Source organism: Lysobacter sp. P5_B9, from assembly GCF_054049835.1.
Genome location: NZ_JBFULP010000009.1, coordinates 1 through 51,933 on the forward strand (window position 1 = coordinate 1; position 51,933 = coordinate 51,933).

The window sequence follows — 51,933 nt, forward strand, 5'->3', positions numbered from 1 at the left end:
GCTGTTTACAGAGCAAAATCAAATCAAAATGGGTTCCAGCTTCCGCTGGAACGACGGAGTTTTTCCGTCGATGAGGAGTAGGACGGTAATCGTCCAGATTTGAAACCATGGCGCTGAAGATCAACGAGCTCTGCGTCAACTGCGATGTCTGCGAACCGGCATGTCCGAACCAGGCCATCTCGCAGGGCGAAACCATCTACGTGATCGATCCGTCGCGTTGCACCGAATGCGTGGGCCACTTCGACGAACCGCAATGCGTGGTCGTCTGTCCGGTCGAGTGCATCGACCCGGATCCCGCATTCCCCGAATCCAACGAGCAGCTGCTGGCCAAGCTCGCGCGCCTGCAGGCGCCGGGCTGATGCGGCTGCAGCGGGCCCGTTGCCGCCAAGCCCCGCCTGTGAGGAAGCCGCCGATGCCGTTGCGTGCGCTGCTGTGCCTGGTGTTGTTGTTCGCGTCCGTGGATGCCTGCGCGGCGGGATCCGCGCCTGCGACCCGGCAGCCGCACCCACCGGGCGCTGCCATTGCCAGTGGCCATGCGCTGGCGACGCAAGCCGGGCTGGAGATGATCCGCGCCGGCGGCAACGCGTTCGACGCGGCCGTGGCGGTATCGGCGACGCTGGCCGTGGTCGAGCCGATCAGTTCCGGCATCGGCGGCGGCGGCTTCTTCCTGCTCCACGATGGCAAGACCGGCAAGGACGTCTTCGTCGACGCTCGCGAAACCGCCCCGGCCTCCGCCACGCCCGCGGCGTTCCTTGACGAGAAGGGCGAACTCGATCGCGATCGCGCGACCAACGGCCCGTGGTCGGCGGGTATTCCCGGCCTTCCGGGGGCGCTGGTGCACCTGGCGCAGAAATACGGACGCCTGCCGCTCAGGACCACGCTCGCGCCGGCGATCCGGTTGGCGCGCGAGGGCTTCGAGATCTATCCGCGCCTGGAAAAGGGCTACGCCAGCCGCCGTGCGGTGATGGAACGTTATCGCGGCACGCGCGCGGTGTTCCTCGCCGACGGCACGCCGCCGACGACGGGCGAGATCCTCAAGCAGCCCGAACTCGCACGCACGATCGAGTTGATCGCCGAGAAGGGCTTCGACGGCTTCTATCGCGGCGACACGGCGGACAAGCTGCTCGCGGCCGTAAAGGAAGAAGGCGGCAGGTGGCGCGCCGATGAACTCACCGGCTATCGCGTCAAGGAACGCGAACCACTGCATTTCCGTTACCGCGAATGGGACGTCACCACCTCGCCGCCGCCGTCGTCGGGCGGCGTCGCGCTGGCGGAAATGCTGCACATGCTCGAAGGCTGGGACCTGGCGAAGCTGGATTCCGCGCATCGCCACCACGTCGTCGTCGAAGCCATGCGCCGCGCGTACCGTGATCGCACGATCTACCTTGGCGATCCCGACTTCGTGAAGATGCCGGTGCGGCGCCTGACGAGCCCGGACTACGCGGCGGGCCTGCGCGCAGGCATCAATCCCGACAAGGCCACGCCTAGCGCGCTGCTGCCGGGCCAACCCGCGCCGCTCGAAGACGACGAGACCACGCACTTCTCGATCATCGATGCCGATGGCAACCGCGTCTCCGCGACGCAGACGGTGAACCTGTTGTACGGCTCGGGCATGGTCGCGCCCGGTACCGGCGTGTTGCTCAACAACGAAATGGACGACTTCGCGCTGCGCCCGGGCACCCCCAACGCGTTCGGCGTGATGGGCTTCGCTGCCAACGCGCCGGAAGCGGGCAAGCGCATGCTCAGCTCGATGACGCCGAGCTTCATCGAGTCCAAGGACCGGCTCGCGGTGATCGGCGCGCCCGGTGGCAGCCGCATCATCACCGAGGTGCTCGTGGGCATCCTCGGCTACGACGCCGGCCTGGACGCGCAGCAGGTCGCCGCCTTGCCGCGCTTCCACCACCAGTGGATGCCGGATGCGATTTCGTCCGAACCGGGTGCGATCGATGCGGCGACCGTGTCGGCGTTGCAGGCAATGGGCCACACGGTGAACGTGGCCGAAACACCGTGGGGCAACCTGCAGACCGTGTCGTGGGACAAGCGCGCCAATACGCTGGAAGGCGGTTCCGATCCGCGCAATCCCGTCGGCAGCGCCGAGGTGCTGCCAAGCCGAAGCCATTGATCCCCTTGGCCGGAACGCCGCGTCCACTTCGCCATAGCGGTATTCGGCGCGATAATCACGCCATGCCTCCATCGGAAAAGCGGCAATGAAGCTCTGGTCCCTGCTCGGCAACAGCCAGAAACTCGACGGCGGCGCGATGTTCGGCAATGCGCCCCGTGCGATGTGGGAGAAGTGGTCGCCGCCCGACGCGCATAACCGTATCGACCTGGCCTGCCGCGCACTGCTGGCCAGCCCGCTTGCTGGAAAGACCGTGTTGTTCGAGGCCGGCATCGGTGCATTCTTCGAACCGAAGCTGCGCGAGCGCTATGGCGTCGTTGAAGAGCGCCATGTGTTGCTGGACTCATTGGCCGCCGCGGGCTTCAAGCCGGAAGACATCGACGTGGTCGTGCTCTCGCACCTGCATTTCGACCATGCCGGCGGCGTCCTGGCGGCATGGGAAGAGGGCGTGGCACCGCGGCTCGTGTTCCCCAACGCGAGCTACGTCGTCGGACGCGAGCATTGGGAGCGCGCACGCAAGCCGCACCCGCGCGACCGCGCGAGCTTCATCGCCGAGTTGCCGGGGCTGCTGGAAGCGACGGGCCGGCTCGAACTGGTTGATGGCGCGCATTCGAAGACGCTCGGCAACGCCGTGCGCTTCCACTACAGCGATGGGCACACGCCGGGGCTGATGCTGTCGGAAATCGTCGGCCCGGACATGGTCAACGGCGACGCGCATGGTGGCGTGGTGTTCTGCGCCGACCTGATTCCCGGCCGTCCGTGGGTACATGTGCCGATCACCATGGGCTACGACCGCAATGCCGAGCTGCTGATCGACGAGAAGAAGCAGTTTCTCGAGGACAAGCTGGTTCGCAACGTGCACCTGTTCTTCACCCATGATCCCGGCTGCGCGCTCGCGCAGGTCGTTCGTGACGAGAAGGGCAAGTTCGGTACTGCGCACGAAGTGGCCGCGTTGCACGCCAGGGCCCTGGCGGCGTGACGTTTCCGTTCCGCTTCGCCGCGTCGGCGCTGTTGCTGCTGCAGGCAGCGCCCGCCTGGGCGCAAGGCGAGCCCGAGAGTTTTCCCGATCCGGGGGAGTCGCTGGTGGACCCCGATTTCAGGGTGGGCACCCGTGAATTCGGTCTCGACCGCCGGGTCGAGATGTACCAATGGCAGCGCGTCGAGCACGGATACGAACGCGCCTGGCACGATGCGCCGATCGAATCCTCCGGCTTCGATGCGGCGCATGCGAATCCGCCCAGGCTGCCGCTCGACAACCGCCGCTGGTGGGCGGAAAAACCGACGCTGGATGGCAAGCCGCTGGATCCGGCAGTATTGCGCAGTCTCGGCGAATGGCGGGTGATGCGGCCCAACTTCTCGCGCCTGCCGGCCAACCTGGCCGCTTCCTTCCAGCCGGAGGGCGAAGGCCTGGGTAGCGCGGAGAACCCCCTCGAACCCCAGGTGGGCGACCTGCGGGTGAGCTGGCGCGAACTGGTGTTGCCGCCACTTGCCGGGAAGGTCGTGTTGCGCGCGGACGTCTGGCGCCTGGCGGCGGATCCCGACGACGGTGGGCATCCGATTCCGCCGCTTGCTCCCGTCGCCTCCAGGCCCGGGCACGTGCAGTGCGTCTGGCCATTCCTTGCCGGCGGGCTGTTGGCGATCGCCGGCGCGATCCTCATTGCTCTGCGACGCAGGCGGCAGCGCAAGGCCTGAGCGGGACGAATCTCCCCGCCGTCCGGCGTTACCCGTGCCGCGTTCCGAAGATCTTGTCGCCCGCGTCGCCCAGGCCCGGCAGGATGTAACCGACCTCGTTGAGGCGCTCGTCGATCGAGGCCGTGTAGACCTCGACATCCGGGTGGCGGGCTTCAAGCGCGCGCAGGCCTTCCGGGGCCGCGACCAGGAACAGGCCCTTGATGCGCCGGCAGCCTGCCGCCTTGAGCATGTCGATGGTGGCGATCAGCGTGCCGCCCGTGGCGAGCATGGGATCCAGGACCAGCGCGGTGCGTTCGTCCATGCGGCCGGTGAGCTTCTCGTAGTAGCCGATCGGTTGCAGCGTGCGCTCGTCGCGTTGCAGGCCGACCACGCCCACCTTGGCCGCGGGAATCAGCTCGAGCACGCCCGGCAGCATGCCCAGGCCGGCGCGCAGGATCGGTACCAGCGTGACTTTCGCGCCCTTGATCCGATGCGTGGCGACGGGGCCGGCCCAGCCGTCGATCACGACTTCCTCGGTTTCAAGGTCGGACGTGGCCTCGTAGGTCAGCAGCGTCGCGACTTCCGAGGCGAGTTCGCGGAATGCCTTGGTGCTGATGCCGGCCTCGCGCATCAGGCCCAGCTTGTGCCGCACCAGCGGATGGCGGACTTCGACGATCTTCATGCGGCGAGCATAAGTGCAAGTTCGACAGAGCGGAACCGCTACCCGCGCGACCGGAAGAGTGCGTCGATCCGATCGCCAGAAAAACAGAAGGCCGGATCTACCGGCCTTCTGGAGCACCATCGGGGGGAATGGGCTCTCAGGCCGCGGCGGCCTGCCGGGCGCGCGGACCTTCCTTCAACGCCCGCGCGACCATGCCGACCATCAGGTCGATCTCCTCGCTGGTGATGTTGAAAGTCGGGGTGAAGCGCAGCGAGTTGACGCCGCCGTGGATCACGCCGAGGCCATGCTCGCGCAACCATTCCTCGGTCGAGTTCGCGCCGTAGCACTTGAACTCGTTCGACAGCTCGCAGGAGAACAGCAGGCCGGTGCCCTGGACCTTGGTGATCATGCCGCCGAGTTCCGACTTCAGCTTCTCGAGCTTGTCGGTCGCTTCCTTGCCCTTGGCGCGGATGTTCTCGCGCAACGCCGGCGTCACCTGCTTGAGCACCGCCACCGCGACGTCGAGCGCGCGCGGATTGGTGGTCATGGTGTTGCCGTACAGGCCCTTCTTGTAGATCTCGCCGGCGCGCTTGCTCACCGCAAGCACCGACAGCGGGTACTGTCCGGCATTGAGCGCCTTGGAATAGGTCTCCATGTCCGGAGCCTCGATGTTCTCGAAGCCGGGGTAGTCGACGATCGACAGCACGCCGTTGGCGCGCAGGCCGGCCTGGATCGAGTCGACCAGCAGCAGTGAGCCATGCGCCCTGGTCAGCTCGCGCGCCGCGTTGTAGAACGCGACCGGCACGCCGCGGCCCGGATCGCCTTCGCCCATCACTGGCTCGAGGAACATCGCCTCGATGAACCAGCCGTTGGCGTCGGCATCGGCAAAGACCTTCTTCAGCGCGTCGATGTCGTAGGGCTCGACCGCCAGCACGCTGTCTTCGCCCCGGTAGCTGGCCAGGAACTGCGCGTAGGTCTTGCGCGAGGAATCCGAATACAGGGCAGGGCGCTCGGTGCGGCCGTGGAAGCTGCCCTTCACCACCAGGCGCTTGATCGTGCGGCCGGCATGGCGCGCGCCCGGATCGGTCATGGTCTTGGCATTGGCGTCGACGATGCGCGAGGCCAGCGACACGGATTCCGAACCCGAGTTGAGGCACAGGAACTTGTCGTACGGGCAGGCGCCGCGGCTCAGGCCGATGGCGGCGCGGATCGCCTTCTCGAAGCGCAGTTGCGTCAGCGACGGCGTCATGATGTTGGCCATCGCCTGCGGCTTGGCCATCGCGTCGATCACGGCCTTCGGGGTGTGGCCGAAACCGAGCATGCCGTAGCCGCCCGAGTCGTGCAGCACGGCGCCCTTGAGCGTGACGATCCACGGGCCGCGGGCGGCGAGGGCGATGTAGGGGTTCACGCCGTCGTCGGCATAGAAGTTGACGTAACCGGCCTGGACGGCGCGCAGCTGCGCTTCCTCGTCCAGGTCGAGCAGGTCGGCGAATTCACCCTTGATGCTTTCGTACTCGGCCGCGGCCGCATCGATGGCCTCGACCAGGTCGGGATGCGAAGCGGCGAATTTCACGATGACGGCGTCATCGAGGCCGACGGTGCGGCGCTTGCCACCATGGGCGCGCAGGGGTACGAGCTTTTCGGTCACGGCCATGGGGATTCTCCAGATAATTTGCCTATTATCGGGATAATTTCGTCGATCGGTAGTAATGAATTGGACGAAATAGTTGGTTATTTCGTCGATATGACGAATACAATTGTGCAATATGAAGATAACCGCCACCGACCAGCAGCTGCTCACCGTGTTGCGTGAGAACGCCCGCGCCTCGACCGCCGAGATCGCGCGCCGGTTGAAACTGTCGCGTACCACCGTGCAGAGCCGGATCGAGCGGCTGGAGCGGCAGGGCGTGATCGGCGGCTACACCGTGCGGGTCAACGACGCGGCCGAGCGTGGCCACATCCGCGCCCACATCATGATTACCGTGCTGCCCAAGCAGATGGCGGCCGTGGTCGAGTCGCTCCGTGCCATGCCCGAGGTGCGTGCATTGCATTCGGTCAGCGGCTCCTTCGACCTGGTGGCGATGGGCGTGGTCCCGACCGTGTCGGAGATGGATGAGCTGACCGACCGCATCGGAGCGGTGGACGGGGTGGAGCGCACCACCTCTTCAATCATCCTGTCGGCGAAGTTCGAGCGGTAAGTCGGCCATGGGCCAGGGGCGGAATGCCCGGAAGCCCTACAATTGCCGGCTCCCCGCCGCTTGCCCACCCCTTTGAAGAAGTCAGATTTCCATTACGACCTGCCCCCGGAACTGATCGCCCAGGCCCCTCTGGCCGAGCGTTCGGCCAGCCGGCTGCTGGTGGTGCCACCGGGCGGGGCGGCCCCTGACTGGCGTTTCGAGGACCGTGGGTTCCGCGACCTGCCGTCCCTGCTGCAGCCGGGCGACCTGCTGGTGTTCAACGACACCCGTGTGATCCCGGCACGGCTGTTCGGACAGAAGGCCACCGGCGGCCGGGTCGAGATCCTGATCGAACGCCTGCTGGGCGGATCCGACGCGCGTGTGCAACTGGGGGTCAGCAAGTCGCCGAAGGACGGCGCGCGCATCGCGCTGGATGCCGGCGGTGAACTGGAAGTGCTGGGCCGCGACGGCGAGTTCTACCTCGTGCGCTTCCATGTGCCCGAATCGCTGGAGCAATGGCTGCTGCATGCAGGGCGGCTGCCGCTGCCGCCCTACATCCAGCGCGAACCCGGCGTGGACGACGACGAGCGCTACCAGACCGTGTTCGCCCGCGAAGTCGGCGCCGTGGCGGCACCGACGGCAGGCCTGCACTTCGACGACGCGCTGCTCGACGCCCTGCGCGCGCGTGGCGTGCAGTTCGGCCACGTCACCCTGCATGTCGGCGCCGGCACGTTCCAGCCGGTGCGCGTCGAGAACCTCGACCAGCACGTGATGCACAGCGAATGGCTCAACGTCGGCGCGGAACTGATCGAACAGATCCGGCGTACGCGCGAGGCCGGTGGGCGCGTGATCGCGGTCGGCACGACGGTGGTGCGCGCGCTGGAAAGCGCAACACGCCTGGATGAAGCGGGGGACGCTGAACTGCAGCCGTTCGCCGGCGAGACGCGCCTCTTCATCCTGCCGGGCTACCGCATCCGCTCGGTGGACGCGCTGATCACCAATTTCCACCTGCCGGAAAGCACGCTGCTGATGCTGGTCTCGGCCTTCGCCGGCAAGGCGCGGATCTTCGCCGCCTACGAGCACGCGATCCGCCAGCGCTACCGGTTCTTCTCGTACGGAGATGCGATGTTGCTATATCCGCGCCCCGAGTAGTTTCGGACGTCATCCCGGCGAAAGCCGGGATCCATTTTGTTGTTGCTTTTGCTCTTTCGAAAGCAAGAAGCGAAGGCGAAAGCGAAAGCAAAATGGATCCCGGCTTGCGCCGGGATGACGAGCAACGGCAAAGGCCAAAAGTCAAAGGCCAAAGGCCAAAGGCCAAAGGCAAGAAAGAGAGCTGAGCAATACATATGAGCCGCATGTCCTTCCAACTGCTCAAGACCGATGGCGCCGCGCGCCGCGGCCGCCTCACCTTTCCGCGCGGCACGGTGGAAACGCCGGCGTTCATGCCGGTGGGCACCTACGGGTCGGTGAAGGGCGTGCTGCCGGAGCAGGTCCGCGAACTCGGTGCCGAGATCATCCTGGGCAACACCTTCCACCTGTTCCTGCGTCCCGGCCTGGACGTGATTGCCGACCACGGCGGCCTGCACGGTTTCGCCCGCTGGAACGGACCGATCCTCACCGATTCCGGCGGCTTCCAGGTGTTCTCGCTGGCGCACCGCCGCAAGATCACCGAGCAGGGGGTGAAGTTCGCCGCGCCGACCGATGGTTCGCAGGTGTTCCTCGGGCCCGAAGAGAGCATGCACATCCAGAAAGTGCTCGGCTCGGACATCGTGATGATCTTCGACGAGTGCCCGCCGGTGCACGTCGACGGCGTGGCGGTCGGGGCCGACTTGGTGAAGCGATCGATGGAGCTGTCGCTGCGCTGGGCCGAACGCAGCAAGCGCGCGCACGAGGGCAACGACGCGGCACTGTTCGGCATCGTCCAGGGCGGCGTCCACCACGACCTGCGCACGCGATCGGCGACGGCGCTCAAGGACATCGGCTTCGACGGCTACGCGATCGGCGGGCTGGCGGTGGGCGAGACGGAGGCCGAGCGCAACCACATGCTCGAACACACCGCGCCGCAATTGCCGGAAGACCACCCTCGCTACCTGATGGGGGTAGGGCGGCCGGAGGACCTGGTGGAAGCGGTTGCGCGCGGCGTCGACATGTTCGATTGCGTGATGCCGACCCGTAACGCCCGCAATGGCCACTTCTTCACCGCCACGGGGGCCGTGCGCATCCGCAATGCGATGTATGAGCGCGACACCCGGCCGATCGAGGAGGGTTGCGACTGCTACGCCTGCCGCAACGGTTTCAGTCGCAGCTACCTGCGCCACTTGGACCGCTGCAACGAGATGCTCGGCCCGGTGCTGGGGACTTTGCACAATCTGCGCCATTACCAGCGCCTGATGGCCGGGATGCGCGAGGCGATCGCCGCGGGAACCTTCACCGCGTTCCGGGAGTCCTTCTATGCCACCCGCGCCATGCCCGTCCCCCAACTCGGGGTCTGACGGCGTGCCATAATCCCCCGTTATTTCGCTTCCGGAAGCACCCCAATGAACCTGCTCGACCTCCTGATCGCTCCCGCCTATGCCCAGGCCGCGGCCCAGCCGCAGGGCTTGGGTGGCTTCGGCCTGCTGATGCCGATCGCGCTGATCGCGATCATGTACTTCCTGATGATCCGCCCGCAGATGAAGCGGCAGAAGGAACACCGCGCCATGCTCGACAAGCTGTCGAAGGGCGACGAAGTGCTGACCAACGGCGGCATCGCCGGCGTGGTCACCGACATCGGTGAGAACTTCATCACGGTCGAGGTAGCCGACAACGTGCGCCTGCGCATCCAGAAGGGCGCCGTTGCCAATGTCCTGCCCAAGGGCACCTTGAAGTCGGCATAAGCCGCCTTCATCACGTTTTGCACGACGGCGGCCGGGGAGCTGCCACGGGACCTTTTAGATGCTGACTTACGCACGCTGGAAATACGTTGCCTTCCTGGTCGTCCTGCTGCTCAGCGCCGTGTATGCGGTGCCGAACATGTTTCCGCAGGACCCGTCGGTGCAGGTCACCGCCAATCACGGTGCCCCCGTCGACGAGTCGCTGCGCAAGCGCGTGGCCGACAGCCTGCAGAAGGCCGGCATCGCGACCAAGCAGGTCGAGATCGACAAGAAGAAGAACAACCTGCTGGTCCGCCTGACCAATCCGGACCTGCAGGTGAAGGCGGCCGACGCGCTGCGCCCTGAGCTGGGCAGCGACTACATCGTCGCGCTCAACATCGCCTCGACCGTGCCGGACTGGCTGGAAAAGCTCGGTGCGCGGCCGATGTCGCTGGGCCTCGACCTGCAGGGCGGCGTGCACTTCCTGATGCAGGTGGACCAGAAGGCCGCGCTCGAGAAGCGGCTGGATGCGACGGCCGAAGACCTGCGCGTGCTGCTGCGCGAGAATCGCATCGCCTACGTCTCGGTGGATCGCCGTCCCGACAACAGCATCGTGGCCACGCTGCGTGATGCCGGCGCAGCCAGTGCCGCCACGGGCGCGATCGCGAAGAGCCAGCCGACGCTGGTGCAGCAGGCACAGGGCAACCAGATTGCCCTGCAGGTGCAGCCAACCGAGCTGCAACGCTACGCCGCGGATGCGATCGAGCAGAACGTCGCCACCCTGCGCAACCGCGTCAACGCGCTGGGCGTGGCCGAACCGGTGATCCAGCGCCAGGGCAACGACCGCATCGTCGTCGAGCTGCCGGGCGTGCAGGACACCGCGCAGGCCAAGCGCATGATCGGCGCGACGGCCACGCTGGAATACCGCGCGGTCGTCGAAGGCAATGCCATCGACGCGGTCCAGAGCGGCAACGTGCCGCCCGAGGCGCGCGTCTACTACCGCCGCGAACGCGGTCCGGACGGCAAGCCCATGCCGATCCTGCTCAACAAGCGCGTGATCGCCTCGGGCGACCAGCTGGTGGGCGCGACCACCGGGTTCGACCAGCGCAGCGGCTCGCCGACCGTGTCGGTGCGCCTCAATAGCGCCGGTGGCCAGCGCATGTTCGACTTCACCAGCGAGAACGTCGGCAAGCCGATGGCCGTGGTGTACATCGAGCGCCTGCCGGAAGTGAAGATCGTCGACGGCAAGGAAGTGCGCAGCACCCGCATCAGCGAAGAAGTGGTGTCGGTCGCGACCATCCAGGGCGTGTTCAGCAACGAATTCCAGACCACCGGCCTGAGCAGCCAGGAAGCGGCGGACCTGTCCAAGCTGCTGAAGTCCGGTTCGCTGGCGGCACCGATGGACTTCGTCGAGGAGCGCATCGTCGGCCCGAGCCTGGGCAAGGAGAACGTCGAGCGCGGCCTGCGCGCGGTGACCTATTCGTTCGTCTTCGCGCTGGTCTTCTTCCTGTTCTATTACCGCATGTTCGGCGTGGTCACCTGCATCGCGCTGCTGCTCAACCTGCTGATGGTGTTCGCGCTGATGTCGTTCTTCGGCGCCACCATGTCGCTGCCGGGCCTGGCGGGTATCGCGCTGACGGTAGGTATGTCGGTGGACGCCAACGTGCTGATCAACGAGCGTATACGCGAGGAGTTGCGGCTTGGCCTGCCTCCGCAGACGGCGATCGCGACCGGTTACGACCGCGCCGCGGGCACCATCCTCGACGCCAACATCACCGCGTTCCTCGTCGGCCTGGCCATGGCGGCGTTCGGCACCGGCCCGCTGCGCGGTTTCGGCATCACCACGATGCTGGGTATTGCCACTTCGGCCTACACGGCCGTGTCCGTCTCGCGCGCCATCGCCACGCTGATCTACGGTGGCCGCCGCAGGCTGAAGACGATCTGGATCTGAGGGAGCCGCTTCCATGAAACCTTTCAACGTGTTCCCTTACGACAGCCACATCAACTTCATGCGCGTGCGCATGGTGTCGCTGGCCATCGCGGCCCTGCTGATGTTCGTGGCGATCGGGGCCATGGCCGTCAATGGCTTCAATTTCGCCCTCGACTTCACCGGCGGCGTGGGCGTCGAGCTGCGCTTCGCCAAGCCGATCGAGGTCGAGGCGGTCCGTTCGCGCCTGTCCGCAGCCGGTTACGAAAACGCCCAGGTACAGAGCTTCGGCACCGGTACCGACCTGCTGGTCCGCTTGCAGGCGAAGGAAGGCGCCGCCAGCAGCAAGGTGGCGACGAGCGTCGCGCAGGACGTGAAGCAGGCCGCTTCCACGGCCGACAACCCGGCCGAGGTGCGCAGTAGCGCCGAGATCAGCGCGCAGGTCGGCAAGGAGCTGCGCGACAAGGGCATCCTCGCCCTGGTGTTCGTGGTCCTGGGCTTCCTGATCTACATCTCGTTCCGCTTCGAGTGGAAGTTCGCCGTCGCGGCGATCATCGCGACCTTGCATGACGTGGTGATCGTGGTCGGCTGGTTTGCCTTGACCGGGCACGAATTCGACCTGACGGTGCTGGCCGGTGCGCTATCGGTGATGGGCTACTCGGTCAACGACACCATCGTGGTGTTCGACCGCGTGCGCGAGAACTTCCGCTCGATGCGCGCGACGCCGTCGGAAGTGCTGAATGCGTCGATCAACCAGACGCTGTCGCGTACCGTGATCACCTCGTTCGTGGCCTTCCTGACCGTGCTGGCCCTGTACATCTACGGTGGCAACTCGCTGCGCGGCATGGCGGAGTCGCAGATGATCGGCATCATCATCGGCACGCTGTCCTCGATCTTCGTCGCCTGCCCGCTGCTGATGTGGCTGGGTGCGAGCAAGCAGGACCTGATGCCGAAGGCGCGCGACGAAGCCGCCTTGGCGCGCCGTCCGTAAGGCCGGCAACACGGCAACAAAAAAAGGCCGCGCATTGCGCGGCCTTTTTCTTTACGTCCGTTTGCCCGAGCCGTTCAATCCAGGGCGTTCGCGTATCCCGTCGCCACGATCTTGTTCTGCAAGGCATCGCAGATCTTCAGGTTGCCGGCGACCAGCGGGCGACCCATAAGGCCGCGCGTGTCCATCGGGCCCGTCGAACGGCCGCGATAGTCGACGACCTTTCCGCCGGCCTCGCGCACCATCAATGCGCCGGCGGCGATGTCCCAGGGCTTCACGCCGGATTCGAAGTACGCATCCGCGCGGCCGCAGGCCACGTAGGCCAGGTCCAACGCCGCCGAGCCCGTACGACGGATGTCCTCGGCATCCTGCAGCAGGGCTTCGATGCACTTGAGGTGGGCGCCGACGCTCTTGCGCTCGCGCGGCGGGAAGCCGGTGATCAGGAAGGCGCCGTTGAGGTCCTTGCGCTCGGCGACACGGATCTTCTTGTCGTTGAGGGTCGCGCCGCTGCCGCGGCTGGCGGTGAACAGGTCGTTGCGCAGCGGATCGAAGATCACGCCATGGATCGGCTCGCCGTTCTCGACCAGGGCGATGGATACGCAGAAATGCGGGAAGCCGTGCAGGTAGTTGCTGGTGCCGTCGAGCGGGTCGATGACCCAGGTGAAGCGGCCGGAACCCTGCGCGCCGCCTTCCTCGCCGAGGATGGCGTAATCGGGCGTGGCCCGGCGCAGTTCCTTGATGATGACCGTTTCGGCCTGTCCGTCCACTTCGCTGGCGTAGTCCAGCCGGTCCTTCTCCACGACGTTGAGAGCGTCGAGCTTGTGCATGTTGCGCAACAGCACATTGCCGGCGGCGCGGGCGGCCTTGACCATGAGGGTGACGGCGGGCTTCTGCATGGCGATACGGGCCTCTGATCGGGGCTGGGGACGGGCTGGCGGGTGCGAAAGAGCGGGCCGGTTCGATGACCGGGGCGCGGAGTTTACCATTGCCACGCATGAGCACCGCCCCCGCTACCGAAACCACCGCCTTCGCCGAGCGCATCCGCGTCGTGCTCGTGGGCACCCAACACCCCGGCAATATCGGCTCGGCCGCCCGGGCCATGAAGACCATGGGCCTGTCGCGGCTGGTGCTGGTGGCGCCAGAACGCGCCCCGGACGCCGATTCCTACGCGCTCGCGGCCGGTGCAGACGATGTTCTGGCCGCCGCCGCCGTCCACGGGACGCTGGCCGAGGCCATCGCCGACTGCCGCCTCGTGCTGGGCTGCACCGCGCGCAGCCGCCGCATTGCGCTGGAGGAGCTGGAGCCGCGCGCAGCCGGCGCCAGGGCGATCGGGGAAGCGGCGGCCGGGGGTGAGATCGCCCTCGTGTTCGGCCGTGAACGCACGGGCCTGACCAACGACGAATACGAGCTGTGCCATGCGGCCGTGCACATCCCGGCCAATCCGGAATACAGCTCGCTCAACCTCGCCATGGCGGTGCAGGTACTGAGCTACGAGGTCCGCCTGGCCGCCCTGGCGACGGTGCCGGTGGCGCCAGGCCCCGAAGAGCAGGAGCAGCCGGCTTCGCACGCGGAAATGGAGGGCTTCTTCGCCCAGCTCGCCGAAACCCTGGACGCCATCGACTTCCACAAGGGGCGCGCGCCGGAATCGGCGATGCGCAAGCTGCGACGACTGTTCCTGCGCGCGCAGCCGGATACGCGCGAGGTGCGGATCCTCCGCGGCGTGCTGGCGGACGCACAGCGGATGGCCAGGCTGGCCGGTGCGCGCGACTCCTAGCCCGGGGCGAAGCAGGCTGCCGGAGCCGCGGACAAATTCCCCACGCCCGGTTTTTTTGCTTTAGTCTGCGGCGTCGTCTCGCTTGCCGGTCCACTGCTTGAGCGCTTGCCTGTCCGCCCACCTGCGACGTATCGCCGCCCTGGCCCTGGCTTTCGCCCTGCTGCTGCCGTTGCCGGCGCTGGCCGGCGATCCCGGCGTGCTGGTGCTCGGCCGGATCAGCGACGACCCCAAGGCTCACTACGAACAACTGAAGTCGCTGCTCGACTACGTGGTGCCGCGCATGAGCGACGTCGGCATCCGCGAGGGCCGCATCCTGATGGCCAAGGATGCGCAGCAGATGGCCAGCTACCTGCGCCGCGGCCGGGTGGACTGGGTCACCGAAACCGCCGGCACCGGCATGATGCTGCGACAGCGCGCGGGTGCGAAGGCACTACTGCTGACCGAGCGCGATGGCACCAGTCATTACCACACGGTGTTCTTCGCCCGGGCGGACAGCGACGTGAAGTCGCTGGACGACCTGCACGGCCATAGCGTCGCTTTCCAGCGACCGAGTTCGACCAGCGCCTACTTCCTGCCGGCGACCGAGTTGCTGCACCGTGGCAACTCGCTGGAGCTGTTGCTGTCGCCGACCGACAAGCTCAATTCGAGCGTCGTCGGCTATGTCTTCGCCCGTTCCGAACTCAACATCGCCACCTGGGTGCACAAGCGCCTCGTGGATGTGGGCGTGATGAGCAACGTCGACTGGGAAAATCCGCGCCGCGTGCCCGCCGCATTCCGCCAGGACCTGCGCGTGATCGCCGAGACCGGCGACGTGCCGCGGGCACTCGAACTGGTGCGGAGCGACATGGATCCGAAGGTCGAGGCGCGCCTGCGCAAGGTGCTGCGCGATGCCGCCACGGACCCGGAAGCCCGCGATGCCTTGCAGGGGTTCTTCCAGACGACCCGTTTCCTGCCGGTGGATGCCGAGTCGCAGCGCGCGCTCGACAACCTCGCCGATGGCGTCTCCCGCGTGCGCAGCGAAGTGGAATAAGGCGCAATCGATGATGCAGGCGATCGACGGGGCGTTTCGCGGATGAATCTTCGCTACGGGCTGCAGGCCCGATTCCTCGCTCTCATGGCTTTGGCCCTGCTGGTCGTGCTGTCGCTGATGGCCTTGCTGTGGGGCCGGCAGACGCGCATGCAGGGCGAAGTCGAAGCCGTCACCCGAGACGGCATGGAGCGCATCGCCAGCGCCGGCCTGCGCCGCCAGGGCGAGGGCATGGTCACGCAGCTGTCGGAATCGCTGGCCAATCCGCTCTATTACTTCGACCTCGATGCGATCGGCGTGCTCAGCCGCGCCACGCTCAACCAGCCGGGCATCCGTTACGTGCTGGTATACGACGATGACGGCAACATCCTCCATGACGGCAGCGAGGAAATTCCGAGCTACGGCAAGCGCATGGACGATGCGATGGCGCCGCAGGCGGTCGCCGCGCCGCAACTGCTGACGCAGTTTGGCGAGGACCTGATGGATGTCGCCTCGCCGATCATGATCGGGAACCAACGCATCGGCGGCGTGCGCGTCGGCTTCGACCTGCGTGGCCTGCGCAACGACCAGGATGCCGCCGTTGGCGAACTGCGGGCGCGGCTGGTCGAACTTGGGCACCGCCAGTTGCTGTGGGTGGTGGTGCTGAGCGCGGGCCTGCTGGGCCTGGGCGTGCTCATGCTGTGGCTGATCCAGAGGTTCCTGGTGCGTCCCATCCGCCAGTTGGCCGATGCCGCGCATTCGATGGAGCTGGGCCACTTCGAGGCCGCCCGCACACCGGTCAGCAACCGCAACGACGAAGTGGGCGACCTGCTGCGTGCCTTCAGCCGCATGAATACTTCGGTCGCGCGCCATGACCGCGAAATCCGGCGCATGGCCTATACCGATGCGCTGACCAGCCTTGCCAATCGGCTCGCCTTCCGCGAGACCCTGGACGAGCGCCTGCTGCGGATGCAAGGCGCCGGCCGCCAGCTGGCGCTGCTGTTTGCCGACATCGACGACTTCAAGCGCGTCAACGACACCCTCGGCCACGATGCCGGCGATGAAGTGTTGCTGCAGTTCGCCCAGCGGATCCGCGACAGCGTCACGCGCTATGGCGGCGAAGGAGCGGCGCTCGCGCGCTTCGGCGGCGATGAATTCGTGATCCTGGTCGAGCCAGACGCGCACAGCGGGCAGGACGCGCGCGACGTGGCCAGTCGCCTGGCCGAGGCGCTGGTGAGCGAACTGGGGCAGCCGATCACCGTGCACGATCGCCAGGTGTTCCTGGGCACGTCGATCGGCATCACCTTGTTCCCGCAGGACGCGTCGGGCGCCAACGCGCTGATGAAGAACGGCGACATCGCGATGTACCAGGCGAAGGTGGCCGGCAAGAACTGCTACCGCTTCTACAGCCGTGCGATGGACCAGGCGGTGGAGCGCCGCGTGCACCTGGAACACGAACTGCGCGGGGCGTGGGACCGTGGCGAACTGAGCCTGGTCTACCAGCCGGTCTACCGCGTTGCCGACAATGAACTGGTGGGCGCCGAAGCGCTGCTGCGGTGGCAGCATCCCGAGCACGGCATGATTGCGCCGTCGGTGTTCATCGAAGTGGCGGAGCAGAGCGGGTTGATCGAGACGCTGGGTCCGCAGGTGCTGCGGGCCGCGTGCCAGGATGCCGTGCATTGGGGCACGCTGCGCGGCGATCGCGAACCGTTGTTCGTTTCGGTCAACCTGTCCCCCCGCCAGCTGCGCAGCGGCGACCTGCCGCAGCTCGTGGCCAAGGTGCTGCGCGAAACCGGACTCGATCCCGCGCATCTGCACCTCGAACTCACCGAAACCGCCGTGCTGGGCGATGAATCGCTCGCGAGCGCGATGCTGTCGCAGCTGCGCGACACCGGCGTGCAGGTGTGGCTGGACGACTTCGGTACCGGCTTCTCGGGGCTGAGCCACCTGCGCCGGGTGCCCATCGATGGGGTCAAGATCGACCGTAGCTTCATCGCGGACATCCTCCGCGATCCCGACGACCTCGCGTTGACCACCGCGATCATCGCGATGGCGCACTCGCTCGGCATCATCGTCGTAGCCGAGGGCGTGGAACGCGAAGGGCAGTACGAACTGCTGCGCGACCGCGACTGCGACCTGGCGCAGGGGTACCTGCTGGGCCATCCGATGCGGATCGCGGAGTTCCAGAAGCTCCTCTAGCGAGGCGTTCGCCCCGGCCGCACGCGGCGGGGCTCAGAACGCCATGTCGAACCAGTGCTTGGCCGCCGATGCCAGGCTGCCCGACAGCACGCCGAACACCGCGATTGCAGACACGCTCGCGGTCCAGGCGACGGCCAGCAGTCGGCCGTCGCGTTCCAGCAGTCCCAGCGCGAACAGCAGCAACAGCAACGCGAACACCACGTTGGTGAACGGAATGGGCAACGAGAGCAGCAGGCCCAGGACGATCAGGTTGAGCCCGGTGAAGGCGCTCGCCACCGGGTGGTCCAGCAGCACGTGCGCGCGCGGCTTCACCACGCGCTCCAGCCGCGCCAGCCATGGATCGAGCTTGTCGCGGAACTTGACCATGGCGAGGCGGTGCGGGCCGCGACGGCCGATGAAGGCAGGCAGCCAGGGTTCGTTGCGCCCGAACAGCAATTGCACGCCAACCAACATCACCAGTGGCCCGCTGATCACGCCGGCGACGCCGGGAATGAAGGCCGTGGGGATCGAGAGGAACAGCACCATGCCGAACGCGCGCTCCTCCAGGTCGGCGAGCACGTCATCGAGGTGGATGGTTTCCGCCGGATCGCCCTCGGCGAAGTGATCTAGCAATGCACGGGCCCCGGCTTCCTGCGGACCTGCAGGGCGACGGTGCTCAGCCGTTGGCGTCATCGTTGTCGTCGTCCTCGTCGCGGGTTTCGCGTTGGAGCAGCAGCTTGTCGATGCGCGGTCCATCAAGGTCGACGACCTCGATACGCCATCTGCGCCAGCCGAAATGCTCGCCGACGTGCGGGATGCGGCCGAAATGCGCGATGACCATGCCGGCCGCCGTGTGGAAGTCGTGTTCGTCCTCGCCCGGCAAGCTGCCCCCGCCGACCAGTTCGCGCAGTTCCTCCAGCGGCAACGCGCCATCGACGAAATACGAACCGTCCTCGCGTTCAACCACCGGAGGTTCGTGCGCGTCGTCCTCGGGCGACAGCCCCTCGTAGATGCGTCCCATCACGGCGCCCATCAGGTCGTTGACGGTTACCAGGCCGCTGACGTCGCCGTACTCGTCCACGACCAGCGCGAACGACTGCTGCTCCTCGCGGAAGATGTCCAGCAGCTTCAGCGCATGCGTGGATTCGGACACGAACAGAGGCTCGCGCAGTTCGCCGAAGAGATCGGGATCGGTTTCGCCGAAGCGTTCGAGCAGCATCTTCACCTCGAGCACGCCGAGTACGTCGCTGTCGCTGTCGCGGTAAACCGGGTAGCGCGAATACGCGTGTTCCCGCATCGCGGCAAGGTTCTCTTCGCGGCTCGCGCCCGCGTCCAGCCAGACGATGCGCATGCGCGGCGTCATCAAGCTTTCCGCGGTGCGGTCGCCGAGACTGAGCACGCGATTCATCATCTTGCGCTCGTCGGCATCGATCACGCCCTGCTCATGGCTCTCGCTCACCAGCATGCGGATCTCCTCTTCCGTCACGCGCTCGTCATTGCCCGTGCCCAGGCCGATCAGGCGCATGAATGAGCGCGTGCACCACGCGAGCAGCATCACGAAGGGCTTGGCCGCCTTGGCGAAGAAATCCATCGGATAGGCCACGGCCGCGGCGATCTGCTCCGGGCGCAGCGTGCCGATGCGTTTCGGCACCAGTTCGCCGACCAGGCCGAACGAGAAGAGGATCAGCAGGAAACCGGCGACGAAGCCGATCTCGCCGGCGTATGGCGCCAGCAGCGGCACATTGCGCAGCGGGACGGCGATCTCAACGCCCAAGGATTCGCCGCCGAAGTAGCCGATCAGCAGGCTGAGCAACGAGATCCACAGCTGCACCGCGGAGAGGAAGCTCTCCGGATGCTCGGCTAGCTCCAGCGCCTTGGCGGCACGACGGCTGCCCACCGCCATCTGCTTGAGGCGGCTCTTGCGGGACGTCATCACGGCCATCTCCGACATCGCGAAGAAGGCGTTGAACAGGATCAGGGCGACGACGATCAGGAAACGCAGCATCCGGGCCGGTCCTTGATGGCGGTGTCCGCGGACACGGAATCAATGTGGCGGCAGGGCCAGGTCGCGAGGGGGCTGGCCTTTGCGGGGGGGTGCGATGCTGGGTCGTCGTCCACGAGGATGGCGGGAAGGGGGGGCGAAGGGATGTTAACAGGCGCCCGTCACGCCCCGGCGAATGCGCCACGCCGGCTCGGACGGCGGCATGGCCGCATGCAGTCGGAGCGCAATCGGCGCCCGGACATGGCCCAAGGTGTCGCCGAACCGTCATAATCGCGCCCGCCGCAGCTCTCGCCGCACCCAACCAGTTCCGCCGACCGATCCACGAGGCTCCTCATGTTCTCCCTGCAAACCATTTTTGGCCAAGGCATGCAGTTCTACACGCTGCTCGAGGCGGCGGCGAACGCGGCGCACGACAGCACCAAGGCCCTGCACGGGATGCTCAAGGACACCCAGCGGTCCCCGTCGCTGGATGCGTTCAAGCTCGCACGCCAGCGTGAGCGCGAGGCCTCGGAAAAGATCAGCCAGGAGCTGGTGAACAGCTTCATCACCCCGATCGAGCGCGAGGACATCGAGGCACTCAGTTCGGCGCTTTACAAGATCCCCAAGCAGGTCGAGAAGTTCGCGGACCGTTATTCGCTGGCGGTCACCCACCTGGAAGGGATCGATTTCGCCCCGCGCGCGGCGATGCTGGAGCAGGCGGCGTCCGTGGTGGTCGAGATGGTCCACGAACTGCGCCACATGAAGATCGAGAAGATGAAGGCGCTCAACGACCGCCTGCGCTCGATCGAGATCGAGGCGGACCGCCTGATGCTCGAGCTGTACCGCGACATCTACTCCGGCAAGCTCGACCACCTGCAGATGTTCCTGCTCAAGGAATTCTTCGAGATCCTCGAAAAAGCCATCGACCGTTGCCGCGAAGCCGGCGTGGTCTCCTACGAAATCGTGCTGAAGAACTCGTAAGCAGCGGCATACGAAGGAGATGCCGTCATGCTGACCCTAGTTTTGGTCGTGGTGCTCGTGGCGCTGGTGTTCGAATACATCAACGGCTTCCACGACACCGCCAACTCCATCGCCACCGTCGTGGCAACCAAGGTGCTTTCGCCGATGCAGGCGGTGGGCCTCGCTGCCGGCATGAACCTGTTCGGCGCGCTGTGGGGCACCGCGGTCGCGAAGACGGTGGCCTCGGGCATCATCGATTCCGGCGTGGTCGATGTCACCTCGCAGCTGATCCTGTGCGCGCTGCTCGGCGGCATCATCTGGAACCTCATCACGTGGGCCCTGGGCCTGCCATCGTCGTCCTCGCATGCGCTGATCGGTGGCCTGTGCGGCGCGGCGCTGGCGGCCGCCTCGAACAACTTCGACGCGATCATCTGGGCGCAGGCCAAGGAGCCGGTGTGGAAGAGCGCCGGCGTGTTGTGGAAGGTGGTGGTACCCATGGTCACCTCGCCGGTGCTGGGTTTCGTCACTGGCTTCCTGGTGATGGGGGTCATCTTCGCGGTCATTTCCGGCATGGCCGCCAGCGGCGGCGTGCTGCGGCGGATGGCACGGCCACGTTGGGTCAACGGTTTCTTCGGCAAGGCCCAGATCCTCAGCGCCGGTGCCATGGGCTTTGCGCACGGCTCCAACGATGCGCAGAAGACCATGGGCATCATCGCGCTGACGCTGGTCGCCGCTCAGGCGGATGGCTCGCTCGCCAACCTGCCGGGGTGGCTGTCGTTCCTGCATCCCTCGCAGGGTGCGATCGACAACAACGACATCGATACCTGGATCAAGGTCGCCTGCGCGCTGGTGATGGCGTCCGGCACCGCGGCCGGCGGCTGGCGCATCATCAAGACGCTGGGCCACAAGCTGGTGAAGCTGCATCCGATCCACGGCTTCGCGGCGGAAACCAGCGCGGCCTCGGTGATTCTGCTCGCCTCGTCGCTGGGCATCCCGGTGTCGACGACCCACAACATTTCCGCGGCGATCATGGGCGTGGGCACGGCCAAGCGCTTCAATTCGATCAAGTGGACCGTGGTCGAGAAGATGATCTGGGCGTGGATCCTCACCATTCCGGCCGCAGGCACCTTCGCCTACGCATTCTTCAAATGGTTCAAGGCAATGGGCTGGGTGTAACCCGCCCTGCAGATGCAGAAAGGCCCGCGGATGCGGGCCTTTTCTTTGGAGCAGGAGTTCCTGGTGGGAATTCCTGGTGGGAGCCGCGCCGGGATGTCAGAGCAAGTCGCCGCCGGCTGACATCATGCGTTCCATGCGGTCGCCGAGGCCGCCGATCTCCAGCACCAGGCGATCGACTTCCGCGCCATCCAGGCCTTCGTACGGACGGTTCTCGACCAGTTGCAGGTAGGGCACGCCGTCGAGGTTGCCGATGGCGAGGTAACCGACAACGCTCTGCCAGTTGAAGCCCAGCGCGCGCTTGGGGTCCATGCCAGTAGTAGGGGCGATCGCGGTGCTGACGCGCAGGTAGGGACGACCATCGTCGTCGTCGAGTTCGGACAGGAAGATCGACTGGTGCCGCGTACCCTTCTCGAGCGACAGCTCGATGCAGATCACGTCCTCGCCATGTGCGGTGGCGTTGTAGCCCGCGGTCTGGATATGGCGGCGGAGGGATTCGAAATTGCGCACGGGAAGCTCCTTGCAATGGATCCAGACGGACGAGCCGGACTGATGTCGATGGCGCCGGCGGCTATGCTACCGCGATGGGCACGCACGCGACCAAACCGGATTCAACCCAGGATGCGGGCAAGCCGGATTCAACCAAGCCGGATTCAAACAAGCGGATCCTCGACGCGGTCCGCGCGATCCCGAAGGGCCAGGTCGCGGGTTACGGCGAAGTGGCCCGCCGCGCCGGCCTGCCCGGGCGTGCGCGGCTGGTAGCGCGCCTGCTCAGCCAGAACGAAGATCGCCGGCTGCCATGGCATCGGGTACTGCGCTCGGACGGTCGCATCGCGTTCCCGGAAGGGTCGAAGGGCTGGCATGAACAGACGGCGCGGCTGCGTGGCGAGGGAATCCTGGTCGAGAACGGCCGCGTGCGCGGGCTGCGCGCAGCAGTGACGCGGGAAGACGCCATCGATGCCGAGGTGTGGGGCGCGCCGCCGGTGTCGCGCAAGGCCGCGAAGGCGATCGGGAAAAGCGGCCGCCGGCGCTGAACCGGTCAATGGCGATTCCGCGAGACTGAGTATCCCCCGCGAGGCGAGGCGCAATGCCGCTACCATGTGGCATCCCCCGAGGTGTTACTGATGTTCTCCCGACTCCCCCCTGTCACCAAGGGCCTGTTGATCGCCAACGGCCTGATGTTCCTGCTGCAGTCCCTGTTCGGCGACGAACAGTTTTCCGCCCTTGCGCTATGGCCGCTCGGCATCGACGGCAACCTGCTCTCGCAAGGTTTCCTGCCCTGGCAGCTGCTTACCTACGCCTTCCTGCATGGCAATTTCATGCACCTGGCCTTCAACATGCTCACGCTGGCGATGTTCGGCTCGCAGGTCGAATACGTCTGGGGCCAACGCCGCTTCCTGACGTTCTACCTAGTGTGCGTGGTCGGTGCGGCGTTGTGCCAGCTCGTCGTAGGCTGGTGGACGCTCTCGCACGGCGGCGAGGCGTATCCGACGCTGGGCGCATCCGGTGGCATCTTCGGCCTGCTGCTTGCGTACGGGCTCCTGTTCCCGAACCAGCGCGTGATGCTGTTGTTCCCGCCCATTCCGATGAAGGCCCGTACGCTCGTCATCCTGTATGCCGTGGCCGAACTGCTGTTTGGCCTGAACGGCTGGCAGCCGGGCGTGGCGCATTTCGCGCACTTGGGCGGCATGCTGTTCGGCTGGCTGCTGATCCGTTACTGGAGCGGGAAGCCGCCGTTCGGCCGCAAGCGGCGCAGCGTGGGCAAGTTCAAGGTCGTCCGGTAAGCGCCGACTTCACGAATACCTGCGCGCTCGCGTGCGCGCAGGTTCGTGCAAGACCGGCGCATCAGGCCGTCATTTGCGGGTGACGGGCGGACCAGCCAATGCGGTTGGCCAGAGCGCGGTGCGCTGGTCGGCCTTGACCTGCATGGCCGTTCCCGCCCGACAGCCGAAGGCCTCGCCGAATCCTGCCAGGTTGGACAGCGGTCCGTTCGCGCGCCACTGACCCGGAGCGTAGATGCCGCTGGCCGCGCGTTGCGTGGCCGCTTCCCGGGTCAGCTGCTGCGGCCACAGGCGCGCCCAGCCGGTGAAGAACGCCTGTCGCGACTCCTTGCTCGCGCCAGGCTGCGCAGCGTTGAATGCGAGCCACGCGAGTTCGACGCCCGCCTGGTCCGCGATCGCGACATCCCGCACCTGGTTGCCATTGACCCTGGTGCCGACGACGGGAAGCGGATACGCAGCGTATTGCGCGGCAATGCGGTTACCCAGTGCGCTCCAGGCGCCGGATTCCGCCGGCGTCCACCAGTCGCGCACTTCCACCCTGGCATCGACGAGGCGGCCCTTGTCGTCCACCGCGTGGCTGAGTTCGCGGCCCACCAGCGCGCCGAATGCGCCGTATTGCGTGGCCATGTCGGCGCCGGGATCCAACACCGGTGGCTGCAGGACGGCGGCGGAAACGATCAGCCGGTTCTGGGCGATGTCGTAGGCGAGGGCGGGTTGCTGCGGCAATACATCCCAGCGGCGGTCCGCGTTGCCGCGCCCGATGCGCTTCATTTCCTCGCGGTGGTGCCACGTCGAGGCGATGAGCATGTTGCTGCCAAAGCTGCCGCGACCCATCGGCTGCACGCTGTAGTCCAGGTCCCGTCGCGGTGCGCCGACTTCTATCTTCAGGGCCGCGATCTTGGCCTTGGCTTCGGTCTTCGCCTGCTCGCCCAGCCGGGGATCCGTGGCGATCGCGTCATCGAGCGCCTTGCGCACGTTCGTCGCGATCTCCTCCGCGCGCGCACGCGTGCCCGCTGGCAGATAGCGGGCGACATATTCGTGGCCGAGCATCGGTCCGGCGGCGAGGTTGATGGCGTCGAGCACGGCCTGCTGGCGTGGCGGTGGCGTCGGCTCACCCGCGAGCACGCGGTTGCGGAAATCGAAGCTGGCATCGCGCCAGGGCTTGGCCATGTACGGTGCCATGGCATCGCCCACGCGCCAGCGCAGGTAGGTCTTCCATTGCGCGGGCTTGAGCGAAGCCACGAGCTGGTCGAGTTGCGCGAACAATGCCGGGTTGGCGATCGACACCGAGTCGTCCTTCACGCCCTGCGCCTTCAGGAACTCCGCCAGCTGCAACCCGCGGTAGGTTTTGCGAAGGCTGGCCACGGCCACGGGTGCGTAATTCGCGCGTGGTGCGCGCAGATCGACCAGGGGCTTGCTGGCCTGCGCAATCCGCGTCTCCACGTCGATCACCTCCTGCGCCTCCGCCGCGGCCTTGTCGGCCGGGGTGCCGGTCAGCACGAGAATCTTCTGCACGTAGCCGTTGTACAGGCCGAGCAGTTTGCGGGTCTCGGCATCTGTGCGGGTGTAATACGCCGGATCGGGCAGGCCCAGCCCGCCCTGGCTGAAGTAGCCGATGTGGCGGCTGAGGTCGTTGAGGTCGACATCGGCCCCGAAGTTGAAGGCGACCGGGATGCCGACCTGGTGCAGCGCCGCGATCGAGGCCGGGATGTCGTTTGCCTTCTTGATGGCGTTGATCCGGCCAAGCAGCGGTGCGATCGGATTGGCGCCATCGCTTTCCACGGCGGCTTCATCCAGCCCGCTTGCCCAGAAATCGCCGAGCAGCTTCTGCACGTTGCCTTGCGGAGCGGTCATCGCCGCGTTGAGCAGGTCGAGCTGCTGCTGCCGTGCCCGTGCCCCGAGTTGCTCCATGGCCGAGACCGAGGCGGTGCCGGCCGGCAGGGAATTCGATTTCAACCATCCGCTGTTCGCGTAGGCGTAGAAGTTGCTGCAGGCATTCGCGCCGGTTGCAGCAGGCGCCTTGGTGGCCGCTTTCTTCTTCGCGGCGCCGGCGTCGAGCGCCATGCCGCTCGCGATCGCGGAGAGGAGCAGTGCACAGGCAAGCGGTCCGGCGTGACGCATGGCGAGCTCCAGGTCCGGGGGCGGCCGAGTGTAACAAGGGCCCCGCGAATGCCTTGAACACAAGTACTACACACGCCGGATGCGCACATTCGCCTCGCAAAAAAGAAGGCCCGGACGACGAGGTGCCGGGCCTTCCGCTCGGCCGCCGGAAAACCCGGCGGCCAATCCTTCGCGACGATCAGATCATCCGATCATCGGATCACCAGATCACGACCTGCTTGTCGGCTGCGCGCACCATCGGCTGGCCCGGCTTGCACGAGAACGCTGCGGCAAAGGCCGGCAGGTTCGACGGCGCACCGATCGCGCGGAAGGCGGCGGGGGCGTGTTCGTCGGTGGTGATGCGCTTCTCGAGCTCCTGCGGAGTGAAGTTGCGGCGCCACACCGTGCCCCAGTTGAGGAAGAAGCGCTGATCGCGGGTGAGGCCGTCGGTCTTCGGGTCCGGGGTGCCGGCCGTGGCCTTGATCATCGCGTCGTAGGCCGTTGCGAGGCCGCCGAGGTCGGCGATGTTCTCGCCCAGCGTGTGGCTGCCATCGACATGCAGGCCCGGAGCCGCTTCATAGCTGTTGAACTGGGCGACGAGCTTGTCGGTACGGCCCGAGAAGCCCTTGGCATCGGCCGGCGTCCACCAGTTCTCGAAGTTGCCGGTCGGTCCGAAGCGGCTGCCCTGGTCGTCGTAACCGTGGGTCATCTCGTGGCCGATCACCGCGCCGATGCCGCCGTAGTTGATTTCATCGGTAGCCTTGGGATCGAAGAACGGCGGCTGCAGGATCGCGGCCGGGAACACGATCTCGTTCTGCTGCGGGTTGTAGTAGGCATTGATCATCTGCGGCGGCATGCCCCACTCGGTGCGATCCACCGGCTTGCCGATCTTGCCCAGGTCCCACTTGTAGTTGAATTCGTTGAGGGCCAGCACGTTGCCGAAGTAGCTGTCACGCGCGGTGTCCAGGCCGGTCCAGTCACGCCACTTGTCCGGGTAACCGATCTTCGGCGTGAACGAAGCCCACTTCTCGAGCGCCTTCTTCTTGGTGTCTTCGCTCATCCAGTCGAGCTTTTCGATGCGGGCCTTCAGCGCTTCGCGCATGTTCTGCACCAGCGTTTCCATGCGTGCCTTCGACTCGGCCGGGAAGGCGACCTTGACGTACAGCTGGCCCATGGTCTCGCCGGCCTGGCCTTCGATCATTTCCAGCACGCGCTTGCCGCGCTCCTTCAATTCCTTCTGGCCGCTGAGCTTCTGGTTGTAGAACGCGAAGTTCTCCTGCACGAAGGCATCCGACAGGAACGGCGACGCGGTATCGACGGTGCGGTAGCGCAAGTAGCTCTGCCAGGTCGCCGGCGACACGTCGTCCAGCATCTTGCTGACTTCGGCATGGAACGCCGGGATCGCCAGCGAGAACATCTTCGGCGCTGCCAGGCCCTGCGAGTCGAAGAACTTGCTCCACGGGAAGTTCGGCGAGACCTTGTCGGCATCGGCGAGGCTGACCGGGTGGTAGAACAACTCGGTATCACGCGACAGTTCGGCGCGCGACTTCGACGCCTTGGCCAGGCGCGTCTCGAACGCCACCACGTCCTTGGCCTGCTTGGCGGCATCGGCGGCGGCGACGCCGGACAGTTCGAGCACCTTGGCAACGTGGCCTTCGTAGGCGTCGAGCTTTTCCTTGTTCTTGGCGTCGGTGTAGTAGGTCGAATCCGGCAGGCCCAGGCCACCCTGGAAGGCGATGGCGATGTTCATCGTCGAGTCCTTGAAGTCCGGCGACGAACCGAAGGCGAACAGGACGTTCTCGCCCTTGGCCGCGCTGGTGCGCAGGTACTCGGCGACCTTGTCCTTGCTGTCGAGCGTGGCGATCGCATCAAGGCGCGACTTCAGCGGAGCAATGCCCTGCGCGTTGATCTTTTCCGCGTCCATGCCGGTCGCGTAGATGTCGCCGACGATCTTTTCCACGCCCGTGGCGCTGGTGTTCGCCGCGGCCTGCTCGGCGAGCTGGCGCTGCACGGCCTTGGAGCGCTCGTTCAGCATTTCGAAGGCGCCCCACGAGGTGCGGTCGCCCGGGATGGCGTTCGCGGCGAGCCACTTGCCGTTGACGTAGCCGCCGAAGTCGACGCACGCGTCCTTGCTGGTGTCGAGATCGCCGACGGCGAAGCGGTTCACCGGCGGCAGCTTGCTCTCGTCGAGCTTGAGCGTGGTATCGGTCTTCGCGGTGGCGTCGGCCTTGGCGGCCTCTTCCTTCTTGGCGCAGCCGGCGAGCGCGGCGGTTACGGCGAGGGGCAGGACCAGCAGTTTGACGCTCGAGGATATGGCTTTCACGGATTCTCCGGCCCGAACAGGGCGTGGCAGGGTTACTGGGGCGCGCGCAGGGCGACAGCGGACTCTATCGCCTTTGCAACCGGGGCTTGGGGTGTCGAAGGTCATGGGGGGGCGGCCGGTATTGGCGCGAATCCTTCCTTCCCTCGCCCGGGAAGCCTGCTGCAGGGCAGGATTCCCGGAGGCATCAGGGCTGCTTGGCGTTATCGGGGCCCTGAACCTGGCGAGTCGGCAAACGGCTCGCCCCGGGCGCATTGCCGGCCGGCAAGCTGCACGACAGGTGCATGACGCCATTGTCAGTTGCCATGCACCTGAAGCCGAGCCTGGAGTACAGGCGCTGGGCCGGATTCTCGACGTAGACCCGTAGGCGCAGCTCCGGCAGGCCCCTGTGCGTTGCCAGCCGCTTTGCCTGCTCGATGGCCCACGCGCCTATCCCTTGACCAGTGAGCGGCGCGAGAACCTGCAGGTCCCTGATCTCGAGCGCGCCCTCGACCTGCAGGAGCCTCAGGATCCCGGCCGGACTGCCATCGGCTGAAATGACCAGCTTTTCGAACGGCGAACAACTGGCGAGATGGCGTTGGGGATCCCAGGGAATTCCCCTCGCAGCGAGGTATGAGGCCATGTTGGCGCGAGTGAGCGACTCGCAGAAGCCGAAGTCCGCGTCCAGCGCCGGCCTGAGGGAAAGTTCGGGTCGAGGCCCTTCAGGCGCCATCTGCGCCCTGGGGGTCTTTCATTTCCACAGCGATGACGTGCAACGCGCGTTCGCCAATGTTGTGAACGTAATGAGGAACCAGCGGCGCGGCCCACAGCGAAGCTCCGACAGCGGGTTTCATGGCCATGGCCCGGGAGTCCAGGAGAACGTTCCCTGCGGGGTCATACCGGATGAAATCACTCCAGCTCAGTATGTATAGAGCCGCAGGCCATTGATGGGTGTGGACAGGCGTGCGCTCACCCGGACCAAGGCGGGTGTCGAGCACTCTTACGCGATCATTCTCCATGAGCACTTCGTGATGCCCGGGAGCGACGCTCATTGCGTCAAGAGGGTGCAGGTCGTGACCCGGCATGATGGTCTCCGCAGTGGTTTCCCGTGGCGTATGACTGAACTTCTGCAGGCTAATGTATGAATCAAGCCGAGTCCCGAAGCGGCTTCGGCTCGAATGAATTGCCGGGTTGCGACCAACTCCACCGCACAACCTCTTCTCCGTTGGAATCCGTGATCAATGGGCCAGCCACAAAGCCCAGACGTTCAACTACCTTCGAAGACGCGATGTTGTCCGGCCGGACGCAGGCAATAACTTCATTGGCAATACCGGTGGAAAACGCCAGGTCAAGCAACTTGCGGATGGCAGTAGTGGCAATGCCGCGAGACCTCTCGCTTGCCGCCACGCGACAGTGAATCTCCACGCTGCCCTGATCCGGGGCGGTCTTGAACCCGCAACTGCCGACGATCCTGCGGCGTGGAACTGAAACTATGAAGAACGGCACACACCAGAATGCAGGGGTTCCGCGCTCGAGTTGGGCGGTGGCGCGGTCGACGGTTCTCGACACTGGTAGTGCCCCATCGGAAAGTTCGAAGGGACTGACATCAACACTCTGTGACAATGCCAGCCGTCGAAGGTTTGGCAAATCCACCTGATGCAGATCGATGTCTTCTTCAACAAGTTGCCGCATTGGCATTTCGCAACCTGACGCCTGAGTCAAGCCCGAGCCGGGATGCTTCGGCTTTGATTGGTCGGGCCCGGTCACGGCAGCAACTGAATGCCGAACTGACGGACCACCGCAGCAAACAAGCCAAAGCAGAGCACGGTGATTCCGATACTGGCCAGCAGGGTCAGCCAGAAGCCGAGGCGGGGCAACAGCAGCGGGAACGCGAGGAACATGGGTAACGTGGGCAGCACGTACCAGAACGTGTACCAGGCATGGTTGGAGATCTTGGCCTGCGGTTGCTTCTCGACGTAGAGCCAGATGAGCGCAAGGAATGTGACCAGTGGAAGGGCGGCGATGAACCCTCCCAGCCTGTCGCTGCGCTTGGCCGCCTCCGACACGATGACCACGACGGCAGCGGTAAGCAGGTACTTGGTGATAAGCCAGCCCATGGTGATCTCCCAAGTCCGCCAGACACCTTGATCAAGCCGAGTCGCCAACTTCGGGTTGAATGGTGCCAAACCGGTCCTGCACTACGGAAGGGTGAACTTGCGCGTAGCGCGCAACGGCCAGATTGATGTGAAACGTGCGCCACCGACCAGACGGAATGCCGCAGAGACGCCGCGCAGGATGCCCAATCTTTCCAGGACCTCCCGCACGCGCCGAAAAGAGTGTCTTGGGTCATCCGTCAGGACAAAAAGGTTGATCTCCTTCGGACTGACGTCATACCCGTCCACCTCGGCAGATTGACCCAGCGCCTCCTTCAACTCGTTCTCGATCGTCGCAAGGAAGGCTTCGTCTTCCAGCGACTTTCGCCAAAATTTGATTACAAGCTGGTAATCCATCGTAGGCCTGATGCCTGAACTGGGGCGGGCCGCGAAGCGGCTTCGTTGATTGTCAGAGGGCTGCCAGCAACTGCCGAAGCCCAAAGACGAGCATGCCGTGACCTTGGGAGATGTACAAACCGATCTGCGCCACAAGCGAAATACGCCACCGCGATCTGCGCGATTGCGAACACGGCGACGGTGAATTGCGACACGCTGAAAACGCCGACCTCGAACTGCGAAATGCAGATCACACCGCAGCCGAATTGCCCGATCGCAATGACGCCTCGTGCCACCACGGGCGTCCGATTGGGGCGAAACTTGAAGGCGATGTGCAGGAGGGGAAGGCCGGCGATGGCCAGTCCGGATTTGTACTCCCAGCCCCACCCATCCCAGGACTGCCGTGCCGGGTACGGAGCACCGCAGTTCGGGCAGGAGAGGGCCTGCTCTGAAATCTGATGCTTGCATTCGCGACAGGCTTTCATGGAGTGCCCCTGGCGCCTGAGCCGCGAAGCGGCTTCGGCTTGAATGAATCGTCAGGCCCCGGCCCGCGCGCAAACTAGTCGCCGAAACCCCAGATCAATGTAACCACAAGAATGACCGCGAAAGTCGCGGACGCAAGCATGCCGATGGCTATGATGACGATGGTCGTGGACTTCGGCGCGGCGAGGCGACTGAACATGGCTACAAGCAGGCCAGCCGCCGTGGCCCCAAGGGCAAGGGGGCAGATAGCCGGCCGGCTGCCCGGTAAGGTGGACGCGGATGTGCTGGAGCAATGTGGCGCAGGCAATGAGGACGCTGCCTGCGGCAGCCAGCAGTACGTACCAACGAGCACGTCTTTCCATGGACCCTGACGCCTGAATTAAGCCGAGCCGCGAAGCGCCTTCGGCCTGGGAGAATTGTCAGACCGCAGCTTACTCACTCACCTGCCGGGATGGACCCGTCGAACAGGCGCCATTTCCAGTCATGCCCTCGTTTTACGAGCACGCCCGAGAACCGATAGGGCACCTTTTTTACAGCGCCGGTGTCCTCGGTGACAGTCATCGTGCCGTCCACGAACGCCCAGGCGGTATTCCCGTTCGCATCGATGTCAGAGTGCGACAGGTCCCAGGAAAAGCGGTTGTGCTCGAAGAGCCGGGCAAGCCAGGCCCGTATTTCTTTTCTGCCCCGGTAGACTTCACCGCGATCCGATCCTGCCAAGATGACGTTGTCCGAGTCATCAAAGAGCGCCATGAAGCCTTCGAGATCGGCTCGGTTGGCCGTCTCGTTCCACTTGTCGAGGGCAGCATGTATCTCCTTGGAGCCTGCGACCTCTTTTGCCGAAGCTGTTGGCAATGCAATGCACGCAACGAGCAAGAGAACAAGCGATAGCAGTTGCTTCACGAGAGTGTCTCCAATGCGATCTGGCGCCTGGGCGAACCGGGCCCGTGAAGCGGCTTCGGCCTGAATCAGGTTTCAGAGTTCATGCGGCGCGGTGCGTCACGAGACGCCGGACAAGCCAGGTCAGGAGCACCAGGACCGAGGGGCATATCCAGCCAAGGGCTGCAGCAATTGCAAGGGTGTCATCATTGGCGTGCGACGGGTCATTCGCAGTAGTTTGTTGTACGGCAAAAGCCCATGCCAGATTGAGAGCCCAGCCCGCCGCAACAGCAATGCCAGCCGCCTGCAGACCGTTCAAGCGCGAGCGAGACCGCAGTAGCCAGAACAGCACGACTGGAAGCGCCAGCGCCGTTAGCAAAACAGCGGTGATTGCAAAATTTTCCATGAGTCCAGACCCCTCAATAAGGCCGAGCCGCGAAGCCGGTCCGGCTTGGATGAATTGCTAGGCCGCAGGTCACTGTCCAGCGGGCGGTTCCCAAAGCTCGACTTTGTTGCCCTCGGGGTCGATGACCCAGCCAAACTTGCCCTGTTCTGATTCTTCCGTGCGGTCTAACACGTTGCAGCCTTCATCCCGGAGCGCGGCGAGAAGGGCGTGCAGATCAGCAACGCGAAAGTTGACCATGAAACTGGCTGCAGGCTCCAGATAGGTCGAGTCACCCTTGAACAGACTCCAGATGGTCATGCCTTTCTCGCTTCCGGGGCCGCCCCATTCGAAAATGGCACCTCCCCAATCCGTCACATCCAATCCAAGGTGAGCTCTGTACCAGGCACCAAGGGCCTTGGGGTCATTCGATTTGAAGAAAATTCCACCTATCCCCGTTACGCGCTTCATCTGTTCTCCAGTTGGCCAATAGGCCTCTGCTGCGGTCCAGCGCTTGAATCAAGCCGAGCCGCGAAGCGGCTCCGGCTTGAACGAATTGTCAGGCCGCACATAGCGCACTGACCATGACGTAGTAACCGTCAGGATCGAGCAGCGCAAACTCACTGGTGCCTGTGTTGGGATTGATATTTGGCTCTTCTTCGAGCGCTGTGACAAGGCTGCGCGCCCGCTCCAGCGATTGGTCGAAGTCATCCACGCGAAAGAACAGAAGCAGGCCGTTTCCAGTCCCTGCACGATCCGGGTCGGCCAGGGTGGGATGCTCGTGCGCGCCCCACTGGTGTAGGCAGAGCAGGACTGTCCCGTCCGTATCGAGGATTTGCCCAAAGTAATCATGGGCAGGTTTCGTGGCGGGTAGCCCCAGGAGCGACTGGTACCAGGTGAAGGCGCGGGCGACGTCTGTTACGCCGATGATTGTCCACAAGCGCTTCATATCCTGCTCCTGCGGTCCAACGCCTGAACTAAGTCGAGCCGCGAAGCGGCGAAGCAGCTTGGCTTGAATGAATTGTCAGGCGCCACTTTGCACGACCTCGCTCATGAGCGCCAATTGGTTGCCATCTGGATCGGTGAACTCCGCCAGCCAGAGCTCCGAGCGCGGCGTTCGATTGACCATGTGCGGATCGGACTTGAACGAGACGCCAGCTTCTTTGAGCGAAGAGAAGACGGAATGGATATCTTGAATTTGAAAATAGATAGCCGAGCCTCTTTGCGCTTCCTGCCCTGGTGGCATGACGCCAACCAGAAGCCGGACCCCGCCGCAGTTGAAGAATGCCATTTGCGGAGGCGCTGCAAAGAGAAAGGGAATGCCAAGCGTATCCCGGTAAAAGGCGACTCCCGCGTCAAAGTCACTTATCGGGATCAGCAATTGGGCAATCTTTGCATCCGCGAGATTCATGTCGATCTCCTTGGCCAGATGTTGTGGCGCATACCGTAACGGCTGAATCAAACAGAGCCGCGAAGCGGCTTCGGCTCCAATGAATTGTCAGGCAGGATCGTTGCCTCGAATGTCCATGGAAACACGCGTCAGGTCATTGTCGAACTGGTGTCCGCCATTGTCGATCGCGCGAGTGATCGCGCGTGGGAACTGTGCGCCGTAAAATGCAAGGTGGGCGAACGGGACAACCTCGTCATCACGGCAATGGTAGAAGAAGAACCGGGGAATTGCGGCAAGCTTTTCAGCACTGTCGCCCGGCAACTTAAGGTCGTCGAAGTTCCAATGATCCTCGTCCCAAGAGGGGGCGGCAAGCAAGAACAGGCCAGCAATTTCGCTCTCGACCTTCTCCTCTGACAGGTACCTCAGCAGAGTGGGTCCGCCCACGGAGTGGGCTACCAGGATCACCTTGCCAAGCGCATGCGATAGCTCCGAGGAGATCTTGTGTTTCCAGGGCTCTACTTTGCTTTTGAATGAATTGCTAGGCCCGTGTCGCATGACTACGGGCCGCCACTCTCATGAGCTTGCTCCATGCGGCGGCTCATTGCCAAGCCGGAGCGGGCGGCAGTAATGCAGTCAAGATCCTTGCGGAGTCAGGCCATAGCGGGCCATGACACCAACTAGCGCGGCTATATCCGGTGGGCCACCGACATTCACTACTGAAGCAATGTCCTTGAAGTACTGCTCACCTATGTCGGGTGATTGCACAATCAGTGCCCTGGCCGCTGTATCGAATGGGTTCGAGAAGGCATGTGCAGTGCCCTTGGGTGTGTGCGTTGCGTCACCTGGACCAAGGTCACGCGACGTTGCGCCAACCGTATAGCGGAGTTTGCCCTCAAGCACGTAGACACACTCTTCATTTCGGGCATGACTGTGCGGCGGGGGTACGTTCGACCCCGAGGGAACCGTCAGTTCAAAGACGCCCAAGCTGTTTGTGGCTGACCCATCGAGGGTGTATCGAATGCCTAGCTGGCCAATCCGAATTTCTGGGGTATCCATTTTCGCAACTCTCCTGTGTGAAGGATGAGTATGTGACTATGTGCTGCCTAACGCCTGCACTAAGCAAGACGCGAAGCGGCTTCGGCCTGGATGGATTTGTTAGGGGCGTCTGTCGAAGTACAGCACGACGTAGTAGTACTTTTCATCGCTGACCTCCCGGCGCATGAAGCTGGAAAAGACGAACGCATCCTTGGGCTGGGTCAATGGTGCCATCTGAGTCTTGCCGGAATTCTGCACAAGCTCTAATGCCTTGTCGATAAAGGTCAGCTCCCCGGCCGCATCGATGGGGGCTGGATTATCTGGCGTTTCAACTCGGCCAAATAGCTTAGTCATGGCTTGATAAAGAGTGAGCCAAGTCCGAGCGCCAGCTACAGGGTCTTGGCTCTCGTGGAGGTATACGCCGATGCGCCGCAGTTGGCCGTCCTGAAAGAAGAACTGGAAGTTCTCCTTCTTGCCGTCAAAGACGCCGTTATAGGTCTCCAGATCTCCATTGCTGAAGGTCTTGTATGGACCGCACTCGGCAATAGCAGCAACCTGCGCGGGAGACATGCCGAATTTCCAAGGCATTGAGTCGCACTTGGCGAGAGCATTTCCTGTAGCGAGCGCCGACAGAAGAAGGAAAGAGCTGCGAAAGTGCATGGTAGACGCCCCTAACGCCTGAATTAAGCCGAGCCGCGGAGCGGCTTCGGCTTGAATGAATTGTTAGGCCGCCCGTACCGGAACGGCCCAGCCCCGCCTATCCGACTTGCGATTCCTTCACTTGCTCTTCGGTCATTGAGCCGTCTTCAAGCCAACTGCCGACATTCGTAAGGTTGACCCATATGTCGTAGCCGAGGCCCCAGCATTGGAAAATTGCCTCGCCGGAGTCAAGGAAGAAGACGTTGTCGCGCGGATCGGAACCGTTCCTCTCCACACACAGCCGTTTAACTATTTCTTCGTATTTCGTGAGAGATCGCATTAGTTGGAAGGCGGCCTAACGCCTGAATTAAGCCGAGCCGCGAAGCGGCTTCGGCTTGAATGAATTGTTAGCCAACTCAAGCAGGTTGGCGGGCGTCCTTGTCAAGCAATACATAGGTTCGTGCCGCCATGTCCCCGAGGCGTTGCTTATGGCGCGACACCAAGACTGCAATTCCAGCAGGCACTCCTCCCGCGAGGATTGGATTGACTTCAATGAGCCTAAACAAGGTGCGCACTACCGACTGCATAAATGAGGGCTTCTCACCGCTCGCGTTCACGACTCGCGTGCGAGTTACAAACTTTCCGATGGTTTTACCGAACAAGGTCTCCATGACAGGGAAGTACGCAGCAAAAAGCCCGACCCAAATGGCGAGGGTTGCTCGATAGGTTTCGTTGCCAAGCACATAGTCGGGGATAAGTAGAAACAACAGCAAAACTATGAAATCAATCCAAGCGCCTACCCACCTACGAGCAACCATAGAACCATCGTACGTTTCCGCTACGGCCATGGCCGAGGCTGCCACACCTCTAAAGGCAATGTTGTTCATGTCGCGAGACATCGAGGACCCCCATGAGTTGGCTAACGCCTGAATTAAGCCGAGCCGCGAAGCGGCTTCGGCTTGAATGAATTGTTAGGCCTCACTGTCGGCTTTCCACAGATCGACCAGCCGCGCAAAAATGCTAAACGCGCAAACGACGAGGGTGGCGTATCCAGGGACTGCGGCCAACTTCGAGTGGAACGCGCCAAGCAGGAAGAAGGAACCGAGTGTGATATGGACGGCTACAAGCGCGACCGCGCCTAGTCTTGAAGCTGGAATGCCGAATCGCCACCGCGCCCTAAATATTGGCTCATAAACAGACTTTGGTCGAACCCATGTGACCCAGGTCGTGCCGATGGCGTAGACGATCAGAGCTACACCAAGAAGAGCAAGAATGCTGTCTTTGTTTTCCGCGGTCATCTGTCAATGAGGCCTAACGCCTGAATTAAGCCGAGCCGCGAAGCGGCTTCGGCTTGAATGAATTGTTGGGGGGCAGCCTACGGCCCATCATGCACGATGAACAAGGCGCCGATGAACCAAGACCATAGAACGCCGGCCAAGGTAACCAGATGCACGACGGAGAGCCATTTACTGCGCAGGGCCAGAACAGAAGGCACTAGCAGTAATAGGGGTATGGCCGAAGCCAGTGTATGCAGCCACTGGACAGAATCTGAAACGGGCGGCCTTGTCCAAGGCGATGCCAGAAAGGCAGTGATGTAAATGCCCGCACCGAACAAGCCGGGTGAGCTTGCGGCGAGCTTGCGACCTTGGCGCGCGCCGAATAGCAAGAGAGGCACAGGCGACAAAAGGAGCGCCAGCCCCAGCGCAAGCTCCTCTAAGCCGGAAATAGCATCGAGATCCATGGATGTATTTCTGCCCCCTAACGCCTGAATTAAGCCGAGCCGCGAAGCGGCTTCGGCTTGAATGAATTGTTAGGGCTCATTGAACGACAACTCGACCGACGTATGGAAGGGCGTTGGCCACTGCCCTGCAAGGCCAGATGCAGCCAACTCCTTGTGCACGCACTGGGCCAACGGTGTTTCACCCTTCCGCCAGCTTTCAGCCACAGAGCCGTCTGGATTTAGAGAGAGAACAACAGTAAATGTTGACTGGTCCATACCGGGATGGCCGCACGTGGCCATGGCTGAGCCAAGCGCCTTGCCTTGGGCCCGGAGGAGTTGAGTGCTGACTCGCTGAGGAAGGCTCTTTTCGTTGGCATCAGCCATGGCCTTGGCCTGATCAAAGCCCACAGGAGCGGCGGCCAATTGAGCCGCAAGGATTATTACTTCGAGCACCTATGAACTCCCCTATGAGCCCTAACGCCTGAATTAAGCCGAGCCGCGAAGCGGCTTCGGCTTGAATGAATTGTTAGGCGCGACGGTACAGCAGCGTCCGGCAAGGATCAAAAGCGGAGTGTAGGACCGCTTGGCGCCACGTGGTTGTGCCCGGGAAAACGGCGACCATGGCCGACTCAAGCTGCTCGAATCCTGGCTGCTCCTCACTGACCGAGATGCTTTGACCGCCGGCGTGGAACTCCAGCAGTGCCTCGTCTGTGGTGAGGCGATCTACCTTGTAGCCCCAAATCTCCGGGACGGCCTGCCACGCAACGAAGGATTCGCCGACGGTGAAGCCAAACGACGTCACCGAAACCGGAGGAAGCTCCGGCTTGCGGGTTAACCGATCTGTCAGGCTTGAAATTGTTCCCGCGTGCGCCTAACGCCTGAATTAAGCCGAGCCGCGAAGCGGCTTCGGCTTGAATGAATTGTTAGGCCCCTCCAGGAGGATTGGCCGGTTACTTACTTGAGCAGGATCGTACTGTCGTTGCCGGAGCCTGCGCCAGCGAGCCTCGCCTCTACAACGTTGTCGATGAGGGTCTGGACATTCAGGCGGGCAGCTTTGAAGCCCTTTGCCTCAACGATTAGTGGGACGGCGTAGTGACCTGGGGCGACAGTAGCTGATAGCTGAAAAGAGCCATCTGGCGCCGTAGCTGTCTCGAAGCTCGCCGGATAGCGGGTCCTGCCCGGGTCGTCCAGATACACCCGAGCGCCGACAACCGCGGCGCCAGCAGGTCCAATGACTTGTCCCTTTACGTGAAACCTTCCGTCCCCCATGCAGCCCGCGAGGGAGAGAGCCAGAAAAATGCCTGCAAAACGCGGACGCATCGTTGAGGGGCCTAACGCCTGAATTAAGCCGAGCCTCGGCGTCCGGGTAGCGCGCCGCGAAGCGGCTTCGGCTTGAATGAATTGTTAGGCCCCAACTCCCCCAGCAGCCAAGCCGCGAGCTGTCGCGGCCCACGACGGTTGTCGTTGGCTGTATTGGCCGCCTCGCTGCATGCGGAGAGAAATAGCTGGCCGACGGAGCCAATCACCGGCAAGCCAAGTTGCTCTCGAAGGGCCACGCTTTCGCTGGCTAGCGACAGGAGCAGCTCACTCCGCTCGCCGAGCTGATGGTTCCCGAGGTAGGCGGGATAAAACGATGAGTTGAAGAAGAGCATGTCGCCGTGCTGTGCGGTATACGGCAATGCAATGGCAAGGAGTTCAAGGAGCTCGCCTTCCGCGGCCGCGAGCTGAGTCTCTAGCTTGTCCTGGCGGGATGCTTTCATTGGGGCCTAACGCCTGAATTAAGCCGAGCCGCGAAGCGGCTTCGGCTTGAATGAATTGTTAGGCCGTTACTCGACGTAGTGACCTAGCGCTGACTTGCGGACCCTAACGGCAATGGCGGAGCCAACCCCATAGGGTGTGCGCGTACATAGCCTGACAAAGCCTGCATTCTCCGTCTTAACGGTTACCTCGGCGCAGCCTCGAGACCAGCGAGATGAAACTACCGTGCCCAGTTCTGGGCTGCTGTTGCCAAATATCGACGTAACCAGCATGCCTGCGACGAAGCACAGAAGGAAGAAGATGCTGCCGGAGAGAAGTGTGGCTTGGAAGAACACGTTGGACGTGTTGAGCCTGGCTTCGCGAGTGCGCTCCGGATGAGCGTTCCAATGCCGAAGCAGATATCGATAAATCGCCTTCCATGAGACTAGCCCGACGCCAAGACATAGCAGTAGATATAGCTTTTCGGGTGAGAAGCGAAATCCATAAAAGACAAGAAAAGAACCAGCTATGAACGTAGAAGTCACGAGGAGTGAGCGCATGATTTCCTAACGGCCTAACGCCTGAGTTGAGCCGAGCCGCGAAGCGGCTTCGGCTTGAATGAATTGTTAGGCGCCCACCTAGTTCTCCTCATCGTGAAATACCTCTCCGAACTCGGCAGAAGAAGTGCGGGTTGCCGTATAGACCTGGACGTGCAATGGCTCAGAACACCATCCGAGGCGAATGAGGGCAGAGCCAAGCTCCTGCGGAAGCTCAGGGTGGATTGGCGGCAAATTACTGTCGCGCAATGCCTTTAAGTGCTTCCGGTAGTCGCTGTTCTCCTTGGACTGGAGATTGATATCCCACAGCAGGATGGAGGCTTTTGATTGAGCCTCATAGCGAATACGTGAGTCCGCAAAAAGGCGAACGCTCCAGTGTGGATGCGTCATGTCCGCGTCGGGATGCATGAATCCGGTGAGGTATGCCATCGATGTAAAGAAGCTTTGACCGTTGCGACTGTGGACGTGCTGAACATCAGCAATGAACGAAACGCCAGAAAATGAAAGCGGTCGAACGAAATATTCGCCGGAGAGAATCTCAAATTGCTGAGGTACTGTCATTGGTGCCTAACGCCTGAATTAAGCCGAGCCGCGAAGCGGCTTCGGCTTGAATGAATTGTTAGACGCGCCCCGGTTGAGCGCAAAACCCAAAATCAAGGCTGCGACAGGAAGTGCAAACAGTTCTGCCGCCCAGTCGAGCGCAATCATGCCCGGAAATTGCCCAAGCATCGGGTCACCGATGAGGCCGAAGTTTTGCCAAACGAAGCTTGGGATAACTGCGAACAACAGGTAAAGCCAAAGCTTATTTGGCCGAAGCTTGAGAAGTGCATATGCCGCCGGAAGTGAAATGACGACGCTGGTAATGAAGTCAGCAGGGAGCAGAATGGCGCGAAACGCCGAGCCCCTTAGTCCAAGCTCTACCAGCCAGCGGGGGAGCGGGCTATATGCGGCAATGTAGGCCCAGCAGAACAACAGGACGAAGTGCTGCGCCAGGCCGACCAACAATGCCACTGCTGCGGATGTCGATAGTGTCTGTAGCCTCATGCCAAAGATCTCCGTTTGCGCGTCTAACGCCTGAATTAAGCCGGGCCGCGAAGCGGCTTCGGCTTGAATGAATTGTTAGGCCGCGACTTGCTCACTGGCCGGCCTGGTTTGGGTAAAACACCAATGCACTACCTTGATCCAAGGCCTCTTGATAGAAACCAGCGAATCCTCGGAATGCATCTGTGTTGAGCACCTCAACCTGCAGTTTGCCGCGACGCGAGAACGCAATCTCCGCAAAGCCGTAACGGCGACACTCTGCCTCAGCCCGATCGTACTCATCCGAGTCAGCAGTCTGTCGGAGGAACAAGATGCATTTGTGGGTGACCCCAAGGTCGGGATGGTTCCAGTCGTACTCGGAGTTGCCGGAGTACTGGCCTGAGAATCCATAGATGACGATTACGCTCATAGCGGCCTAACGCCTGAATTAAGCCGAGCCGCGAAGCGGCTTCGGCTTGAATGAATTGTTAGGCCTACTCACGGGTAAGCCGAGCGCAATAGTCATATGAGTTGGTAATGACAAATGTATCCCCCTCGTGGAACCCACCGTGCTCCGGACTCACGGCACAGAACTCGCTGGAGCCATCCTTGGTCTCGAAGCGTCCGATATAGACGACCTCGGGCTCCCACTTATCTTTCACCCGGAAGTAGGCCTGCTCTTTATAGCGGAAGCTGCCCGATCCCCTCTTGGTAAAGCTAACAAAACCCGTTGCCTTATCTCGTTCCGACTCGACCAGCCAACCTTGGGCGGGGAGTGTCGCTGAGAATGAGGCGACTTGAACTTTGATCTGACCGTCCGTGTGTCCGCGCCACGTCACGGCGCCATGCGGCAGCGAGGCGCATCCCCCGAGCGTCAGTGATGTGAGGATGACTAACGTCCGTATCACCGATACCTCCAAGTAGGCCTAACGCCTGAATTAAGCCGAGCCGCGAAGCGGCTTCGGCTTGAATGAATTGTTAGGCCGCACCGCCCTGCACTGGGCCGCAGACGGAGACAAGGAACTGGCCCGCAGGTAGGCCGGCTTGCCGGCAAACTCGGCCGGCTCAGGTGAAACCTCCACGCGGTACTCGCGATGAGAGTCAAAAAGACAATTGCTGCACTCCCTGGCGGAGAGGATTTGCATCCGGGTGCCGGGCTGCAGAGCGACTACAAACGTCACCTCCGGCCCGGTGAAGCCAGGGTTCCAAATGGAGATGTAATCGGTCTGCTTGTCACGCCGTAGCTCTTGGCTAACGCCATGGGAACGAATAGGGACGAGCAACTCGCAGACGTTACCGATAAGGCCATCCGAGACGTCTCGGTGCTGCGCATCGCAACCCGCGAGGGCGATGAGGAGAATGGTGATAAGCGCAATGACGGGCTGACGTTGTCTCATGTGCGGCCTAACGCCTGAATTAAGCCGAGCCGCGAAGCGGCTTCGGCTTGAATGAATTGTTAGATCTCTCTAGGCGGAGGGCTAGGCCCTGTTTGCCCAAAGAAATATTGGAAGCGCGAGCGCGGCGCCGACGACATGCTCGACAGGGTAAGCGCTCCATTTGCCCCGCATGGCTGAGGTTAAGAGGAAGATGGCAAGGCTTATAAGAGGTAGCCCTGTCCATATTTTTACCAGGAGCTTGGCATGGCGGAATTTGATCAGCAAAGCGCAGATGACGGCGATATTCAGAGCAACTCGCAGCCAGCTCAGATGCCCACCAGCTAAGGCTGATAGTAGATTTGAGACGAGAAGGAACGTGGCCAAGCATATGGCGGCAGCCAAGAACGGTTTTGAGTTAACGGTCTCGTGAGACATAGGTGAGAGATCTAACGCCTGAATTAAGCCGAGCCGCGAAGCGGCTTCGGCTTGAATGAATTGTTAGCTGCCACCCGCGTACACCATAGGCAAGTAAGGTGGGCAGCAGTGGAGTTGCGGCTCACCGCTGGGCACAAAGCCGAAGCTACGGTAGACCGGAACGGCAAGTAAGGACGAATTTACCGTAAGCGCCCCTGGGCGGGCGACTTGAAGAAGGTGTTGCCAAAGCAAGCGGCCGATGCCTTGCCCATGAAACTCGGGCTGCACGAACAAGTGGTAAAGGTGCTGTCCATCCCGGAGGGAAATATAGCCACGCAGATCGCGGCCGCTCTCCGCTATTAAGTGGATGTAGTTCGGGGCAGCGAGGCGTGCTGCGACGGCTGGCGCCTCAAAGCTCTCTAGAAAAGACGCGGCCTCAGGTGTAATCGAGTCGGGAAGGATTAGAGGTGTCACTGTGCGCAGCAGGGCGCAGATGGCAGGGGCATCTGTTCCTCGTGCTTGGCGGACTAGGACTTTCACCTGTGGCAGCTAACGCCTGAATTAAGCCGAGCCGCGAAGCGGCTTCGGCTTGAATGAATTGTTAGGCCCCATGCGGGCCATTACCAGCACCGTGCTTTGCGGAATCCGCGCTGTCCCTATTGGCCATCAACTGGCCAAGAGTTTGGCCCCCATATGCCGGCGGGGTTGGATGACTCCGCTTTGGCTTGGCAGTAAGCATTGCAAGGCCCGGTAAGGAAAGGGCTATGGCGACGGCAAAAACAACACCCCCAGCCGGTAAGAGCAGCCACGGCAACACGGTCGTGTCCTGCTCCAAAAGGTGGCTAGCGAAGTAGACGAAAAGACAAATCGCCGAGATCCATACCAGGGCGATCCAGCCAAAGCCTATCCAAATGGGTGAAATCTTCATGGGGCCTAACGCCTGAATTAAGCCGAGCCGCGAAGCGGCTTCGGCTTGAATGAATTGTTAGGCGGCACCCGACGACTCCCGACCTTTGAGCGCGCGGACGAGGGTCTCTGAGTGACGCTCCTTAACGGGCGCCAGCGTGAAGGCGTCCGTTCCCATCTGCATTTCCTGTAGGTAGCCGATGCTAGCGATCTCAGGGATCTGTCGGCCACTCTCCGTCATAGGTCGCGAGCTCAAGAAACTGCAACCTGCCCTCATAGATGTACAAGAGCGTAGCCAACCCTTCCGGCACCCCGAGCACTTCCAGATTGACGTCGCCGATGATGATGACGCGCGAATCCAGGAACGAAGCCGAATCAGGGACAGCAAAGTCAACGTACGCACCAACTCCCGTGTGAGTTCGTTTTGAGACGTCACATGCGTCAGCTTGCGAACGAAGCACCTCGAATATTGGGTCGTCGCCAGCAAGGCAAGCGTCAAGAACCCGCTTTTCGAATGCTGTGAGGGTGCTCATGTGCCGCCTAACGCCTGAATTAAGCCGAGCCGCGAAGCGGCTTCGGCTTGAATGAATTGTTAGGCCGCTGGGCCTGGCCAGACAACCCCGAGCCAAAGACCAAGAACAGCCGCAAAGTTGATTGTAAACACGACGCCTCTAAGGCGAATGTTGGTTGTCGGTATTTGGACCAGGCTATGCAGTACTCGGCCGACAACAAAGATCCATGCCAGAACTATCGAGGACTGGCTTGCGCCAAGCTGGAGAAGGATCAGGCAGGCGGCATAGAAAAGCAGCGGCCACTCGAATTGGTTAGAAAGGTTGGCGCTAATGCGGGGCTCAAACTTTGCCCAAGGATTGCTGCCATCCGGCAGGCGCCCGATGCCCCAGATTGCCGGCGCGCGAACAACCGTGAGAAGGGCATAAAGGGATGCAGCTAGCGCAACATGCGCCGCCATGGGAATGATCAGCGGATGCGTCATAGAGACTTGAAACCCCAGTGATGTGTTTCCAGCGGCCTAACGCCTGAATTAAGCCGAGCCGCGAAGCGGCTTCGGCTTGAATGAATTGTTAGGCCTCATTGCCCCGAGGCCCGCCACCGCAGAAAGATAACCTGCAACTCAATGGGCGTGACAGAGAGCCATTGCGACCAGGCCGCCTCTTGCCTGTGTGGGTAGCCCAGGAGGTTGCCCATTGCGTTGTTGAGCGCGAGCGCCACGTCACCAGAGAGCGGAGTGGCAGGACCGAAGGAGGCCGCGATGGACTCGACCTCCGCCCGATCTAGCCCAAAGAGGGAATGGGACTCCCAATCCGGGAAGAATGGGCCGCGGGATGCGGCAACCAGCGACTCTTTAAAGGCTTGGAAGTCCGGAGCACTTTCCATGAGGCCTAACGCCTGAATTAAGCCGAGCCGCGAAGCGGCTTCGGCTTGAATGAATTGTTAGGCGCGCCCGACATGAAGCGGAGCAGCCATGCCGCAGCGGGTAGCGCAAACAGCTCGGGTATCCAACCGAGTGCGATCTCACCTGCGAATTGGATGGGCAGTGGGTTTCCGACGAGGCCACGGTTGAGCCAGATGAATCCCGGAAAGACGGCGAGGATCAGGTAAGGCCATAGCTTGCCCGGGCGGAGTTTGAGCAGAAGATGGGCGGCGGGAAGCGACAGTAGAACGCTTGTAAGAAAGTCTATGGGCAGAAGTGCAGCGCGAAATGCGTGCCCCTGAAGCCCCAGATCAATGAGCCAGCGAGGCAGCGGGCTATGGGCGGCGATATACGCCCAACACAGGACCAAAAGGCATGTCTGGGCCAGCCCGACAAGAACCGCCACCGTAGCCGACATGGGTTTTAGCTTCATGCCGATAATCCTCCTGCGCGTCTAACGCCTGAATTAAGCCGAGCCGCGAAGCGGCTTCGGCTTGAATGAATTGTTAGCCCTCATTGGCGGGCTCTACGCAGGGCTCAAGCAGCCCTGGTGAGCCTGCGGGAAGCAGGTCTTGTGTCAAAGACATGACGAAAGACTTGATCTCTGGTTTGGCGCCACACTTAGGAACCAGGTAGGTGGTGCTATTGAGGCCGCCAGAGCCGTTAGAGGCGCCTATGGTAATGACATAGTTCTTTGATGCACCTATGTCTTCGGTGCCACCCGCTGCGGGGTAGTTGGCAAAGCCAAGTGTCTTTGCCCTTTGCCACAGGCCATCAAATCGCTCGCGGGAGTAGCTGGACATTTTCGCCTCCCCTTTGCTGCTTTGCGAAAATTCACGCACTGAGGATCGTACGAAATCCGGTGACTCGAGCACCATGACAATATGCAGGCCGTTCGTGTCCTGAGTCGTGAGTGAAAGCACACGATCCTCCGACTGTTGTGCAGCTGTGATGCCTGGAACTAACAGCAGCAGTAGAGGAAGAAGTTTGATCATGAGGGCTAACGCCTGAATTAAGCCGAGCCGCGAAGCGGCTTCGGCTTGAATGAATTGTTAGACCTTATGGCTGAGCCCGGTGGACGGCTGCGATGACTGCATGACCAGCGTGGAAGAGAGGCGCGAGGGCATCGCGCTCCTCACCGAGCTCAACCTCAGGCGCGGTATAGGATCGAATGCCGTCAAAGGTGAGAAAGAAGAACTTGGTGGAGCCTTTGGCAGGCGCCTGAGTTGAGCGGGCTGACTCGGCCGAACCTACGAGGCGGTTGCCCCAGCCGATGAACTGACGGCTTGCCTCCCGTACGTCTGGCTTTTCCCCGGCGCCGATAATCCCTCCGCCATTGCTGAAGTAAAGGCTAGTTGTGCCGTCCGCCAGAACAACAAGAGTGTAGAAGCCCGCATCCATACCGGTCTCCATAACTACACCCCAAGCCTCATGTGGGAAGTTCTCACGGGTTATCCCAATTTCGCCAGGGGACAAATTGAGGACCATCGAACGTAGATCGCCCGCCATGGACTCAGGTGAGCTAGGAGCCGTCTGCGCGGCGGCATGGCCAGCGCCAAACATGGACAGTAAAGCGGCAAAGATCTTTCGCATAAGGTCTAACGCCTGAGTTAAGCCGAGCCGCGAAGCGGCTTCGGCTTGGACGAATTGTTAGGCCTGTACCACCTAGCTGACTGCGGCAGGAACATGAGTACAAGAGCCGCCAAGTAAAAAAAGGCCTGCGCAAGTAGAGCGAGTTTGAGGGCGGATAGCGAAATGCGACCAGCGGCGAAGAGAATCAGCGCAAGATTTGCCCCGAGCAAAGCAGCAACTGTCCAGCGGGCCCAGTTAATTCGGGAGAGAATCGCTGCGATAAGCAATGCACCGAGAGCGAAAACGGTGGCAAATGCAATCCCGGTCATTAGACCGGTCGTTGGCACTTTGATGAATAGGAACTTGGCGTGGCCAGCCAAGATGCTGCACGCAACAGCCGCCGCGGCAAGCTTTACCGCCAACGGCCGGCGAGGTGCATCGTGAAGGTGTGTGCCGCTTCGTGGTGCCGAGTAGGGATTTTCTTGCATACGGGCCTAACGCCTGAATTAAGCCGAGCCGCGAAGCGGCTTCGGCTTGAATGAATTGTTAGGGCGCACCCTAGTCAAGGTAAACGACACGACTAGAGACGACACGCCCTTGTGCAGCCTTGACCCAACAAATATGGCGGGACAGCGGCGTGGCGCCCGAGAAGGTGACAGGGAGCTGATCTTGACCGTCCGACTGGTACCACTTGGTATGGACAGTGTCGGCGCCATGAGAGATTGCCGAATCCAGAAGGGCGGCAGTTGCGGAGCCGGGGACAGTGGTTCGGCAGAAGTCCTCGGCCTTGCCTGATGCGGAACGCTCAGAGAAGGCGGCATAACCAACGAATAGGCCGAACACGAGCACAAGCGCAAGCAACGCCTTGCCGAGACCCGCCAGTAGCCCTTTCAGAAACTTTGGCATCTTGCTGTGCGCCCTAACGCCTGAATTAAGCCGAGCCGCGAAGCGGCTTCGGCTTGAATGAATTGTTAGACGGCAAGCTACTCACTTGAGTTGCGCGTTGCCGACAAGATGAGAACAGAAAGGTTGCTGGTGGTAAAGCTTACGGTTACCAGTATGTGCTTGTCTTTGAGTTGCCGCATGGATGAAGTTACTTCAATGGGCCACTCGTCGTCATCAAGCTTGCGAATCAACTTGCGTCGCTCCGCGGTGTCAAGACACGCTATTGCATCTTTTGCATTGTATTTACCGAACTCCCATGAAGTATTTGGAAGAAGGTAATCGCAAAGCTCTTTGCCTGGCTCATAACCAGAATGTACGCAATCGTGCGTCATGATCAAATCCGGCGTGTCTCCGCCCCATCCGCCTCGCAGTGTCACTGATCGAGTTACGCCAACTTTGGCAGACTCAGCAAAATGCGCGATTGCATTGCACATTGAATCCGAATGCTTTGGACCCGCAGATGCGCAAGACGCGACAAAGAGCGGCGCGCTGAATAAGAAATTGAGCCACCGAACATTGGCCATTGCCGTCTAACGCCTGAATTAAGCCGAGCCGCGAAGCGGCTTCGGCTTGAATGAATTGTTAGGCCACATCGCAGTGACGGTGACCTATCGACGCTTTTTATCGTTATACCTGATCACTCCCCCGATGATCAGGAAAGCTCCGCCAGCAAAGAACGCAAGCAGTATTGGGCGAATGTTCGGCATGAGCATTATGAAAAATATCGGAGCGAGCCAAGGTGCTGCCGTAGTGTCATCCGCCGAAGCAATGACATTTCCAGTTGCATAGAGTGTGTGCAAGACGCAGCCACTAAAAGCAAACATGGCACCAGCCAAGAGCGCCGTTCCCGCTATCAAGAAGAATCTTTCCATGAAATCCTCTGTGGCCTAACGCCTGAATTAAGCCGAGCCGCGAAGCGGCTTCGGCTTGAATGAATTGTTAGGCCTCATCCTAGATGATGTGGGACGCACTTGGGTCCTTCCCAACAATGATCTGCATGGTCTCGTACTGATCCGAATCATCAACGAGGCGAACCTCCAGTCCATTCTCGAAGCAAAGGACTAGGGTCCTCTCATCTGCAAGTTCGGCGCTCGCGACCGCCGTGCCCATCAGGTCGTAAAAGGCAGGTGGTGGCCAGCTTACCGAGTCCCAGGTTCCAATCGGGCAGCCGTCCTTGAGCAGCTCAATTGGCGAGTAAACGATGAAGCGAAACTTTCCAAGCGAGAACTGCAAGTCGAACTGACCGACGCAGATCTGCGTCGTGAACTCGCCCACTAGGGAAGAAAAGTCTAGGTCGGTCGGAAATCTGTACATGAGGCCTAACGCCTGAATTAAGCCGAGCCGCGAAGCGGCTTCGGCTTGAATGAATTGTTAGGCATCTATCCGTGGCGCTAGGCCACGAATGATGTCGAGCCTATTTGCGGGAGCATTTGGTGACATGAAGTCCGGGATAGTTCGAGCTGTGCGCCGTGGACGTGTAAGCCAGACAACTTGCCACTCAGCAATGCGCCGCTCCCGCATATGGACATATTGACCCGGCTCCGGCTCCGCTATGTACTCCTCTTGGAGGATAAGAGCCAATGGCTCTTTTGCTCCCTCCGTCTGCTGCGAAAACTCTAGAGCCTCTTGATAAGACTCAAAAGGATAGAAGTAATCGCTACCGTCCTCCAGGTCTGGCGCACCGAGCTCGGGGTGACACCACACGCGGTACTCCAAGACGGCATCCCAAACATAGCCACCACCCGCCTTCGCCAAGGCGGCATAAGTCCCGACTCGTTCTGGGTCTACTGCATTGGGATATGGCAGATGTGTCATAGATGCCTAACGCCTGAATTAAGCCGAGCCGCGAAGCGGCTTCGGCTTGAATGAATTGTTAGGTATCACTCTCGTCGAAGTGGCCACACAACTCAAGAAACTGGTGATGTCTGTTGTGACCAATCCCGTCCCTCTGATCAACGGCAAGCTCGTGATTCGCGGATTGAGGGAAAGCAAAAAATGGGCGGCTCTTTGCATTTTGGAACTCGATCTCAAGAGGCTGTCCAGCAATCTCTGGGAACCCCGGGATGGTGTTGGCTAAAGTCCCCTTGGCCTTGGTGCCCTGAGCCAGATCATTGCTGTAATTGTCTAAGTAGAAGTCGTGAACTGCCTTAGGAACCTCAGCCCAGACGCCCCAGGCAAACTCTCCCTCTTGGTGCGTGAAAGGAATCATGAGAAGGCCACGGAGGAAGAAGCGACCCTCATCAAGCGCGCAGAGATCCGCGTTTGAACGGGTCCTCCGATACCTTTCCAAGTAGGACAGTTCAAAGACTTCATCCGGAAGTTTGAAGCCCCAGTCCGTTGGCAGCCCCTCATGGGTCTTGCCGCAACTGGAGCAAACGTAGCTGTGATCTGTCATGTGAGGCCTAACGCCTGAATTAAGCCGAGCCGCGAAGCGGCTTCGGCTTGAATGAATTGTTAGCCCTCTGCGGCGACTGCTGGCGCCAAAACCGTCAACGCAATGGCAGCAACAAACCGGAGGGCAACTGAAAGGTAGGCGACTCGCCCCAAAAGCGCTAGGCCGCGAGGGCCGTAGTTGATTATGGACGGTCCAAATGCCGATCCCGCCGAGCAAATAACGGCAATCCATCCGAAGACCACAGCCATTTGTGGAGAGAACCACGCCAGTGCACAGCAAAACATTGAACTAAACGCGAATCCAAAGAGGCAAAGCTTGCGGAACGGGGCGGTAAACGGATTGCGATAGCTGCCCTGAAGGAGATCGGAAAATTGATCGTCAATAGCGACAGGGAAGGCTAGCCAGCCGTTGAGTCCGGCGACGATACATATCGTGTAGAAGACGAAATCTGTCACTGAGGGCTAACGCCTGAATTAAGCCGAGCCGCGAAGCGGCTTCGGCTTGAATGAATTGTTAGCCCTCGTACTAGTGTCCGGAGAGCTTGCCAAAGGGGTCAATAATCGTAAAGGAGCTGGATGCTTGCTCAGTCCGAGTGCCAGGGCCGATTTTGTCTAGGGCGGTCACGAAGAAGCGAAAGCTTAGGGAATCCGTTTCTTTGGCTTTAGCGCCTGGAGGGATAGGCGGAAAAGTGACGTCCCGTATGTCGAACGTCAAAGCCTTTGAGCGATTAGCACCGAGCGTATAGATCGGGTTGCCGTAGTCGGACGGCTTGCCGTTGAGGTGCCACGGCCACTCTCTCCAATCCCCACCTTCCTCTTGGGCCTCCAGCGAGGCATAGAAGCGCACAGGCTTGGAGCAATAGTTAACGACCGTGATTTGTACGGGTTGGTCGCGCTCGAAAGCGGCGCCGGACACTACGAGCGAAAGCGGGACATCGCAGGCGCTTGCTCTGCCTGCCGCAAGGCCTAGAAATAGGACGGCTAGGATTCTGCGCATAGAGGGCTAACGCCTGAATTAAGCCGAGCCGCGAAGCGGCTTCGGCTTGAATGAATTGTTAGCGCCCAGCCCGCGAGCGCCAATAATCAGAAGCTGATTTGCGTGCGCCAATCTTTACCGGATCGCACCAGATCAGGTATCTGCGGTTCAAGTAGTAGATCAGTCCCGCCGGCGCAGCGTTAAGAGCTACGACCAGCCACCACGGGATGGATTTTAGAATGGGGCGGATGCTCTCAATCTTAAATGCCACCACCAGAATTGGCGCTGCAACAATGAACAATGCAAGCAAATAGCAGAACGAAAAGATCAAATACCGATAGATCCAGCGTGTAGCAAAGTGCGGACTGTCTATAGATTCTGTTGATAGCTTAAAAGCGCCAATGTTTAGATGGGCGCCGAGGCCTAGAGTTGCAGATGCCAGGAAGAATAGCGCAACGATTTCGGACATTCCCATGGGTGCTAACGCCTGAATTAAGCCGAGCCGCGAAGCGGCTTCGGCTTGAATGAATTGTTAGGGCCCGCCCGATACGCGCCGGAACCCGCCCCAAACGACAAGAACTACTCCAGCGGCGAAACATCTATGGCCTGGAGCGCTTGAGCGACCGAGAGCCGCGTGGACTCTGGCAAATGCCCAAGGCCCATCATTGTCTCCTCAATCTGGCAAAGGTGCCTGGCGATGAACTCGGTCGACTCGCCGCGCGCCAGATATTTGTATATCTCTCCAATATAAGAGTCGTACTCGTCGCGCGGCCAATCCGGCTCCTCCATGACGCCAATCGGGTCCCATTGGGTAATGAGTACCTGGCGAATCTCGTCAGTGATGCGTTTTGCGTGAACTCGACGGTCGTCCATCTGCGGGGCCTAACGCCTGAATTAAGCCGAGCCGCGAAGCGGCTTCGGCTTGAATGAATTGTTAGAGCGCATCCCGGAGCATGTCCACGAAAGCGGCCCATGACGAGGCCACGGTGTTTGCCGCAGATGCGTCCATGCCAATGAATGGTAAGCACACAACTGAACCCACTGGAGAGATTGCCAGCATCTCGCCGCCGCCATTTGTGGCGAAGCCAAAGTACCCGGGCGCGTACTCCGGGACTTGATACTCCAGGTTGTACGTGCCCAGCTCGCCTTGCGGCCAAAACTCACATAGGTACGGGTTGGCATCAAGCTCGCAGACTAGCGACTTGCCGGAAGCGTAGTAGTCAATCAACCCAGTCGGGACGGAAGTTGTCATGCGCTCTAACGCCTGAATTAAGCCGAGCCGCGAAGCGGCTTCGGCTTGAATGAATTGTTAGGGCGCACCCTGCAAACCCAATGAGTAGCAAGGCCGACCACTAGACCCGTAGCCATAGCCGGTATTGCCAACTCACGGGCCAGCAGGAGCATGCCGATCCCGGGAGCGACGCCGATTGCCGCTGCCGAGGTAAAAGACGCCCGTCCGGCGCGCAAAAGCAAGACATAGGCTGGAGCGGCTAGCACTGCGATGACAGCGGTGCCAATAACGAAGCCCCACAAGACGACTACGCCGGGAATGAAGAGAGTTAAAGGCCAGTTGACCTCAGGCCACTCGGACCAGGCGCCAGCGATCACCATAGCGACATACGCAAGTAAGCCGCAGGCCGCCAACGAAAGCAGGCTTGTCAGGAGTACATGTCCGAAGCCGCGTAATTGTTCCATGTGCGCCCTAACGCCTGAATTAAGCCGAGCCGCGAAGCGGCTTCGGCTTGAATGAATTGTTAGGCCGCAATGGCCCCGATCAGTGTGGCTACCGGTGCCCAAGCTACGGGCGAGGCAAGCCACAGCCAGGACAACCAATGCAGCCCCTTTTGGTGATTCCAGCCACGAAACAGTGCCATTGAAGCTAACGAAAAGAGAATAGCAGCGGGGGCAAAGTAAATGACGGCGATAACAAGGCCGTATGCGCC

At 62.1% G+C, this 51,933-nt stretch carries 67 protein-coding genes; 17 read left to right on the plus strand and 50 right to left on the minus strand.

Annotated features, from left to right (window positions below; genetic code table 11):
* Positions 1-107 precede the first annotated feature (107 nt).
* The 4 genes from ACXJJ9_RS15865 to ACXJJ9_RS15880 all read left to right on the plus strand — a co-directional run bounded on the left by ACXJJ9_RS15865 (position 108) and on the right by ACXJJ9_RS15880 (position 3,811).
* Positions 108-359 carry a YfhL family 4Fe-4S dicluster ferredoxin gene (locus ACXJJ9_RS15865; RefSeq protein WP_310053530.1) on the plus strand — a complete coding sequence of 84 codons (252 nt, stop codon included), beginning with the start codon at positions 108-110 and terminating at the stop codon, positions 357-359.
* A 53-nt stretch (positions 360-412) separates the two neighbouring features.
* On the plus strand, positions 413-2,122 hold the full coding sequence (ggt, locus tag ACXJJ9_RS15870) for a gamma-glutamyltransferase (RefSeq protein ID WP_457098095.1): 1,710 nt from the start codon (positions 413-415) through the stop codon (positions 2,120-2,122).
* Between the two features lie 85 nt (positions 2,123-2,207).
* Entirely contained in the window at positions 2,208-3,098 is an 891-nt protein-coding gene (locus ACXJJ9_RS15875; RefSeq protein ID WP_457098096.1) for an MBL fold metallo-hydrolase, read from the plus strand.
* A complete protein-coding gene (locus ACXJJ9_RS15880) occupies positions 3,095-3,811 on the plus strand; it encodes a TMEM43 family protein (protein ID WP_457098097.1) in 717 nt (238 codons plus the stop codon). The genes ACXJJ9_RS15875 and ACXJJ9_RS15880 overlap by 4 nt, the downstream gene beginning before the upstream one ends.
* A gap of 28 nt (positions 3,812-3,839) precedes the next feature.
* Here ACXJJ9_RS15880 and upp read toward each other — a convergent pair whose 3' ends face one another.
* Together upp and ACXJJ9_RS15890 are read right to left on the minus strand one after the other, a co-directional pair.
* Positions 3,840-4,472 carry a uracil phosphoribosyltransferase gene (upp, locus tag ACXJJ9_RS15885; RefSeq protein ID WP_457098098.1) on the minus strand — a complete coding sequence of 211 codons (633 nt, stop codon included), beginning with the start codon at positions 4,470-4,472 and terminating at the stop codon, positions 3,840-3,842.
* A gap of 136 nt (positions 4,473-4,608) precedes the next feature.
* Positions 4,609-6,105, minus strand: coding sequence for an aminotransferase class III-fold pyridoxal phosphate-dependent enzyme (locus tag ACXJJ9_RS15890; protein ID WP_457098099.1), 1,497 nt, complete (start codon positions 6,103-6,105; stop codon positions 4,609-4,611).
* Positions 6,106-6,217: 112 nt separating this feature from the next.
* On the opposite strand from ACXJJ9_RS15890, the gene ACXJJ9_RS15895 reads away from it, so the two are divergent.
* The 6 genes from ACXJJ9_RS15895 (at position 6,218) to secF (ending at position 12,398) form a co-directional block, all read left to right on the plus strand.
* A complete protein-coding gene (locus ACXJJ9_RS15895; protein WP_310053524.1) occupies positions 6,218-6,649 on the plus strand; it encodes an Lrp/AsnC family transcriptional regulator in 432 nt (143 codons plus the stop codon).
* A 72-nt stretch (positions 6,650-6,721) separates the two neighbouring features.
* Positions 6,722-7,780, plus strand: a complete 1,059-nt coding sequence (queA, locus tag ACXJJ9_RS15900) for a tRNA preQ1(34) S-adenosylmethionine ribosyltransferase-isomerase QueA (protein ID WP_457098100.1) — start codon at positions 6,722-6,724, stop codon at positions 7,778-7,780.
* Between the two features lie 194 nt (positions 7,781-7,974).
* Complete coding sequence (gene tgt, locus ACXJJ9_RS15905; RefSeq protein WP_457098101.1) at positions 7,975-9,120, plus strand: tRNA guanosine(34) transglycosylase Tgt; 1,146 nt, start codon at positions 7,975-7,977, stop codon at positions 9,118-9,120.
* Between the two features lie 45 nt (positions 9,121-9,165).
* Positions 9,166-9,504: a preprotein translocase subunit YajC gene (yajC, locus tag ACXJJ9_RS15910; protein WP_310053521.1), complete on the plus strand. Its 339-nt coding sequence runs from the start codon at positions 9,166-9,168 to the stop codon at positions 9,502-9,504.
* A gap of 58 nt (positions 9,505-9,562) precedes the next feature.
* Entirely contained in the window at positions 9,563-11,431 is a 1,869-nt protein-coding gene (secD, locus tag ACXJJ9_RS15915) for a protein translocase subunit SecD (RefSeq protein ID WP_457098102.1), read from the plus strand.
* Between the two features lie 13 nt (positions 11,432-11,444).
* Positions 11,445-12,398 (plus strand): protein translocase subunit SecF, encoded by a 954-nt coding sequence (gene secF / locus ACXJJ9_RS15920; protein ID WP_457098103.1) that lies wholly within the window; start codon positions 11,445-11,447, stop codon positions 12,396-12,398.
* Between the two features lie 74 nt (positions 12,399-12,472).
* Here the strand turns inward: secF and ACXJJ9_RS15925 are convergent, their stop codons facing one another.
* The gene (locus ACXJJ9_RS15925; protein ID WP_310053518.1) at positions 12,473-13,291 is read right to left on the minus strand and encodes an inositol monophosphatase family protein; all 819 of its coding nucleotides are present in this window, start codon (positions 13,289-13,291) and stop codon (positions 12,473-12,475) included.
* A gap of 98 nt (positions 13,292-13,389) precedes the next feature.
* Between ACXJJ9_RS15925 and ACXJJ9_RS15930 the strand changes: the two genes are divergently transcribed.
* From ACXJJ9_RS15930 to ACXJJ9_RS15940, 3 genes are all read left to right on the plus strand, one after another.
* The gene (locus ACXJJ9_RS15930) at positions 13,390-14,169 is read left to right on the plus strand and encodes an RNA methyltransferase (protein ID WP_457098104.1); all 780 of its coding nucleotides are present in this window, start codon (positions 13,390-13,392) and stop codon (positions 14,167-14,169) included.
* A gap of 97 nt (positions 14,170-14,266) precedes the next feature.
* On the plus strand, positions 14,267-15,199 hold the full coding sequence (locus tag ACXJJ9_RS15935; protein WP_457098105.1) for a phosphate/phosphite/phosphonate ABC transporter substrate-binding protein: 933 nt from the start codon (positions 14,267-14,269) through the stop codon (positions 15,197-15,199).
* Positions 15,200-15,283: 84 nt separating this feature from the next.
* Entirely contained in the window at positions 15,284-17,374 is a 2,091-nt protein-coding gene (locus tag ACXJJ9_RS15940) for a putative bifunctional diguanylate cyclase/phosphodiesterase (RefSeq protein WP_457098106.1), read from the plus strand.
* Between the two features lie 33 nt (positions 17,375-17,407).
* Here ACXJJ9_RS15940 and ACXJJ9_RS15945 read toward each other — a convergent pair whose 3' ends face one another.
* Together ACXJJ9_RS15945 and ACXJJ9_RS15950 are read right to left on the minus strand one after the other, a co-directional pair.
* Positions 17,408-18,046, minus strand: a complete 639-nt coding sequence (locus tag ACXJJ9_RS15945; protein WP_457098107.1) for an exopolysaccharide biosynthesis protein — start codon at positions 18,044-18,046, stop codon at positions 17,408-17,410.
* Positions 18,030-19,358 (minus strand): hemolysin family protein, encoded by a 1,329-nt coding sequence (locus tag ACXJJ9_RS15950; protein ID WP_457098108.1) that lies wholly within the window; start codon positions 19,356-19,358, stop codon positions 18,030-18,032. The genes ACXJJ9_RS15945 and ACXJJ9_RS15950 overlap by 17 nt, the downstream gene beginning before the upstream one ends.
* A 330-nt stretch (positions 19,359-19,688) precedes the next feature.
* On the opposite strand from ACXJJ9_RS15950, the gene ACXJJ9_RS15955 reads away from it, so the two are divergent.
* Both ACXJJ9_RS15955 and ACXJJ9_RS15960 read left to right on the plus strand, forming a co-directional pair.
* Positions 19,689-20,315: a DUF47 domain-containing protein gene (locus ACXJJ9_RS15955; RefSeq protein ID WP_310053513.1), complete on the plus strand. Its 627-nt coding sequence runs from the start codon at positions 19,689-19,691 to the stop codon at positions 20,313-20,315.
* Positions 20,316-20,342: 27 nt separating this feature from the next.
* Positions 20,343-21,470: an anion permease gene (locus ACXJJ9_RS15960; RefSeq protein WP_457098109.1), complete on the plus strand. Its 1,128-nt coding sequence runs from the start codon at positions 20,343-20,345 to the stop codon at positions 21,468-21,470.
* Positions 21,471-21,566: 96 nt separating this feature from the next.
* Here the strand turns inward: ACXJJ9_RS15960 and ACXJJ9_RS15965 are convergent, their stop codons facing one another.
* Positions 21,567-21,977, minus strand: coding sequence for a hypothetical protein (locus ACXJJ9_RS15965; protein WP_310053511.1), 411 nt, complete (start codon positions 21,975-21,977; stop codon positions 21,567-21,569).
* A 74-nt stretch (positions 21,978-22,051) separates the two neighbouring features.
* On the opposite strand from ACXJJ9_RS15965, the gene ACXJJ9_RS15970 reads away from it, so the two are divergent.
* A complete protein-coding gene (locus ACXJJ9_RS15970; RefSeq protein ID WP_457098110.1) occupies positions 22,052-22,501 on the plus strand; it encodes an MGMT family protein in 450 nt (149 codons plus the stop codon).
* A gap of 90 nt (positions 22,502-22,591) precedes the next feature.
* Complete coding sequence (locus ACXJJ9_RS15975) at positions 22,592-23,251, plus strand: rhomboid family intramembrane serine protease (RefSeq protein ID WP_457098111.1); 660 nt, start codon at positions 22,592-22,594, stop codon at positions 23,249-23,251.
* A gap of 69 nt (positions 23,252-23,320) precedes the next feature.
* Here the strand turns inward: ACXJJ9_RS15975 and ACXJJ9_RS15980 are convergent, their stop codons facing one another.
* The 44 genes from ACXJJ9_RS15980 to ACXJJ9_RS16195 form a co-directional block, all read right to left on the minus strand.
* Complete coding sequence (locus tag ACXJJ9_RS15980; RefSeq protein ID WP_457098112.1) at positions 23,321-25,369, minus strand: M13 family metallopeptidase; 2,049 nt, start codon at positions 25,367-25,369, stop codon at positions 23,321-23,323.
* Positions 25,370-25,568: 199 nt separating this feature from the next.
* Entirely contained in the window at positions 25,569-27,776 is a 2,208-nt protein-coding gene (locus tag ACXJJ9_RS15985; protein ID WP_457098113.1) for a M13 family metallopeptidase, read from the minus strand.
* 79 nt (positions 27,777-27,855) lie between these two features.
* Positions 27,856-28,290, minus strand: a complete 435-nt coding sequence (locus tag ACXJJ9_RS15990) for a GNAT family N-acetyltransferase (protein WP_457098114.1) — start codon at positions 28,288-28,290, stop codon at positions 27,856-27,858.
* A 79-nt stretch (positions 28,291-28,369) separates the two neighbouring features.
* The gene (locus tag ACXJJ9_RS15995) at positions 28,370-28,507 is read right to left on the minus strand and encodes a hypothetical protein (protein ID WP_457098115.1); all 138 of its coding nucleotides are present in this window, start codon (positions 28,505-28,507) and stop codon (positions 28,370-28,372) included.
* 286 nt (positions 28,508-28,793) lie between these two features.
* Complete coding sequence (locus ACXJJ9_RS16000; RefSeq protein ID WP_457098116.1) at positions 28,794-29,414, minus strand: GNAT family N-acetyltransferase; 621 nt, start codon at positions 29,412-29,414, stop codon at positions 28,794-28,796.
* Entirely contained in the window at positions 29,411-29,764 is a 354-nt protein-coding gene (locus ACXJJ9_RS16005; RefSeq protein WP_457098117.1) for a DUF3147 family protein, read from the minus strand. The genes ACXJJ9_RS16000 and ACXJJ9_RS16005 overlap by 4 nt, the downstream gene beginning before the upstream one ends.
* 81 nt (positions 29,765-29,845) lie before the next feature.
* Positions 29,846-30,157, minus strand: coding sequence for a hypothetical protein (locus tag ACXJJ9_RS16010; RefSeq protein WP_457098118.1), 312 nt, complete (start codon positions 30,155-30,157; stop codon positions 29,846-29,848).
* Positions 30,139-30,621 carry a hypothetical protein gene (locus ACXJJ9_RS16015; RefSeq protein ID WP_457098119.1) on the minus strand — a complete coding sequence of 161 codons (483 nt, stop codon included), beginning with the start codon at positions 30,619-30,621 and terminating at the stop codon, positions 30,139-30,141. The genes ACXJJ9_RS16010 and ACXJJ9_RS16015 overlap by 19 nt, the downstream gene beginning before the upstream one ends.
* 74 nt (positions 30,622-30,695) lie before the next feature.
* Positions 30,696-30,818, minus strand: coding sequence for a hypothetical protein (locus ACXJJ9_RS16020; RefSeq protein WP_457098120.1), 123 nt, complete (start codon positions 30,816-30,818; stop codon positions 30,696-30,698).
* A 236-nt stretch (positions 30,819-31,054) separates the two neighbouring features.
* Entirely contained in the window at positions 31,055-31,519 is a 465-nt protein-coding gene (locus ACXJJ9_RS16025; RefSeq protein ID WP_457098121.1) for a nuclear transport factor 2 family protein, read from the minus strand.
* Between the two features lie 79 nt (positions 31,520-31,598).
* Positions 31,599-31,901: a hypothetical protein gene (locus ACXJJ9_RS16030; RefSeq protein ID WP_457098122.1), complete on the minus strand. Its 303-nt coding sequence runs from the start codon at positions 31,899-31,901 to the stop codon at positions 31,599-31,601.
* A gap of 69 nt (positions 31,902-31,970) precedes the next feature.
* A complete protein-coding gene (locus ACXJJ9_RS16035; RefSeq protein ID WP_457098123.1) occupies positions 31,971-32,348 on the minus strand; it encodes a VOC family protein in 378 nt (125 codons plus the stop codon).
* Positions 32,349-32,436: 88 nt separating this feature from the next.
* A complete protein-coding gene (locus ACXJJ9_RS16040; protein ID WP_457098124.1) occupies positions 32,437-32,826 on the minus strand; it encodes a VOC family protein in 390 nt (129 codons plus the stop codon).
* 75 nt (positions 32,827-32,901) lie between these two features.
* A complete protein-coding gene (locus ACXJJ9_RS16045; protein WP_457098125.1) occupies positions 32,902-33,288 on the minus strand; it encodes a VOC family protein in 387 nt (128 codons plus the stop codon).
* A gap of 87 nt (positions 33,289-33,375) precedes the next feature.
* On the minus strand, positions 33,376-33,822 hold the full coding sequence (locus ACXJJ9_RS16050; protein WP_457098126.1) for an alpha/beta hydrolase: 447 nt from the start codon (positions 33,820-33,822) through the stop codon (positions 33,376-33,378).
* A gap of 78 nt (positions 33,823-33,900) precedes the next feature.
* The gene (locus tag ACXJJ9_RS16055; protein WP_457098127.1) at positions 33,901-34,323 is read right to left on the minus strand and encodes a cupin domain-containing protein; all 423 of its coding nucleotides are present in this window, start codon (positions 34,321-34,323) and stop codon (positions 33,901-33,903) included.
* Positions 34,324-34,422: 99 nt separating this feature from the next.
* Entirely contained in the window at positions 34,423-34,962 is a 540-nt protein-coding gene (locus ACXJJ9_RS16060; protein WP_457098128.1) for a hypothetical protein, read from the minus strand.
* Positions 34,963-35,357: 395 nt separating this feature from the next.
* Complete coding sequence (locus ACXJJ9_RS16065) at positions 35,358-35,828, minus strand: RDD family protein (RefSeq protein WP_457098129.1); 471 nt, start codon at positions 35,826-35,828, stop codon at positions 35,358-35,360.
* A gap of 84 nt (positions 35,829-35,912) precedes the next feature.
* Entirely contained in the window at positions 35,913-36,239 is a 327-nt protein-coding gene (locus tag ACXJJ9_RS16070; protein WP_457098130.1) for a hypothetical protein, read from the minus strand.
* 77 nt (positions 36,240-36,316) lie between these two features.
* The gene (locus ACXJJ9_RS16075) at positions 36,317-36,682 is read right to left on the minus strand and encodes a hypothetical protein (RefSeq protein ID WP_457098131.1); all 366 of its coding nucleotides are present in this window, start codon (positions 36,680-36,682) and stop codon (positions 36,317-36,319) included.
* Between the two features lie 69 nt (positions 36,683-36,751).
* Positions 36,752-37,114 carry a hypothetical protein gene (locus tag ACXJJ9_RS16080; protein ID WP_457098132.1) on the minus strand — a complete coding sequence of 121 codons (363 nt, stop codon included), beginning with the start codon at positions 37,112-37,114 and terminating at the stop codon, positions 36,752-36,754.
* Between the two features lie 501 nt (positions 37,115-37,615).
* Positions 37,616-37,981, minus strand: coding sequence for a carboxypeptidase-like regulatory domain-containing protein (locus ACXJJ9_RS16085; RefSeq protein ID WP_457098133.1), 366 nt, complete (start codon positions 37,979-37,981; stop codon positions 37,616-37,618).
* A 23-nt stretch (positions 37,982-38,004) separates the two neighbouring features.
* Positions 38,005-38,421 (minus strand): hypothetical protein, encoded by a 417-nt coding sequence (locus ACXJJ9_RS16090; RefSeq protein ID WP_457098134.1) that lies wholly within the window; start codon positions 38,419-38,421, stop codon positions 38,005-38,007.
* Between the two features lie 615 nt (positions 38,422-39,036).
* Positions 39,037-39,516 carry a hypothetical protein gene (locus ACXJJ9_RS16095; protein ID WP_457098135.1) on the minus strand — a complete coding sequence of 160 codons (480 nt, stop codon included), beginning with the start codon at positions 39,514-39,516 and terminating at the stop codon, positions 39,037-39,039.
* A gap of 18 nt (positions 39,517-39,534) precedes the next feature.
* Positions 39,535-39,999, minus strand: a complete 465-nt coding sequence (locus ACXJJ9_RS16100) for a hypothetical protein (RefSeq protein WP_457098136.1) — start codon at positions 39,997-39,999, stop codon at positions 39,535-39,537.
* Between the two features lie 91 nt (positions 40,000-40,090).
* A complete protein-coding gene (locus ACXJJ9_RS16105) occupies positions 40,091-40,405 on the minus strand; it encodes a hypothetical protein (protein ID WP_457098137.1) in 315 nt (104 codons plus the stop codon).
* A gap of 508 nt (positions 40,406-40,913) precedes the next feature.
* Entirely contained in the window at positions 40,914-41,372 is a 459-nt protein-coding gene (locus ACXJJ9_RS16110) for a hypothetical protein (protein WP_457098138.1), read from the minus strand.
* Between the two features lie 477 nt (positions 41,373-41,849).
* On the minus strand, positions 41,850-42,305 hold the full coding sequence (locus ACXJJ9_RS16115) for a GNAT family N-acetyltransferase (protein WP_457098139.1): 456 nt from the start codon (positions 42,303-42,305) through the stop codon (positions 41,850-41,852).
* A 578-nt stretch (positions 42,306-42,883) separates the two neighbouring features.
* Positions 42,884-43,204, minus strand: a complete 321-nt coding sequence (locus ACXJJ9_RS16120; protein WP_457098140.1) for a hypothetical protein — start codon at positions 43,202-43,204, stop codon at positions 42,884-42,886.
* Between the two features lie 59 nt (positions 43,205-43,263).
* Positions 43,264-43,665, minus strand: coding sequence for an MAPEG family protein (locus ACXJJ9_RS16125; protein WP_457098141.1), 402 nt, complete (start codon positions 43,663-43,665; stop codon positions 43,264-43,266).
* Positions 43,666-44,083: 418 nt separating this feature from the next.
* Positions 44,084-44,536 carry a hypothetical protein gene (locus ACXJJ9_RS16130; protein WP_457098142.1) on the minus strand — a complete coding sequence of 151 codons (453 nt, stop codon included), beginning with the start codon at positions 44,534-44,536 and terminating at the stop codon, positions 44,084-44,086.
* 73 nt (positions 44,537-44,609) lie between these two features.
* On the minus strand, positions 44,610-45,098 hold the full coding sequence (locus tag ACXJJ9_RS16135; RefSeq protein ID WP_457098143.1) for a hypothetical protein: 489 nt from the start codon (positions 45,096-45,098) through the stop codon (positions 44,610-44,612).
* Between the two features lie 64 nt (positions 45,099-45,162).
* On the minus strand, positions 45,163-45,504 hold the full coding sequence (locus tag ACXJJ9_RS16140) for a hypothetical protein (protein WP_457098144.1): 342 nt from the start codon (positions 45,502-45,504) through the stop codon (positions 45,163-45,165).
* A 209-nt stretch (positions 45,505-45,713) separates the two neighbouring features.
* Positions 45,714-46,004, minus strand: coding sequence for a hypothetical protein (locus tag ACXJJ9_RS16145; protein WP_457098145.1), 291 nt, complete (start codon positions 46,002-46,004; stop codon positions 45,714-45,716).
* 229 nt (positions 46,005-46,233) lie between these two features.
* Positions 46,234-46,581, minus strand: coding sequence for a hypothetical protein (locus ACXJJ9_RS16150; RefSeq protein WP_457098146.1), 348 nt, complete (start codon positions 46,579-46,581; stop codon positions 46,234-46,236).
* Positions 46,582-46,658: 77 nt separating this feature from the next.
* Complete coding sequence (locus ACXJJ9_RS16155) at positions 46,659-46,952, minus strand: hypothetical protein (RefSeq protein WP_457098147.1); 294 nt, start codon at positions 46,950-46,952, stop codon at positions 46,659-46,661.
* 276 nt (positions 46,953-47,228) lie between these two features.
* Entirely contained in the window at positions 47,229-47,492 is a 264-nt protein-coding gene (locus ACXJJ9_RS16160) for a hypothetical protein (protein WP_457098148.1), read from the minus strand.
* Positions 47,493-47,571: 79 nt separating this feature from the next.
* On the minus strand, positions 47,572-47,895 hold the full coding sequence (locus ACXJJ9_RS16165; protein ID WP_457098149.1) for a hypothetical protein: 324 nt from the start codon (positions 47,893-47,895) through the stop codon (positions 47,572-47,574).
* A gap of 598 nt (positions 47,896-48,493) precedes the next feature.
* A complete protein-coding gene (locus ACXJJ9_RS16170; protein WP_457098150.1) occupies positions 48,494-49,015 on the minus strand; it encodes a DUF2199 domain-containing protein in 522 nt (173 codons plus the stop codon).
* A 59-nt stretch (positions 49,016-49,074) separates the two neighbouring features.
* Positions 49,075-49,470, minus strand: coding sequence for a hypothetical protein (locus ACXJJ9_RS16175; protein ID WP_457098151.1), 396 nt, complete (start codon positions 49,468-49,470; stop codon positions 49,075-49,077).
* A 599-nt stretch (positions 49,471-50,069) separates the two neighbouring features.
* Positions 50,070-50,459 carry a hypothetical protein gene (locus ACXJJ9_RS16180; protein ID WP_457098152.1) on the minus strand — a complete coding sequence of 130 codons (390 nt, stop codon included), beginning with the start codon at positions 50,457-50,459 and terminating at the stop codon, positions 50,070-50,072.
* 110 nt (positions 50,460-50,569) lie between these two features.
* Positions 50,570-50,863: a hypothetical protein gene (locus ACXJJ9_RS16185; protein ID WP_457098153.1), complete on the minus strand. Its 294-nt coding sequence runs from the start codon at positions 50,861-50,863 to the stop codon at positions 50,570-50,572.
* Positions 50,864-50,924: 61 nt separating this feature from the next.
* Positions 50,925-51,242, minus strand: a complete 318-nt coding sequence (locus tag ACXJJ9_RS16190) for a hypothetical protein (RefSeq protein WP_457098154.1) — start codon at positions 51,240-51,242, stop codon at positions 50,925-50,927.
* A gap of 502 nt (positions 51,243-51,744) precedes the next feature.
* Positions 51,745-51,933: hypothetical protein (locus tag ACXJJ9_RS16195; protein ID WP_457098155.1), on the minus strand; the 189-nt coding region annotated here is incomplete at its 5' end.

Bases quoted from the DNA above. Each gene is read 5' to 3' on its own strand.
- ACXJJ9_RS15865 (WP_310053530.1), top strand. From the start codon at position 108: ATGGCGCTGAAGATCAACGAGCTCTGCGTCAACTGCGATGTCTGCGAA.
- ggt (WP_457098095.1), top strand. From the start codon at position 413: ATGCCGTTGCGTGCGCTGCTGTGCCTGGTGTTGTTGTTCGCGTCCGTG.
- ACXJJ9_RS15875 (WP_457098096.1), top strand. From the start codon at position 2,208: ATGAAGCTCTGGTCCCTGCTCGGCAACAGCCAGAAACTCGACGGCGGC.
- upp (WP_457098098.1), bottom strand. From the start codon at position 4,472: ATGAAGATCGTCGAAGTCCGCCATCCGCTGGTGCGGCACAAGCTGGGC.
- ACXJJ9_RS15890 (WP_457098099.1), bottom strand. From the start codon at position 6,105: ATGGCCGTGACCGAAAAGCTCGTACCCCTGCGCGCCCATGGTGGCAAG.
- ACXJJ9_RS15895 (WP_310053524.1), top strand. From the start codon at position 6,218: ATGAAGATAACCGCCACCGACCAGCAGCTGCTCACCGTGTTGCGTGAG.
- tgt (WP_457098101.1), top strand. From the start codon at position 7,975: ATGAGCCGCATGTCCTTCCAACTGCTCAAGACCGATGGCGCCGCGCGC.
- yajC (WP_310053521.1), top strand. From the start codon at position 9,166: ATGAACCTGCTCGACCTCCTGATCGCTCCCGCCTATGCCCAGGCCGCG.
- secD (WP_457098102.1), top strand. From the start codon at position 9,563: ATGCTGACTTACGCACGCTGGAAATACGTTGCCTTCCTGGTCGTCCTG.
- secF (WP_457098103.1), top strand. From the start codon at position 11,445: ATGAAACCTTTCAACGTGTTCCCTTACGACAGCCACATCAACTTCATG.
- ACXJJ9_RS15925 (WP_310053518.1), bottom strand. From the start codon at position 13,291: ATGCAGAAGCCCGCCGTCACCCTCATGGTCAAGGCCGCCCGCGCCGCC.
- ACXJJ9_RS15930 (WP_457098104.1), top strand. From the start codon at position 13,390: ATGAGCACCGCCCCCGCTACCGAAACCACCGCCTTCGCCGAGCGCATC.
- ACXJJ9_RS15940 (WP_457098106.1), top strand. From the start codon at position 15,284: ATGGCTTTGGCCCTGCTGGTCGTGCTGTCGCTGATGGCCTTGCTGTGG.
- ACXJJ9_RS15945 (WP_457098107.1), bottom strand. From the start codon at position 18,046: ATGACGCCAACGGCTGAGCACCGTCGCCCTGCAGGTCCGCAGGAAGCC.
- ACXJJ9_RS15950 (WP_457098108.1), bottom strand. From the start codon at position 19,358: ATGCTGCGTTTCCTGATCGTCGTCGCCCTGATCCTGTTCAACGCCTTC.
- ACXJJ9_RS15955 (WP_310053513.1), top strand. From the start codon at position 19,689: ATGTTCTCCCTGCAAACCATTTTTGGCCAAGGCATGCAGTTCTACACG.
- ACXJJ9_RS15960 (WP_457098109.1), top strand. From the start codon at position 20,343: ATGCTGACCCTAGTTTTGGTCGTGGTGCTCGTGGCGCTGGTGTTCGAA.
- ACXJJ9_RS15970 (WP_457098110.1), top strand. From the start codon at position 22,052: ATGGGCACGCACGCGACCAAACCGGATTCAACCCAGGATGCGGGCAAG.
- ACXJJ9_RS15975 (WP_457098111.1), top strand. From the start codon at position 22,592: ATGTTCTCCCGACTCCCCCCTGTCACCAAGGGCCTGTTGATCGCCAAC.
- ACXJJ9_RS15980 (WP_457098112.1), bottom strand. From the start codon at position 25,369: ATGCGTCACGCCGGACCGCTTGCCTGTGCACTGCTCCTCTCCGCGATC.
- ACXJJ9_RS15985 (WP_457098113.1), bottom strand. From the start codon at position 27,776: ATGACCTTCGACACCCCAAGCCCCGGTTGCAAAGGCGATAGAGTCCGC.
- ACXJJ9_RS15990 (WP_457098114.1), bottom strand. From the start codon at position 28,290: ATGGCCTCATACCTCGCTGCGAGGGGAATTCCCTGGGATCCCCAACGC.
- ACXJJ9_RS15995 (WP_457098115.1), bottom strand. From the start codon at position 28,507: ATGGCCATGAAACCCGCTGTCGGAGCTTCGCTGTGGGCCGCGCCGCTG.
- ACXJJ9_RS16005 (WP_457098117.1), bottom strand. From the start codon at position 29,764: ATGGGCTGGCTTATCACCAAGTACCTGCTTACCGCTGCCGTCGTGGTC.
- ACXJJ9_RS16010 (WP_457098118.1), bottom strand. From the start codon at position 30,157: ATGGATTACCAGCTTGTAATCAAATTTTGGCGAAAGTCGCTGGAAGAC.
- ACXJJ9_RS16015 (WP_457098119.1), bottom strand. From the start codon at position 30,621: ATGAAAGCCTGTCGCGAATGCAAGCATCAGATTTCAGAGCAGGCCCTC.
- ACXJJ9_RS16020 (WP_457098120.1), bottom strand. From the start codon at position 30,818: ATGTTCAGTCGCCTCGCCGCGCCGAAGTCCACGACCATCGTCATCATA.
- ACXJJ9_RS16030 (WP_457098122.1), bottom strand. From the start codon at position 31,901: ATGGAAAATTTTGCAATCACCGCTGTTTTGCTAACGGCGCTGGCGCTT.
- ACXJJ9_RS16035 (WP_457098123.1), bottom strand. From the start codon at position 32,348: ATGAAGCGCGTAACGGGGATAGGTGGAATTTTCTTCAAATCGAATGAC.
- ACXJJ9_RS16040 (WP_457098124.1), bottom strand. From the start codon at position 32,826: ATGAAGCGCTTGTGGACAATCATCGGCGTAACAGACGTCGCCCGCGCC.
- ACXJJ9_RS16045 (WP_457098125.1), bottom strand. From the start codon at position 33,288: ATGAATCTCGCGGATGCAAAGATTGCCCAATTGCTGATCCCGATAAGT.
- ACXJJ9_RS16050 (WP_457098126.1), bottom strand. From the start codon at position 33,822: ATGCGACACGGGCCTAGCAATTCATTCAAAAGCAAAGTAGAGCCCTGG.
- ACXJJ9_RS16055 (WP_457098127.1), bottom strand. From the start codon at position 34,323: ATGGATACCCCAGAAATTCGGATTGGCCAGCTAGGCATTCGATACACC.
- ACXJJ9_RS16060 (WP_457098128.1), bottom strand. From the start codon at position 34,962: ATGCACTTTCGCAGCTCTTTCCTTCTTCTGTCGGCGCTCGCTACAGGA.
- ACXJJ9_RS16065 (WP_457098129.1), bottom strand. From the start codon at position 35,828: ATGAACAACATTGCCTTTAGAGGTGTGGCAGCCTCGGCCATGGCCGTA.
- ACXJJ9_RS16070 (WP_457098130.1), bottom strand. From the start codon at position 36,239: ATGACCGCGGAAAACAAAGACAGCATTCTTGCTCTTCTTGGTGTAGCT.
- ACXJJ9_RS16075 (WP_457098131.1), bottom strand. From the start codon at position 36,682: ATGGATCTCGATGCTATTTCCGGCTTAGAGGAGCTTGCGCTGGGGCTG.
- ACXJJ9_RS16085 (WP_457098133.1), bottom strand. From the start codon at position 37,981: ATGCGTCCGCGTTTTGCAGGCATTTTTCTGGCTCTCTCCCTCGCGGGC.
- ACXJJ9_RS16090 (WP_457098134.1), bottom strand. From the start codon at position 38,421: ATGAAAGCATCCCGCCAGGACAAGCTAGAGACTCAGCTCGCGGCCGCG.
- ACXJJ9_RS16095 (WP_457098135.1), bottom strand. From the start codon at position 39,516: ATGACAGTACCTCAGCAATTTGAGATTCTCTCCGGCGAATATTTCGTT.
- ACXJJ9_RS16100 (WP_457098136.1), bottom strand. From the start codon at position 39,999: ATGAGGCTACAGACACTATCGACATCCGCAGCAGTGGCATTGTTGGTC.
- ACXJJ9_RS16105 (WP_457098137.1), bottom strand. From the start codon at position 40,405: ATGAGCGTAATCGTCATCTATGGATTCTCAGGCCAGTACTCCGGCAAC.
- ACXJJ9_RS16110 (WP_457098138.1), bottom strand. From the start codon at position 41,372: ATGAGACAACGTCAGCCCGTCATTGCGCTTATCACCATTCTCCTCATC.
- ACXJJ9_RS16120 (WP_457098140.1), bottom strand. From the start codon at position 43,204: ATGAGCACCCTCACAGCATTCGAAAAGCGGGTTCTTGACGCTTGCCTT.
- ACXJJ9_RS16125 (WP_457098141.1), bottom strand. From the start codon at position 43,665: ATGACGCATCCGCTGATCATTCCCATGGCGGCGCATGTTGCGCTAGCT.
- ACXJJ9_RS16130 (WP_457098142.1), bottom strand. From the start codon at position 44,536: ATGAAGCTAAAACCCATGTCGGCTACGGTGGCGGTTCTTGTCGGGCTG.
- ACXJJ9_RS16135 (WP_457098143.1), bottom strand. From the start codon at position 45,098: ATGATCAAACTTCTTCCTCTACTGCTGCTGTTAGTTCCAGGCATCACA.
- ACXJJ9_RS16140 (WP_457098144.1), bottom strand. From the start codon at position 45,504: ATGGATGCGGGCTTCTACACTCTTGTTGTTCTGGCGGACGGCACAACT.
- ACXJJ9_RS16145 (WP_457098145.1), bottom strand. From the start codon at position 46,004: ATGACCGGGATTGCATTTGCCACCGTTTTCGCTCTCGGTGCATTGCTT.
- ACXJJ9_RS16150 (WP_457098146.1), bottom strand. From the start codon at position 46,581: ATGCCAAAGTTTCTGAAAGGGCTACTGGCGGGTCTCGGCAAGGCGTTG.
- ACXJJ9_RS16155 (WP_457098147.1), bottom strand. From the start codon at position 46,952: ATGACGCACGATTGCGTACATTCTGGTTATGAGCCAGGCAAAGAGCTT.
- ACXJJ9_RS16160 (WP_457098148.1), bottom strand. From the start codon at position 47,492: ATGGAAAGATTCTTCTTGATAGCGGGAACGGCGCTCTTGGCTGGTGCC.
- ACXJJ9_RS16170 (WP_457098150.1), bottom strand. From the start codon at position 49,015: ATGACAGATCACAGCTACGTTTGCTCCAGTTGCGGCAAGACCCATGAG.
- ACXJJ9_RS16180 (WP_457098152.1), bottom strand. From the start codon at position 50,459: ATGTCCGAAATCGTTGCGCTATTCTTCCTGGCATCTGCAACTCTAGGC.
- ACXJJ9_RS16185 (WP_457098153.1), bottom strand. From the start codon at position 50,863: ATGGACGACCGTCGAGTTCACGCAAAACGCATCACTGACGAGATTCGC.
- ACXJJ9_RS16190 (WP_457098154.1), bottom strand. From the start codon at position 51,242: ATGACAACTTCCGTCCCGACTGGGTTGATTGACTACTACGCTTCCGGC.